General features: G+C 63.6%; 56 protein-coding genes and 1 tRNA gene (2 of these 57 cut by a window edge). 36 read left to right on the top strand and 21 right to left on the bottom strand.

Features of this window, described 5'->3' with window-relative positions:
- From LMTR21_RS40970 to LMTR21_RS23275, 5 genes are all read left to right on the top strand, one after another.
- A protein-coding gene (locus tag LMTR21_RS40970; protein WP_065755537.1) for an NADase-type glycan-binding domain-containing protein crosses the window boundary here: on the top strand, nucleotides 1-1,015 show its 3' portion. 392 nt of this gene lie to the left of the window's left edge; only the last 1,015 of its 1,407 coding nucleotides appear in the window; its start codon lies off the left edge, out of view; the stop codon is at nucleotides 1,013-1,015.
- Nucleotides 1,015-1,773: a M15 family metallopeptidase gene (locus LMTR21_RS23290; protein ID WP_430642592.1), complete on the top strand. Its 759-nt coding sequence runs from the start codon at nucleotides 1,015-1,017 to the stop codon at nucleotides 1,771-1,773. Before LMTR21_RS40970 ends, LMTR21_RS23290 begins: the two co-directional genes overlap by 1 nt.
- A gap of 134 nt (nucleotides 1,774-1,907) precedes the next feature.
- Nucleotides 1,908-2,321 carry a hypothetical protein gene (locus LMTR21_RS23285; RefSeq protein ID WP_065755538.1) on the top strand — a complete coding sequence of 138 codons (414 nt, stop codon included), beginning with the start codon at nucleotides 1,908-1,910 and terminating at the stop codon, nucleotides 2,319-2,321.
- A 131-nt stretch (nucleotides 2,322-2,452) separates the two neighbouring features.
- Nucleotides 2,453-4,096, top strand: coding sequence for an acyl-CoA dehydrogenase family protein (locus LMTR21_RS23280; protein WP_065755539.1), 1,644 nt, complete (start codon nucleotides 2,453-2,455; stop codon nucleotides 4,094-4,096).
- Between the two features lie 162 nt (nucleotides 4,097-4,258).
- Entirely contained in the window at nucleotides 4,259-5,038 is a 780-nt protein-coding gene (locus LMTR21_RS23275) for a CPBP family intramembrane glutamic endopeptidase (RefSeq protein ID WP_065755540.1), read from the top strand.
- Nucleotides 5,039-5,046: 8 nt separating this feature from the next.
- On the opposite strand, the gene LMTR21_RS23270 is transcribed toward LMTR21_RS23275, so the two are convergent.
- From LMTR21_RS23270 to LMTR21_RS23255, 4 genes are all read right to left on the bottom strand, one after another.
- Nucleotides 5,047-5,970 carry an AEC family transporter gene (locus LMTR21_RS23270; protein ID WP_065755541.1) on the bottom strand — a complete coding sequence of 308 codons (924 nt, stop codon included), beginning with the start codon at nucleotides 5,968-5,970 and terminating at the stop codon, nucleotides 5,047-5,049.
- The gene (ruvX, locus tag LMTR21_RS23265) at nucleotides 5,970-6,452 is read right to left on the bottom strand and encodes a Holliday junction resolvase RuvX (protein WP_065755542.1); all 483 of its coding nucleotides are present in this window, start codon (nucleotides 6,450-6,452) and stop codon (nucleotides 5,970-5,972) included. The genes LMTR21_RS23270 and ruvX overlap by 1 nt, the downstream gene beginning before the upstream one ends.
- Nucleotides 6,453-6,524: 72 nt before the next feature.
- On the bottom strand, nucleotides 6,525-6,752 hold the full coding sequence (locus LMTR21_RS23260) for a hypothetical protein (protein ID WP_141688553.1): 228 nt from the start codon (nucleotides 6,750-6,752) through the stop codon (nucleotides 6,525-6,527).
- Nucleotides 6,753-6,798: 46 nt separating this feature from the next.
- Complete coding sequence (locus tag LMTR21_RS23255) at nucleotides 6,799-7,734, bottom strand: cyclase family protein (RefSeq protein WP_065755543.1); 936 nt, start codon at nucleotides 7,732-7,734, stop codon at nucleotides 6,799-6,801.
- Nucleotides 7,735-7,946: 212 nt separating this feature from the next.
- On the opposite strand from LMTR21_RS23255, the gene LMTR21_RS23250 reads away from it, so the two are divergent.
- Entirely contained in the window at nucleotides 7,947-8,171 is a 225-nt protein-coding gene (locus LMTR21_RS23250; RefSeq protein ID WP_065755559.1) for a hypothetical protein, read from the top strand.
- Nucleotides 8,172-8,243: 72 nt separating this feature from the next.
- Here the strand turns inward: LMTR21_RS23250 and LMTR21_RS23245 are convergent, their stop codons facing one another.
- Nucleotides 8,244-9,125 (bottom strand): LysR family transcriptional regulator, encoded by an 882-nt coding sequence (locus LMTR21_RS23245; RefSeq protein ID WP_065755544.1) that lies wholly within the window; start codon nucleotides 9,123-9,125, stop codon nucleotides 8,244-8,246.
- A gap of 103 nt (nucleotides 9,126-9,228) precedes the next feature.
- On the opposite strand from LMTR21_RS23245, the gene LMTR21_RS23240 reads away from it, so the two are divergent.
- Both LMTR21_RS23240 and LMTR21_RS23235 read left to right on the top strand, forming a co-directional pair.
- Nucleotides 9,229-10,203: an NAD(P)H-dependent flavin oxidoreductase gene (locus tag LMTR21_RS23240; protein WP_065755545.1), complete on the top strand. Its 975-nt coding sequence runs from the start codon at nucleotides 9,229-9,231 to the stop codon at nucleotides 10,201-10,203.
- 38 nt (nucleotides 10,204-10,241) lie between these two features.
- Complete coding sequence (locus tag LMTR21_RS23235) at nucleotides 10,242-11,318, top strand: NAD(P)H-dependent flavin oxidoreductase (RefSeq protein ID WP_065755546.1); 1,077 nt, start codon at nucleotides 10,242-10,244, stop codon at nucleotides 11,316-11,318.
- 21 nt (nucleotides 11,319-11,339) lie between these two features.
- On the opposite strand, the gene LMTR21_RS23230 is transcribed toward LMTR21_RS23235, so the two are convergent.
- The 3 genes from LMTR21_RS23230 to LMTR21_RS40190 all read right to left on the bottom strand — a co-directional run bounded on the left by LMTR21_RS23230 (nucleotide 11,340) and on the right by LMTR21_RS40190 (nucleotide 13,434).
- The gene (locus tag LMTR21_RS23230; protein ID WP_065755547.1) at nucleotides 11,340-12,218 is read right to left on the bottom strand and encodes an MBL fold metallo-hydrolase; all 879 of its coding nucleotides are present in this window, start codon (nucleotides 12,216-12,218) and stop codon (nucleotides 11,340-11,342) included.
- 30 nt (nucleotides 12,219-12,248) lie between these two features.
- Complete coding sequence (locus LMTR21_RS23225) at nucleotides 12,249-13,040, bottom strand: alpha/beta fold hydrolase (protein WP_065755548.1); 792 nt, start codon at nucleotides 13,038-13,040, stop codon at nucleotides 12,249-12,251.
- Between the two features lie 226 nt (nucleotides 13,041-13,266).
- The gene (locus LMTR21_RS40190; RefSeq protein WP_187399164.1) at nucleotides 13,267-13,434 is read right to left on the bottom strand and encodes a hypothetical protein; all 168 of its coding nucleotides are present in this window, start codon (nucleotides 13,432-13,434) and stop codon (nucleotides 13,267-13,269) included.
- A 400-nt stretch (nucleotides 13,435-13,834) separates the two neighbouring features.
- On the opposite strand from LMTR21_RS40190, the gene gatC reads away from it, so the two are divergent.
- From gatC to LMTR21_RS23195, 6 genes are all read left to right on the top strand, one after another.
- Nucleotides 13,835-14,122: an Asp-tRNA(Asn)/Glu-tRNA(Gln) amidotransferase subunit GatC gene (gene gatC / locus LMTR21_RS23220; protein ID WP_065755560.1), complete on the top strand. Its 288-nt coding sequence runs from the start codon at nucleotides 13,835-13,837 to the stop codon at nucleotides 14,120-14,122.
- 29 nt (nucleotides 14,123-14,151) lie between these two features.
- Nucleotides 14,152-14,364, top strand: a complete 213-nt coding sequence (locus LMTR21_RS23215; RefSeq protein WP_057836657.1) for a hypothetical protein — start codon at nucleotides 14,152-14,154, stop codon at nucleotides 14,362-14,364.
- Entirely contained in the window at nucleotides 14,361-15,836 is a 1,476-nt protein-coding gene (gatA, locus tag LMTR21_RS23210) for an Asp-tRNA(Asn)/Glu-tRNA(Gln) amidotransferase subunit GatA (RefSeq protein WP_065755549.1), read from the top strand. The genes LMTR21_RS23215 and gatA overlap by 4 nt, the downstream gene beginning before the upstream one ends.
- A 2-nt stretch (nucleotides 15,837-15,838) precedes the next feature.
- Nucleotides 15,839-16,132, top strand: a complete 294-nt coding sequence (locus LMTR21_RS23205) for a hypothetical protein (RefSeq protein WP_065755550.1) — start codon at nucleotides 15,839-15,841, stop codon at nucleotides 16,130-16,132.
- Nucleotides 16,129-17,613, top strand: coding sequence for an Asp-tRNA(Asn)/Glu-tRNA(Gln) amidotransferase subunit GatB (gatB, locus tag LMTR21_RS23200; protein WP_065755551.1), 1,485 nt, complete (start codon nucleotides 16,129-16,131; stop codon nucleotides 17,611-17,613). Before LMTR21_RS23205 ends, gatB begins: the two co-directional genes overlap by 4 nt.
- A 1,498-nt stretch (nucleotides 17,614-19,111) precedes the next feature.
- On the top strand, nucleotides 19,112-19,378 hold the full coding sequence (locus tag LMTR21_RS23195) for a hypothetical protein (RefSeq protein ID WP_065755552.1): 267 nt from the start codon (nucleotides 19,112-19,114) through the stop codon (nucleotides 19,376-19,378).
- 18 nt (nucleotides 19,379-19,396) lie between these two features.
- Here the strand turns inward: LMTR21_RS23195 and LMTR21_RS40585 are convergent, their stop codons facing one another.
- The 3 genes from LMTR21_RS40585 to LMTR21_RS23180 all read right to left on the bottom strand — a co-directional run bounded on the left by LMTR21_RS40585 (nucleotide 19,397) and on the right by LMTR21_RS23180 (nucleotide 20,862).
- A complete protein-coding gene (locus LMTR21_RS40585) occupies nucleotides 19,397-20,353 on the bottom strand; it encodes a DUF1186 domain-containing protein (RefSeq protein WP_210250595.1) in 957 nt (318 codons plus the stop codon).
- A gap of 107 nt (nucleotides 20,354-20,460) precedes the next feature.
- The gene (locus LMTR21_RS41595) at nucleotides 20,461-20,616 is read right to left on the bottom strand and encodes a GIY-YIG nuclease family protein (protein ID WP_347339119.1); all 156 of its coding nucleotides are present in this window, start codon (nucleotides 20,614-20,616) and stop codon (nucleotides 20,461-20,463) included.
- Between the two features lie 152 nt (nucleotides 20,617-20,768).
- A tRNA-Ser gene (locus LMTR21_RS23180) sits at nucleotides 20,769-20,862 on the bottom strand.
- Nucleotides 20,863-21,730: 868 nt separating this feature from the next.
- On the opposite strand from LMTR21_RS23180, the gene LMTR21_RS23175 reads away from it, so the two are divergent.
- A complete protein-coding gene (locus LMTR21_RS23175) occupies nucleotides 21,731-23,305 on the top strand; it encodes a porin (protein WP_065755553.1) in 1,575 nt (524 codons plus the stop codon).
- Between the two features lie 208 nt (nucleotides 23,306-23,513).
- Here LMTR21_RS23175 and LMTR21_RS23170 read toward each other — a convergent pair whose 3' ends face one another.
- Nucleotides 23,514-25,748, bottom strand: a complete 2,235-nt coding sequence (locus LMTR21_RS23170) for a lytic transglycosylase domain-containing protein (RefSeq protein ID WP_065755562.1) — start codon at nucleotides 25,746-25,748, stop codon at nucleotides 23,514-23,516.
- Between the two features lie 293 nt (nucleotides 25,749-26,041).
- Here LMTR21_RS23170 and dapA point away from each other — a divergent pair, with 293 nt between their 5' ends.
- The 5 genes from dapA to LMTR21_RS23145 all read left to right on the top strand — a co-directional run bounded on the left by dapA (nucleotide 26,042) and on the right by LMTR21_RS23145 (nucleotide 29,786).
- Nucleotides 26,042-26,932 carry a 4-hydroxy-tetrahydrodipicolinate synthase gene (gene dapA / locus LMTR21_RS23165; RefSeq protein WP_065755554.1) on the top strand — a complete coding sequence of 297 codons (891 nt, stop codon included), beginning with the start codon at nucleotides 26,042-26,044 and terminating at the stop codon, nucleotides 26,930-26,932.
- Nucleotides 26,933-26,976: 44 nt separating this feature from the next.
- On the top strand, nucleotides 26,977-27,390 hold the full coding sequence (mscL, locus tag LMTR21_RS23160) for a large conductance mechanosensitive channel protein MscL (RefSeq protein ID WP_065755555.1): 414 nt from the start codon (nucleotides 26,977-26,979) through the stop codon (nucleotides 27,388-27,390).
- A 1-nt stretch (nucleotide 27,391) separates the two neighbouring features.
- Complete coding sequence (gene smpB / locus LMTR21_RS23155) at nucleotides 27,392-27,865, top strand: SsrA-binding protein SmpB (protein ID WP_065755556.1); 474 nt, start codon at nucleotides 27,392-27,394, stop codon at nucleotides 27,863-27,865.
- 101 nt (nucleotides 27,866-27,966) lie between these two features.
- Entirely contained in the window at nucleotides 27,967-28,542 is a 576-nt protein-coding gene (locus LMTR21_RS23150; RefSeq protein ID WP_065755557.1) for a peroxiredoxin, read from the top strand.
- Between the two features lie 83 nt (nucleotides 28,543-28,625).
- On the top strand, nucleotides 28,626-29,786 hold the full coding sequence (locus LMTR21_RS23145; protein ID WP_148635926.1) for an IS110 family RNA-guided transposase: 1,161 nt from the start codon (nucleotides 28,626-28,628) through the stop codon (nucleotides 29,784-29,786).
- A 366-nt stretch (nucleotides 29,787-30,152) separates the two neighbouring features.
- On the opposite strand, the gene LMTR21_RS23140 is transcribed toward LMTR21_RS23145, so the two are convergent.
- Together LMTR21_RS23140 and LMTR21_RS23135 are read right to left on the bottom strand one after the other, a co-directional pair.
- Nucleotides 30,153-30,806 carry a uracil-DNA glycosylase gene (locus LMTR21_RS23140; protein WP_065754761.1) on the bottom strand — a complete coding sequence of 218 codons (654 nt, stop codon included), beginning with the start codon at nucleotides 30,804-30,806 and terminating at the stop codon, nucleotides 30,153-30,155.
- Between the two features lie 159 nt (nucleotides 30,807-30,965).
- A complete protein-coding gene (locus LMTR21_RS23135) occupies nucleotides 30,966-31,595 on the bottom strand; it encodes a LabA-like NYN domain-containing protein (protein WP_057839027.1) in 630 nt (209 codons plus the stop codon).
- A 375-nt stretch (nucleotides 31,596-31,970) separates the two neighbouring features.
- Here LMTR21_RS23135 and rpoZ point away from each other — a divergent pair, with 375 nt between their 5' ends.
- The 11 genes from rpoZ (at nucleotide 31,971) to LMTR21_RS23080 (ending at nucleotide 43,886) form a co-directional block, all read left to right on the top strand.
- Nucleotides 31,971-32,363, top strand: coding sequence for a DNA-directed RNA polymerase subunit omega (rpoZ, locus tag LMTR21_RS23130; RefSeq protein ID WP_024512695.1), 393 nt, complete (start codon nucleotides 31,971-31,973; stop codon nucleotides 32,361-32,363).
- Between the two features lie 283 nt (nucleotides 32,364-32,646).
- Nucleotides 32,647-34,938: a RelA/SpoT family protein gene (locus tag LMTR21_RS23125; protein WP_065754762.1), complete on the top strand. Its 2,292-nt coding sequence runs from the start codon at nucleotides 32,647-32,649 to the stop codon at nucleotides 34,936-34,938.
- Nucleotides 34,939-35,062: 124 nt separating this feature from the next.
- Complete coding sequence (locus LMTR21_RS23120) at nucleotides 35,063-35,827, top strand: pyridoxine 5'-phosphate synthase (RefSeq protein ID WP_065754763.1); 765 nt, start codon at nucleotides 35,063-35,065, stop codon at nucleotides 35,825-35,827.
- Nucleotides 35,824-36,243 (top strand): holo-ACP synthase, encoded by a 420-nt coding sequence (gene acpS, locus LMTR21_RS23115; RefSeq protein WP_065754764.1) that lies wholly within the window; start codon nucleotides 35,824-35,826, stop codon nucleotides 36,241-36,243. Before LMTR21_RS23120 ends, acpS begins: the two co-directional genes overlap by 4 nt.
- 276 nt (nucleotides 36,244-36,519) lie before the next feature.
- Nucleotides 36,520-37,278, top strand: a complete 759-nt coding sequence (gene lepB, locus LMTR21_RS23110; RefSeq protein WP_065754765.1) for a signal peptidase I — start codon at nucleotides 36,520-36,522, stop codon at nucleotides 37,276-37,278.
- Complete coding sequence (rnc, locus tag LMTR21_RS23105; protein ID WP_065754766.1) at nucleotides 37,275-38,093, top strand: ribonuclease III; 819 nt, start codon at nucleotides 37,275-37,277, stop codon at nucleotides 38,091-38,093. Before lepB ends, rnc begins: the two co-directional genes overlap by 4 nt.
- Nucleotides 38,083-39,009 carry a GTPase Era gene (gene era, locus LMTR21_RS23100; protein WP_065754767.1) on the top strand — a complete coding sequence of 309 codons (927 nt, stop codon included), beginning with the start codon at nucleotides 38,083-38,085 and terminating at the stop codon, nucleotides 39,007-39,009. Before rnc ends, era begins: the two co-directional genes overlap by 11 nt.
- Nucleotides 39,010-39,046: 37 nt before the next feature.
- Complete coding sequence (locus LMTR21_RS23095) at nucleotides 39,047-39,427, top strand: hypothetical protein (RefSeq protein ID WP_065754768.1); 381 nt, start codon at nucleotides 39,047-39,049, stop codon at nucleotides 39,425-39,427.
- Nucleotides 39,428-39,548: 121 nt separating this feature from the next.
- On the top strand, nucleotides 39,549-40,301 hold the full coding sequence (gene recO / locus LMTR21_RS23090; protein ID WP_065754769.1) for a DNA repair protein RecO: 753 nt from the start codon (nucleotides 39,549-39,551) through the stop codon (nucleotides 40,299-40,301).
- A gap of 183 nt (nucleotides 40,302-40,484) precedes the next feature.
- On the top strand, nucleotides 40,485-42,740 hold the full coding sequence (gene parC / locus LMTR21_RS23085; protein WP_065754770.1) for a DNA topoisomerase IV subunit A: 2,256 nt from the start codon (nucleotides 40,485-40,487) through the stop codon (nucleotides 42,738-42,740).
- Between the two features lie 198 nt (nucleotides 42,741-42,938).
- Nucleotides 42,939-43,886: a cation diffusion facilitator family transporter gene (locus LMTR21_RS23080; protein ID WP_141688456.1), complete on the top strand. Its 948-nt coding sequence runs from the start codon at nucleotides 42,939-42,941 to the stop codon at nucleotides 43,884-43,886.
- Nucleotides 43,887-43,996: 110 nt separating this feature from the next.
- On the opposite strand, the gene chrA is transcribed toward LMTR21_RS23080, so the two are convergent.
- Nucleotides 43,997-45,385, bottom strand: a complete 1,389-nt coding sequence (gene chrA / locus LMTR21_RS23075; RefSeq protein WP_141688461.1) for a chromate efflux transporter — start codon at nucleotides 45,383-45,385, stop codon at nucleotides 43,997-43,999.
- 11 nt (nucleotides 45,386-45,396) lie between these two features.
- Nucleotides 45,397-46,215: a chromate resistance protein ChrB domain-containing protein gene (locus LMTR21_RS23070; protein ID WP_065754772.1), complete on the bottom strand. Its 819-nt coding sequence runs from the start codon at nucleotides 46,213-46,215 to the stop codon at nucleotides 45,397-45,399.
- A 477-nt stretch (nucleotides 46,216-46,692) separates the two neighbouring features.
- Here LMTR21_RS23070 and LMTR21_RS23065 point away from each other — a divergent pair, with 477 nt between their 5' ends.
- Complete coding sequence (locus LMTR21_RS23065) at nucleotides 46,693-47,265, top strand: hypothetical protein (RefSeq protein WP_141688457.1); 573 nt, start codon at nucleotides 46,693-46,695, stop codon at nucleotides 47,263-47,265.
- A gap of 10 nt (nucleotides 47,266-47,275) precedes the next feature.
- A complete protein-coding gene (locus LMTR21_RS23060; RefSeq protein WP_065754773.1) occupies nucleotides 47,276-48,505 on the top strand; it encodes an MFS transporter in 1,230 nt (409 codons plus the stop codon).
- Nucleotides 48,506-48,594: 89 nt separating this feature from the next.
- Here the strand turns inward: LMTR21_RS23060 and LMTR21_RS23055 are convergent, their stop codons facing one another.
- Nucleotides 48,595-48,843, bottom strand: a complete 249-nt coding sequence (locus LMTR21_RS23055) for a hypothetical protein (protein ID WP_065754774.1) — start codon at nucleotides 48,841-48,843, stop codon at nucleotides 48,595-48,597.
- A gap of 287 nt (nucleotides 48,844-49,130) precedes the next feature.
- Here LMTR21_RS23055 and LMTR21_RS23050 point away from each other — a divergent pair, with 287 nt between their 5' ends.
- Complete coding sequence (locus tag LMTR21_RS23050) at nucleotides 49,131-50,003, top strand: DMT family transporter (protein ID WP_065754775.1); 873 nt, start codon at nucleotides 49,131-49,133, stop codon at nucleotides 50,001-50,003.
- 29 nt (nucleotides 50,004-50,032) lie between these two features.
- Here LMTR21_RS23050 and LMTR21_RS23045 read toward each other — a convergent pair whose 3' ends face one another.
- The 4 genes from LMTR21_RS23045 to LMTR21_RS23030 are packed head-to-tail and all read right to left on the bottom strand — an operon-like array spanning nucleotide 50,033 to nucleotide 54,142.
- Complete coding sequence (locus LMTR21_RS23045) at nucleotides 50,033-51,187, bottom strand: MFS transporter (protein ID WP_246174032.1); 1,155 nt, start codon at nucleotides 51,185-51,187, stop codon at nucleotides 50,033-50,035.
- Nucleotides 51,184-52,353: an MFS transporter gene (locus tag LMTR21_RS23040; protein ID WP_187399407.1), complete on the bottom strand. Its 1,170-nt coding sequence runs from the start codon at nucleotides 52,351-52,353 to the stop codon at nucleotides 51,184-51,186. The genes LMTR21_RS23045 and LMTR21_RS23040 overlap by 4 nt, the downstream gene beginning before the upstream one ends.
- Nucleotides 52,354-52,403: 50 nt before the next feature.
- Nucleotides 52,404-53,768 carry an NAD(P)-binding domain-containing protein gene (locus LMTR21_RS23035; protein ID WP_065754776.1) on the bottom strand — a complete coding sequence of 455 codons (1,365 nt, stop codon included), beginning with the start codon at nucleotides 53,766-53,768 and terminating at the stop codon, nucleotides 52,404-52,406.
- Between the two features lie 56 nt (nucleotides 53,769-53,824).
- A complete protein-coding gene (locus LMTR21_RS23030; protein ID WP_065754777.1) occupies nucleotides 53,825-54,142 on the bottom strand; it encodes an ArsR/SmtB family transcription factor in 318 nt (105 codons plus the stop codon).
- A gap of 111 nt (nucleotides 54,143-54,253) precedes the next feature.
- On the opposite strand from LMTR21_RS23030, the gene LMTR21_RS23025 reads away from it, so the two are divergent.
- Both LMTR21_RS23025 and LMTR21_RS23020 read left to right on the top strand, forming a co-directional pair.
- A complete protein-coding gene (locus LMTR21_RS23025; protein ID WP_065754778.1) occupies nucleotides 54,254-54,616 on the top strand; it encodes an ArsR/SmtB family transcription factor in 363 nt (120 codons plus the stop codon).
- Nucleotides 54,609-54,858, top strand: partial view of an arsenate reductase ArsC gene (locus LMTR21_RS23020; RefSeq protein WP_065754779.1) — the start only. 278 nt of this gene lie beyond the right edge of the window; the window shows 250 of its 528 coding nt (coding positions 1-250); it begins with the start codon at nucleotides 54,609-54,611; its stop codon lies beyond the right edge, outside the window. The genes LMTR21_RS23025 and LMTR21_RS23020 overlap by 8 nt, the downstream gene beginning before the upstream one ends.

The following is a 54,858-nucleotide window of genomic DNA, read 5'->3' as shown; positions in this document are numbered from 1 at the left end:
CGAAGGCGCGGAGGCGCGCGTGCGCGGCGCCTCGCTCGCCGAGCCGGATCTGATCGCCGAATTGCAGGCGCGATCGGTCCGCGTGGCGCTGCTGGTGATCGATGCCTGCCGCGACAACCCGTTCCCGCGTAACGCCGGCCGCTCGATCGGCAACACGCGGGGGCTGGCCGATGCCAAGCCTGCGCGCGGCATCTTCACGCTGTATTCCGCCGGCATCGGCCAGACCGCGCTGGATCGCCTGGGCGTCAACGACTCCGCGCACAATTCGGTGTTTACGCGGATCTTCGACGAGCAGCTCAAGCGCCCGGACCTGCACCTCGGCGATCTCGCCGTCGAAGTGCGCGAACGCGTCGCCGAACTGGCGCTGAAGGCAATCGATGAGCGCGGCCAGCCCGCACCGCATGAGCAAACGCCAGCCTACTACGATCAGACCCTCGGCGGCCGCATCTATTTGGCGGGGCAGTTGAGCGGCGGCCGCGTCGAGCAACTTGCCACCAAGCTTGCGAATGTCGCGCCTGAAACCGAGCGCGTGGTGCGGCCGTCACGGCCGGGCGCGCCGGGCGAAAGCTGCGCGCGCAACGGCAACGAGACCTATTGCGTCAGTTCGGTGCGCAAGTCGCAGTTCGGCAATTCCTATGGCGTGCAGAATCTTTTCGCCGGTTCCACCGGCGACGCATGGGTGGAGGGCAGGGACGGCAATGGCGTCGGCGAGTGGATCACGATCGAGTTCGACGCCATGCGTCTGATGAAGTCCATCACCGTCCGGAACGGCTATCAGAAGAGCAGCGATATCTTCCAGAAGAACAACCGCGTGCGCCAGTTGCGCGCCGTGTTCTCGCAAGGGGAGACGCAGACCTACACGCTGCGCGACAACCTCGGCTCGGAGGTGCTCACCCTGTCCAAACCGATCAGGGCCTACTGGGTGAAATTCATCATCGACGATGTCTGGGCCGGCAACAGATACACGGATACCGCGCTCACGAAACTGGTGGTCAGCTCGGAGCGGGCGCCGTGATCCGCGCAGCGAGAGGATTCGCTGCCATTCTTGCAGCGTGCTGTCTGGCCAGCGTCGCCGCAGAGGCGCAGAAGCTGCCGGCCGGTTTCGTCTATCTGCGCGATGTCGATCCGACCATCCTCCAGGATATCCGCTACGCCGGCTCGAACAATTTTGTCGGCCGTCCGCTCAGGGGATATGAGGCCGCCGAATGCGTGGTGAAGCGCGAGGTCGGCACGCTCCTGAAAAGCGTTCAGGAAGAACTCGCGCTGCAGAACCTGTCGCTGAAAATGTTCGACTGCTACCGGCCGACGCGCGCGGTCGCCGACATGGTGGCCTGGTCGCGCGACGGCCGCGAAACGCCGGCGCAGAAGCGCTACAATCCCGCGTTCAGCAAGGCCGACCTGTTTCGCCTGGGCTATATCGCCGAGCGCTCCGGCCATTCCACCGGCGCTGCGCTCGATCTGACTTTGGTCGATCTGAAAGCCGACAATTCGGCCACCTTCGATTCCACCAGAGACTATGCCGACTGCACCGCCAATGTGAACCTGCGCGCGCCTGACGGCAGCGTCGACATGGGCACCGGCTATGATTGCTCCGACACCAAGTCGCACACGGCGGCGAAATCCATCACGGCAGCCCAGCGCCGCTGGCGGGAGAAGCTGGTTCACGTGATGGCGCGGCGAGGATTTGTAAACTATTCCAAGGAGTGGTGGCACTTCTCGCTGCCGGGGGCGGGCAGGCAGGCCTATGATTTCCCGATCACGCGGGCGCGATAAGGTGCGAAGAGATTTCTTCAAATACTAAGCATTTTCGCAAGACAACGGTTGCCGTCGCATAAGTAGCTGAGAGCGTGTTCAACACTCCTTAATTGCCGACATCTGATGTACAGGCAACACGGGAGCACAAAAGCATGCGTCTAGCAGCCTTTGCCATTGTTGCGGTCGGCGCTGCCGGACTGGCCGCCTACGACGGGTATGACAAGCGGGTGAACTATCGGCGCGTCGATGCGCGCATCAGCAGCATCAATGACCAATGCTACATGGAAAAGGTCACGCGCGAGGGCATCACGAAGACGACGTCGACCTCCGACATGCTCCGTTGCGAACTTGCTGAAGCGCTGACGCGCGAGCATCCGAAATGGCAGGGTTATACCGTCAAGCACAAGATTGAGGTTCGCTTTGCCTTCGTCTCTCCGGTGGATGGAGCAACGCGTACATCAAAGCTGGAGATGTCCGCCTTCCCCAACGGGCGGCCGCTGCGTGCGGGGGAGATCCTTCCGATCCTGGCTTCCAAGACCAAGGCGGACAAGACGCGTGCGATCTGACCTCGGCTGCGGCCCGGCGGGATCGGAGTTTCAAACATAGCCAGAATCGCTTTTTTCGCTGCCCCACGCCGGCGGTCAGGCCTATGATTTCCCGATCGCACCGCGGATGATTCACGGTTCCAGGACCAGCCATGAGCCAGGCAGCATTTTCGACCCACGAGGTCTTCAACCAGTCGCCGCCGTTTTGGGATGTCGATCTGTATATGGCCGACCGGCCGCTGGTGGCGGCGGTCGCCGCCAATGGGGGCGCTTCGGCCGAGGGAGAGTTGTCGGAATTTGGCAAGCATTGGGGCTCGGCGGCGATGGCCGAACGCGGCCGCATCGCCAACGAGAACACGCCGAAACTGCGCACCTATGATGCCAAAGGCAACCGCCGCGACGAGGTCGAGTTTCATCCGGCCTATCACGAATTGATGGCGCACAGCGCGCACGCCGGCGTGCACAACTCGACCTGGACCGCCGATGGCAAGCCGGCCGGCGGGGCGTCGGAGGTGATACGCGCCGCCAAATTCTACATGGCAGCCCAGGTCGAGACCGGGCATCTCTGCCCGATCACCATGACGCGGGCCTCCGTCGCCGCGCTGGCGGAGCAGCCGGAACTGCTGGCCAAGGTGATGCCGGTGCTCGGCACGCGATCCTACGATCCGGCTTTTGAGCCATGGTGGAACAAGCGTGGCATGACGCTCGGCATGGGCATGACCGAGAAGCAGGGTGGCACCGACGTCCGCTCCAACATGACGCGGGCGGAGCGCGATGGGGACGCCTATAGTATCACCGGGCACAAATGGTTCATGTCGGCGCCGATGTGCGATGCCTTCCTCGTTCTGGCGCAGGCCGAGGAAGGACTGAGCTGCTTCCTGATGCCGCGCTTTGCGCCGGACGGGTCGATCAACGCGATCCGTTTCCAGCGGCTGAAGGACAAGCTCGGCAACCGCTCGAATGCCTCCTCCGAGGTCGAGTTTCATGGCGCCTATGCCGAGCGCGTCGGTGCGGAAGGCAAGGGCATCCGCACCATCATCCAGATGGTGCAGTTGACGCGGCAGGATTGCGCGATTGCTTCCGCCGGCCTGATGCGGTCGGGCCTCGCACATGCGCTGCATCACGCGCGGCATCGCAGCGTGTTCCAGAAACATCTGGCCGACCAGCCGCTGATGCAGGCGGTGCTGTCGGACATGGCGCTGCATGTCGAGGCTACGATCGCACTGGTGATGCGGCTGTGCCGGTCGTTCGACCGCGCGCCCGTTGATGCCAAGGAGGCGGCCTATATGCGGCTGCTGACGCCGGCGATCAAATACTGGGTCTGCAAGAGCGCGCCCGGCTTTCTCTATGAGGCGATGGAATGCCTCGGCGGCAATGGTTACGTGGAGGAGGGCATTCTGGCGCGGCATTACCGGGAGTCGCCGGTCAATGCGATCTGGGAAGGCTCCGGCAATGTGATGTGCCTCGACGTGCTGCGCGCGCTGTCGCGCGAGCCGGAGGTGGCCTCCACGATCATGCATGAACTAACCGGCGAGACGCTGGGATTGCCGGGCGCGGGCGAGGTGATCGCCTTCATCGGCAAGGCGTTCCGGCGGCCGGACAGCGAGCGCGTGGCGCGGCTGGCGGTCGAAAGGCTGGCGCTGCTGGCGGCTGCTGCTGCGCTGAATGCCGTGTCGCCGCCGCACGCGGTATTGTTCGCCGCCACGCGCCTTGCCGGGAATCATGCCGGCATGTACGGCGCGGTCGATCTGGCTACTAAGGATGTAAGCGGCCTCCTGGAGCGCACGTTGCCGTGAATATGTTCCCTCCGTCATGGCCGGGCAAAAGCGCGAAGCGCGTCTTCGCGCCGATGACCCGGCCATCCACGTCTTACGTCTCAACGAGGAATCAAGACGTGGATGCCCAGACAAGCCCGGGCATGACGAACCGATAGAGTTTTCGCCAACCGAAAGTCAGTAATGGACTCCCTTACTCCTACAAGCACCGTCGCAGCCCCGCCTGATATCCCCGATCAGCCACCCCGCATCTGGAAGTTCTGGGGTACTACGCTGTGGGGCTTGTTTATCTTCGCCGGGATGTTTCTCGGCCAGCTCACAGTCATCATCTACTTCGTGCTGCGGCAGGGCGGATCGTTCGACATCGCCGAGGCGATCCGTGTCGTCGGCAGCGGCCTGACCATCTCGCTCTCGGTCATCCTCGGATTGCCCGCGGTGCTGCTGGCGACGTGGATCGCGATCCGCCCGACGCGGATATCCTTTACCGACTATCTGGCGCTGCGCTGGACCTCATGGCGCAATTTCTTCACCGGCCTCGCCGCGCTGGTCATTCTCGTCGGCGGCTGGGACCTGCTGTCGCGCGCGCTCGGGCGCGAGGTGACGTCGGGCTTCATGGGCGAGGTGCTGAAATCCGCGCAGGCCGATGGGGCGCTGTGGCTTCTGGTGATTGCGTTCACCGTCGCGGCGCCGATGTGGGAAGAGATTTTCGCGCGCGGGTTTCTCTATCGCGGCTGGTCGGAATCGCGCCTTGGCGTCGCTGGCGCGATCTTCCTGTCGTCGCTGGCCTGGACCGCGCTGCACCTGCAATACGATTGGTTCTTCTTCGGCGAGGTGTTCACCATCGGTGTGCTGCTCGGCTATCTCCGCTACCGCACCGGCTCGACCTGGCTGACGATCGTCCTGCACGGCATCAACAATCTGGCGGCGACGATCCAGACCTTCTGGCTGGCGGGGCAGGGGTAGGTGACGGTCTAGCTGACCAGCGCGATCACGATCGGCATCGTCACCGCCGCCAGAATGGTTTGCAGCGTGATGATCTGCGCCAATAGCGGCGCGTCGCCGCCCATCTGCCGCGCCAGCACATAGGCGGAGGACGAGGTGGGCACGGCCGAGCAGACAGCCACGATCACCAGGCTCGAGCCCGATATGCCGAACCACAGCGCCAGCGCGACGCCAAGAACCGGCATCAGAATCAGCTTGAGGAACACCGCTATCGAAGCGGCCAGGCTCGGGCGGAACATGCCTGCCAGCTGCAGGCCGGCGCCGGTGACGAGCAGGCCGATGCCGAGGGAGGAGCGGCCGAGCGCCTCGGCAACGTCGTGCCAGACTTGCGGCAGCGGCAGATGCGTGACATTCACGGCAAGCCCGATCGCACAGGCCCAGATCAGAGGATTCGTCAGCACCGTCATCACGATCGCGCGGAGCGACTGCTTTTCCGGCGTAGCGTAGTGCGCGAGCACGGAGACGCTGAACACATTGACAAGCGGGATGATCGCGACCATGGCGACGGAGGCCAGCGCCAGCCCGGTGTGGCCAAAGAGATTGCTGGAGACGGCGAGTGCGACATAAGTTTGCCAGCGCGTTGCGCCCTGGAAGATCGAGGTGAACGCCGGGCCATCGATGTTCCAGCGGGAGAAAAGGGGCCGCAGCGCCAGGCACAGGAGCGACATCGCCAGCGCCGAGAGCATCAGCGCGCCGCCGACGCCGGCCACCGGCACGGTGGACAGATCGGCCTTCACCAGCGTCTGGATCAGGAGCGTCGGAAACAGCACGTAATAGGTCAGCCGCTCCAGCCCGTGCCATTGCGTGTCCAGCCGCATCAGGCTGCGCCTGAGGATGAAGCCGAGCACGATCAGCAGAAACACCGGCAGCAGCGCCGAGATCACCGCCGCCATCAGTGATCCCCGCGGAGGGTCTTCAGCCGGTCCAGCGCACCCTGCAGGATGAAAATCGCGGCGTGCTCGTCGATCACCTCGGCGCGGCGGGCGCGGGAAACGTCCATGCCGATCAGTTCGCGCTCGACGGCCGCCGTCGAGAGCCGCTCGTCCCACAGCGCGATGGCAAGGCCGGTGAGATTGGAAAAATTGCGGGCAAAGGCGCGGGTCGATTGCGCGCGCGGGCCCTCGCTGCCGTCCATGTTGATGGGCAGGCCGAGCACGAAGCCGACGGCGTTGCGCTCGCCCGATATCGCCAGTAGCCGTGCCGCGTCGGCCTTGAAGGCCTTGCGCTGGATGGTCTCGACGCCGGTCGCGAGCCGTCGGTCGGGATCTGATACGGCGACGCCGATGGTCTTGGTGCCGAGATCGAGGCCGATCAGGGCGCCGCGCTCCGGCCAGTGCGCGACGGCGTCAATCAGGGGGAGGATAGGGGCGGGCATGCCCCCGCATAACACCGGCGGGGCATGCGCGCAAAGCCGATCACGGCGTGGCGTCCATGCGAGAACGCCACACTACGCATCGCGGCGTTTCTTTTCGGCTTTCCTCTTGGCCTTCATAACGTCAGCCTGAGCCCGGTAGGCCCGCGCCATATTCTGGAAATTTTGGGCGATCTCGACGTCTGAAGCGGACCGCGACATGCGTTCAGCCTTGTCGGCTTGCTTTCGAAAGAACTTCGTTTCCTTCACCATCGCTTTGCCCGGCGATCGAGGGGCCTGGTGGACCCGCGGCAGGGCGGCCACGGTGCGGCAACTCAGAAAGTGCCGCACCGTTCCCTTGCAATGGTCCTTACCGGATCGCGACCGGGTTGATCATGCTCTGCACGCCGCCCTTGAAGCGCGGCTGGCCGAGCACGAACAGGAACTCATAGGCCTTGTCCTTGGCGAGATCCGCCGTATTCAGCACTTCCATGATGTAGGTGCCGTTCATCGCCAGCAGGATCTGGTGCACCTCGAACACGTTCTTGCTCTCGAACGGAATCACCTCGACGGCCCAGGTGTCCGCGCCGACGGCGACGACGCCCTTGCCCGTCAGGTATTTCGCGCCTTCAACACCGAGGCCAGGTTCGCCTGAGTTGAAGCGCTTGTCATCCTTGCCAATCAGGCTGGCCCAGCCGGTGTGGAAGAGCACGACGTCGCCCTGGCGGATTTCGATGCCCTGCTTCTTGGCAGCTTCCTCGATTTCCTTGACGTTGAAGGCGGTGCCTTCCTTGACCACGTCGGTGTTGTAATGGGCGGCCATGTCGAGCAGCACGCCACGTGTGACCATCGGCGGCAGTTTGTCGATGCCAAGCTTCTTCAGGCCCGTTGGATCGGCGAAATCGAGCAGTTTGTTGCCGTTGTAGTAGACGTGCTCGACGCCGACATGGCCGAGGCCATCAAGCTGGCTGCCGACGCCAACCCATCCCTCGATGATGTCGTCATTATAGGTCGTCTTGCTCGGCCCGAGGCCTGGAATGCCAGCCTGGCCGGGCTGCACCACGGTGATCTTGAAGCCGCGCGGCGGGTAGGCGGGCATCTTGTTGTCCAGGGGGAAACCGAGCGCGTAGGTCTTGCCCGTCTTCACAAGTTGTGCGGCTTTGACCACGAGCTCGGGTTTCATGTAGTTGGCGGCGCCGATCTCGTCGTCCGGGCCCCATTTCGATTTCGTCCAGTCTTGAGCGCTTGCCGTTCCGACCGCACCCAACAGGGCAACAGAACAGCACAATACGTACGCAACGCGCATCGTAGTCCCTCCCAGATTGACGTTATGGTTTTTGGTAGTTAGCGCTTCATACTAACGTAGTAGCCGGCGGCGGCCAGAAGTTTTTGTAGGCAACGCGTGTGTTGCGATTGAACGTCGCAACGCGGAAGGTACGCTGCGCAAATTGCTTTGTTGCAAAAAATATGGCGTGGGCGTTTCGCGTGGCGAAATGAATGCGGGATGCAAAGATGACGATGGATGCGCTCAGCCTGTTCGGCCTGTTCGCGGTGACCGCGATGCTGGTGGCCTATGCGCTGGAAGATCGCAGCCACTGGTTCATCCTCGCCTTCGCCGCCGCATGCGCGCTCGGCTCGGCCTACGGATTTCTGCAGGGTGCCTGGCCGTTCGGGCTAGTCGAGGCGATCTGGGCCGTTGTTGCGCTGCGGCGCTGGAGTGTCAGGGCGCAGTTGACGACATAGGCCGTACCATCAGTAGCACTGCATGATCACACGTGCCTTTTCAAAGCGCCGTCGCGTTGCGGCGCTGGGATGTCAGGCGGCGATCACCTCGCCATGGCGGCCCAGGCAGGACGCAAAGCCCTGCAGGGCGCTGTACTGATGGGCCGCACGGCGGGTGATGAAGAGCGTCTCGACGCGTGCCTGCGCCGGGGTCAGCGTGTGAACGTTGACGGTGTCGTTCCGGCCGACCACGGCGCGCGGCAGCAGCGTCACGCCCATGTCGGCGGCGACGCAGCCGATCATGCCGTCGAGCGTGCCGAGTTCGAACCGCGCGGAGGACGGCCAGCCGAATTCCGAAAATACCTGTTCGAGCCGCTGGCGGTAGGTGCAGCCGGTTCGAAACACCAGAGCGGTTGGACCCGAGCCAGGCGTGCCCGCGCGCAAGGCGGCGAGGTTCTTCCAGCGCCGCGCGGTGACCAGCACCAGTTCTTCGCGGAAGGCCACCGTCGAATCGAGTTCGGCGTGCTCGATGGGGCCGGCGACGAATGCGCCGTCGAACGTGCCGTTGAGCACGCCGGCCACGAGTTCGGCCGTTGTCGATGTGCGCAGGCTCAGCTGCACCGCGGGAAAGCGGCGATGGAATTCGGCGAGCAACAAGGGCAGGCGGACGGCGGCCGTCGTTTCCATCGAACCGATCGAGAGCGGTCCCTTCGGCTCGCCGTCGTCGCGCGCGGCGAGCAGTGCCTCGCGCGACAGCGCCGCCATCCGCTCGGCATAGGGGAGCAGACGGCGGCCGGCGCCGGTCAGCGTCATGCCGCGGCTGTGCCGCTCGAACAGCGCGGTGCCGATCTCGGCTTCCAGTGCCTTCACCCGTTGGGTTACATTGGACTGCACGGTGTTGAGTTCGTCGGCGGCGCGGGTGATGCCGCCGAGCCGCGCGACGGTTGAAAAGGTCAGGAGGTCGCTCAATTCCATGGCGAAGCCCGTTTCATTTTAGAGATGATAGCATTCTCTAGTATTCATTTTTATAGAATGGTACTTCGCCTTAATATCCCTGTCCAGATTAGAGGGAGGGGACATGCCGATATCGACACCGCTGACCGTCCGTCTGGGCATCCAGCATCCGATCCTGTCGGCACCGATGGACGTCATTGCGGGGGCGCGCCTGACGTCGGCGGTGAGCGCCGCCGGCGGCTTCGGTATTCTCGGCGGCGGCTATGGCGACAGAGCGTGGCTCGAGCAGGAGACGGCCATGCTTGCCGATGTCTCCGATCCCTTCGGCATCGGCTTTATCACCTGGAGCCTTGCGAAGCAGCCGGAGCTATTGGACATCGCACTCCGCGCCCGCCCGCGCGCGATCATGCTTTCGTTCGGCGATCCAAAGCCCTTTGCATCGCGTATCAAGTCGTCGGGCATGCTCCTGATCTGCCAGGTGCAGGACGAAGCGATGGCGCGGCAAGCGCTCGACGCCGGCGCCGACATCCTGATCGCACAGGGCACGGAAGCCGGAGGCCACGGCGCCTCGCGCACCACAATCGATATCGTGCCGGCGATCGTCGATCTCGCGGCCGGACGTGTGCCGGTCGCTGCCGCCGGCGGCATCGGCGACGGCCGCGGGCTGGCGGCGATGATGATGCTCGGCGCCTCCGGCGTGCTGCTCGGCACGCGCTTCTACGCGAGCGTGGAATGTGATGGGCCGGAAGAGGCCAAGCAACGCATTTGCGCGGCATCGAACGGCAACAGCGTCCGCGGCATTATCTTCGATCTGTCGCGCAACAATGTCTGGCCGGCGCCGTTTACCGGCCGCTGCCTGATCAACGATCATGCGCGGCGCTGGATGGGACGCGAGGTCGAACTGATGCAGAACATCAAGGCGGTCGCGGCCGAATACGCGGCGGCAAGAGCCGCGGGCAATTTCGACATCGCCGCCGTCATAGCAGGTGAGGCGGTTGGCTTGATTCATGATATCCCGCCGGCGGCCGAGATCGTTGACAGGATCGTCAGCGAGGCCGAGCAGATACTCAGCGGTCGCCGCAACTCCGTTGCGGCCTGACCGGCGCCTATCTTCAATTCATGCAAGCGAGAAAAACCATGTGGCCAGACCGACGGATCATCGACCTCTTCAAGACCGAATTTCCGATCGTGCAGGCGCCGATGGCCGGCATCATGGACGCCGAACTCGTGATCGCGGCGGCGCAGGGCGGAGCGCTGGGGTCGCTGCCGTGCGCGATGATCACGGCCGAGAAGGCGCGCGAGCAGGTCAACATCATCCGCCAGCGCGTTTCCGCGCCGGTCAACATGAACTTCTTTTGCCACACGCCGGTCGATGCTGACCCCGCGCGTGAAGCCGGATGGAAGGTCAGGCTGGGCGCCTATTACAAGGAATTGGGCATCGATCCTGCCGCGCCCATCAGCGCCGCCAACCGCGCGCCGTTCGATGAGGCCATGTGCGCCGTCGTCGAAGAGTTGAAGCCGGAAGTGGTCAGCTTCCATTTCGGCCTGCCGGCTGCCGCGCTGGTCAAGCGGGTCAAGGCGACGGGGGCACTCGTGATGTCCTCGGCGACCATCGTGAAGGAGGCGATCTGGCTGGAGGAGAACGGCGCCGACGTCATCATCGCGCAAGGCGCGGAGGCCGGCGGCCATCGCGGCATGTTCCTGACCGACAATATCGCCCAGCAACCCGGCACCTTTGCGCTGGTGCCGCAGGTGGTCGATGCGGTGAAGGTGCCGGTCATCGCGGCCGGCGGCATCGCCGACGGACGCGGCATTGCTGCGGCGTTCGCGCTTGGCGCGTCCGGCGTGCAGATCGGCAGCGCCTATCTGCGCTGTCCGGAATCCAAGGTGAGTGCGGCGGCTCGCACCGCGCTGGAGCAGGCGAGCGACGACGCCACCGTCATCACCAATGTCATGACCGGACGCCCCGCGCGCGGCGTAGCCAACCGCGTGATGCGCGAGGTCGGCCCGATTTCGCCTGACGCCCCCGCATTCCCGCATGCCGCCACCGCGCTCGGCCCGCTGAAGGCGGCCGCCGAAAAGCTCGGCAAGGTCGATTTCACCAACCTCTGGGCCGGACAGGCGGTGCGGATGGGCCGCGAGATGCCCGCGGCGGAATTGACGCGTTCGCTCGCCGGCGGCGCGCTGGCTCGGCTCGGTGCGCTCGGCGGATAGCGCAGTGCTGGCTTCAGGCCATCAAAGCGCGTGGACCCACGCCTCGGGGTAAAGCGCATAGGCGTCGCCGCGTCGCGCCAGCCGTGCGAATGCCGGGAAATGCAGATGCATCCCGGCGATCAGGACGCCATCGGCAGAGACGCGGTCGAACATCCGTTTTCGCGAGGCGGCCGCCGCGGCAAGATCGGTGTCGAACCCCATGCCGGCCTCGGGAAAGGCGGTTTGCACTTCCGGCACGTGCACGGTGTCGCCCCAGATCATCAACTGATCCTCGCCTGAAGCGACCAGATAGGCGGTGTGACCCGGGGTATGCCCGTGGCTCGGGATCGCGGTCACGCCTGGAAACACCTCGCCATCCCTGAATAGCCGCGTCCTGCTCTTGTAGGGTGCGACCTGCTCGCGGCCGGCCTGAAAGAAGAGTTTGGCCGATCGCTCATCGGCCTTTGCCATTGCACCGTCGTCGAACCAGTGCGCCAGCTCGTTCTCGTGCATGACGAGTTCGGCGTTCGGAAACAGGAGTTGCCCGTTCGACATGTCGGTCAGGCCGGCCGAATGATCCGGATGCATGTGGGTCAGCAAGACCGTGTCAACCGATTTCGGGTCGGTGCCGTCAGCGGCGAGGCTGCGCTGAACGAAGCCGGCCGTGGGCTGCAGGTAATTGCCCGACCCGGTGTCGATGATTGCGGTGCGCCCCTTGGAGCGGATCAGGAAGGTATTGACGCTGGTCCGCCGTGCCGGGCGGAAAGCATCGGTCAGGATCTGACGCGCCTTTTCGAGGTCGACGTTGCGCATCACGTCAAGGGTGCCGTCGAGATAGCCGTCGCTGACCGCGGTGACGATGATATCGCCGATCTTGCGATGATAGATGCCGGGAATCTGCTGGGCCGGTTGCGCATTCATGTGGGAAGACCTTGGGGCTTGAGAGGACGGTCAGGCGCCGACCGATTTCAGGAATTCATCGATGCAATCAGCGAGCAGATCCGGCGTTTGCACCGCCATGTAGTGGCCGGTGCGGATCTCGGCGTAGCGGGCGCCGGGAATGGCTTTGGCCACGTTTTGCGCCAGCGCCGGCGGACGGACGCGATCCAGACTGCCGCCGATCACTAGCACCGGGCATTTCAGCCGGGCGAGTTCGTCCTGCATTTCGGCTGCCGCCAGCATTCGCCAGATCGTCGCATAGCTCGATGGGTCGTTGCCGAGCCATCGGGTCCGGAAGCGCTCGAAGCGGGCGATGTCGCCGCGCAGCTCCGGGGCATAGCCGTTCAACATCGACTCCTCGACCGCGACCGCCATGCCTGCGGCCTCGATCTTCGCAAGGCGCTCGAGCGCCGGTGCTCGGCGTTCCGCTGCGATGCCGGTGGCGGGGCTGCCGACCGCAACGGCACTGGTGCGCTCCGGATAGCGGGCCGCAAAATGCAGGGCGATCGCACCGCCGACGGCGATGCCGGCCAGCGCGACCTTGCCGGTGATCCCGAATTGGTCGAGCAAGGCTGCGATGTCGCCGGCCATCGTATCGAGGGTGAGCTCGCCGCGCACTTTCTGCGACAATCCGGCGCCGCGGGTGTCATAACGCAGGACGCGACGCGATGTGGCAAATCTTGGCGCGACGTCGTCCCAGCTTTCGAGCGAGCCGCCCATCTCGTGGATCAGCACCAGCGTGCGGTCGCCGCTGCCGCTCAGCTCGCAACGCTGCGCGACGCCATTGGCTTCGATGAAATCCATGCTGCGCCCCCGGTGTTCTTGTTCTTCTTGTTGGCCATCCGGCGAGCGACCGGCCGGTCCGAGTTGTTATCGGAAGTCCACGATACCGGAGACCATATGAATCTCAATCGTGAATGGAGCAGGGCGCGATGTTGGCGCGTGTGGGCAGGGTTGGGCATCACCAACTGATGCGCCGCTTCACGCTTTGGCCGAGGCGGCGGCTTCGCGCCGCCGAATGCCTTCCCGACTAGTGCGCCGGTTCGTCGCGCCTGACGTCCAGATGCTCGGCAGCCAGCGATCGGTAATGGGCGGCCATCTCCCTGTAGTGCTGCTTCGAGATTGGATCGGTCGCACTTTCCGCGCGACGTTCGAACATTTCCGCCTTTTCCTGCAGTATCTTGGCCTGTTGGGACATGGCTATCCCTCCCGTCGGTCAGGTTAAGCAGGCGAGGTAGACGATCGCGGCGCCGAGCACGGTCCCGATGGACCAGAGGGCAGGATCCCAGCTTTCCGACCCGGCGCTGTCATTTTCGCTGGTCGACATGACACGGCCTCCCGATGTTATGGCCGTGACTACATTCCCCGACTGTTTCAGGATGACTACGTAGGGACGTAAAATGGTTTCGTCAGGGCGCTTTTGCGCAGGAAAGGGCGCTTGGCGCTCAAAATCTTGTGCGTCGGGGCGGGGCGATTTTCGATCCAAAAAGGGGTGGTATTCGGCACCCGAAGGCCCCGGCCGCCTGTTCCCGCGGTTGCGGCGCAAAAGCGGCCTCTGCTATACGGCGGATGCCAATTCCCCGTTTGAGGCCTATATTATGTCTGTTGATGCCGCCACCGTTCGCCGCATCGCGCACCTGGCGCGAATTGCGGTCACCGAGGCCGAGGTTCCCCATCTGCAGGGCGAGTTGAACGCCATGCTGGCTTTCGTGGAGCAGCTTTCGGAAGTGAACGTCGACGGCGTCGAACCGATGACCTCGGTAACACCGATGGAAATGAAGAAGCGGCCCGACGCGGTCAATGACGGCGAAATTCCCGATGATATCGTGAGGAATGCGCCGGAAACGCAGAACCATTTCTTCCTGGTGCCGAAGGTCATTGAGTAACTTTACTCTGTCTTGAGATCGGAAGTCCGATGTGTCTGCTCTGCGACGATGAAAAGGCCTATCAGGCCTACATGAACTATCTCGACGCGATGGAGCGGCAGGGCAAGGCCGCCGATCCCGACAAGGCGATGGACGCTGTCCTCGATCAGCTCGAGGCCAATGAAAGGACCCGGCCCAAGTCCAACGATCCCGCCAACGACAAGACGCTTTCTCCGTTCTTCTGCAGCCCGATCAATAAATGACTGACCTGACATCCCTGACGATCGCCGAGGCCCGAGAGGGCCTCGCGAGCAAGTCTTTCACATCGCTTGAACTGACGGACGCGCATCTCGCCGCCGTCGAAGCGGCGCGTTCGCTCAATGCCTTCGTGCTGGAAACGCCGGAGAAGGCCCGCGACATGGCACGCGCGGTCGATGCCAAGATTGCCAAGGGCGAGGGCGGGCCGCTGGCCGGCATTCCGCTCGGCATCAAGGACCTGTTCGCGACCAAGGACGTGCGCACCACCGCGTGCTCAAAAATCCTCGGCAATTTCGTGCCGCCTTACGAATCGACGGTGACCTCGCAGCTCTGGCGCGACGGCGCGGTCATGCTCGGCAAGCTCAACAACGACGAATTCGCGATGGGCTCGTCGAACGAGACCTCGTGCTTCGGCCCCGTGGTCAATCCGTGGCGGCGCGAGGGTTCCAACACCGCGCTGGTGCCGGGCGGCTCGTCCGGCGGATCGGCCTCCGCCGTGGCGGCGCTGCTCTGCATGGGCGCGACCGCGACCGACACCGGCGGTTCGATCCGCCAACCCGCCGCCTTGACCGCTACCGTCGGCGTCAAGCCAACTTACGGCCGCTGCTCGCGCTGGGGCATCGTGGCATTCGCGTCTTCGCTCGACCAGGCGGGGCCGATTGCCCGCACCACGCGCGACGCCGCGATCCTGATGCGCTCGATGGCCGGCCACGACCCGAAGGACACGACCTCGGTCGACATCGGCGTGCCCGATTATGAAGCCGCGATCGGCAAGTCCGTGAAGGGCATGAAGATCGGCATTCCCAGGGAATACCGTCTCGACGGCATGCCGGCGGAAATCGAAAAGCTCTGGACCGAAGGTGCGGCCTGGCTGAAGGCGGCCGGCGCCGAGCTGGTCGAGATATCGCTGCCGCACACCAAATACGCGCTGCCGGCCTATTACATCGTGGCGCCGGCGGAAGCCTCGTCCAACCTCGCGCGCTACGACGGCGTGCGGTACGGGCTGCGCGTGCCGGGCCGCAGCATTGGCGAGCTGTACGAAGGCACCCGCGCCGAAGGTTTTGGCGACGAAGTGCGTCGCCGCGTCATGATCGGCACCTATGTGCTCTCAGCCGGCTATTACGATGCCTATTATCTGCGCGCGCAAAAAGTCCGCACGCTGATCAAGAAGGACTTTGAGGACTGCTTCGCCAAGGGCATCAACGCGATCCTGACGCCGGCGACGCCGTCGGCCGCCTTCGGTGTCGGCGAAAAGGCCGGCGCCGATCCGGTCGAGATGTATCTCAACGACATCTTCACCGTCACCGTGAACATGGCGGGGCTGCCGGGCATCGCCGTGCCCGCCGGCAAGGACGCGCAAGGCCTGCCGCTTGGCCTGCAACTGATCGGCCGTCCGTTCGACGAGGAGACGCTGTTTTCGCTCGGCGAAGTGTTGGAGCAGGCGGCCGGCCGCTTCACGCCGCAGAGGTGGTGGTAGGTATGGCCGATTTCCGCGCCAGCCTCTCGGACGCGGCGCCGGCATCGACGCTGTCACCGCCGCTGGCCGCATTGTGGTGGGCGGCGAAAGGAAATTGGGACGCGGCACACAAGATCGTCCAGGACGAGAGCGACGCCAACTCCGCCTGGGTGCACGCCTATCTGCACCGCGTCGAAGGCGATCTCGGCAATGCCGGCTACTGGTATCGCCAGGCCGGCCAGCCGGTGGCAAAGGATTCTCTGGAAGCCGAATGGGAGCGGATCGTGACCGCGCTGCTCGGGAGTGGAAAAGCATGAACGTGTCAGTGAAGCCGGGAAAACTGATCAAGGGCCAGACCGGCGACTGGGAAGTCGTGATCGGGATGGAGGTGCACGCCCAGGTCACCTCGAAATCAAAACTGTTCTCCGGTGCCTCGACCGAGTTCGGCGGCGAGCCGAACAGCCATGTGTCGCTGGTTGATGCCGCGATGCCCGGCATGCTGCCCGTGATCAATGAAGAGTGCGTCCGCCAGGCCGTGCGCACCGGTCTTGGCCTCAACGCCAAGATCAACCTGCGCTCGGTGTTTGACCGCAAGAACTATTTCTATCCGGACTCGCCGCAGGGCTACCAAATCAGCCAGTACAAGTCGCCTGTGGTCGGCGAGGGCGAGGTCACGGTCGAACTCGGTGGCGGCAAGACCGCCACCATCGGCATCGAGCGGCTGCACCTGGAGCAGGACGCCGGCAAATTGCTGCACGACCAGTCGCCGTCGATGTCGTTTGTCGACCTCAACCGCTGCGGCGTCGCGCTGATGGAAATCGTCTCGAAACCGGACATTCGCGATGCCGAACAGGCCAAGGCCTATGTGACCAAACTGCGTTCGATCCTGCGCTATCTCGGCACCTGCGACGGCGACATGGAGAAGGGCAGCTTGCGCGCCGATGTGAACGTTTCCGTGCGTAAACCGGGCGGTCCGCTCGGCACCCGCTGCGAAATCAAGAACATGAACTCGATCAACTTCATCGGCCAGGCGATCGAATACGAGGCGCGGCGCCAGATCGAGATCATCGAGGATGGCGGTGTCATCGACCAGGAGACGCGGCTGTTCGACCCCAACAAGGGCGAGACGCGCTCGATGCGTTCCAAGGAAGAGGCGCACGACTATCGTTATTTTCCGGATCCCGACCTGCTGCCGCTCGAGTTCAGCCAAGCTTATGTCGATGAGCTCAAGGCGAAGCTGCCGGAATTGCCGGACCAGAAGAAGGCGCGCTTCATCGAGAGCCTTGGCCTGTCGGCCTACGATGCCGGCGTGCTGGTAGCCGAGCGCGAGAGCGCGGTGTTCTATGAGACCGTGCTGGCAGGCCTTGCCGACAAGGCGCGCGACGGCAAGCTCGCCGCCAACTGGGTAATCAACGAGCTGTTCGGCCGCCTCAACAAGGAAGGCCATGACATCGCGGACTCGCCGTTGTCGGCGGCGCAGTTGGCTGCGATCGTCGACCTGATCGGCGAGGGCACGATCTCCGGCAAGATCGCAAAAGACCTGTTCGAGATCGTCTGGGCCGAAGGCGGCGACCCGCGCGAACTGGTGGAAAGCCGCGGCATGAAGCAGGTGACCGATCTCGGCGCGATCGAGAAGGTCGTCGACGACATCATCGCGGCCAATCCGGACAAGGTCGCGCAGGCGAAAGCCAAGCCGCAGCTTGCCGGCTGGTTCGTCGGCCAGGTGATGAAGCAATCGGGCGGCAAGGCCAATCCGCAAGCCGTCAACGATCTCTTGAAAGCAAAGCTCGGCATCTGAAAGCGTCCCGTAACGGGACGACTCTGGCGTTGATGACATCGCGATCGATGCGCGAGCACGTGCATCGATCGTCCATCGCGATCTGAAATTCATCATCGCGACCGACAGCGCAGTTGCGAATCGGTGTTCGCGATTCGCAAAAAAGTTCGGTTTTGGCGAGCGGCGATGAGACGCCAACGCTGTGACCATGAAAATTTTTTTATTGCCAAAGCTTGCGACTCAGAGTCCGTGCACACGGCTTTTGGGCGGCATCAGTGAGTCGCGGTGAACGCGCGCATGCGTTGATCGTCACTTCAGTGAATCAAAGAAAGCACTGCGGCACAGGCGCTTCCTGCAATATTTGCAAACATCGATGTCGATCGTTGCGACACTTTTCGCGTCGAGCCGCGCACCTATCATGGTGTTGTCGAACGAAGTGCTTCGCGCGCTCTCTCGTCGCCGTGTCAACACTTCCTTAAGCGGGACGCTGTTTTTTTGAGTGCGTTGGTGTATTCGGGATGTAGTGCATCTCGATTCCCGAGTGCACGCAGCGACTAAGCCATCTCACTTACATTAGGAGGGCAACATGGCCAAGAAAGCTAAGAAGGCAAAGAAAGCGAAGAGCGCAGTGAAGAAGACTGCGAAGAAGACCCGCAAGGTCGCCAAGAAGAAGAAGTAAATTCGCTTCTTTGAAAATTGCCGGCGGCTTGATGCCGGCACGTCACTTGAGCCCCAGGACTAAACGCTGAAGGCTCCGGTCGACGAAAGAGGGTGTCGGCGAGACATCAGGTCAACGGCTGGATCGTATTTCGGAAAGAGCGTTCTTCTCACGAGGCCCGCTCTTTCAAAACCGGTCCGGCAGAAGAAACAGGCTTTCTTCGTTCGGTGCGGGTATCCTTAACTACCCGCAGTTTCACCGGGGCCAAAGCCCGGTATGAAATCTGGTCCTGACGTGTTCGCCGACGCCCTCGTTCCCTCGGGGAGCACTCGTCCCCTAAGGGGCGTACTCGGCCCCCGGAACGCCCACTTTAGCTGGAGCGCTCCGACAGCTGCCGCACTAGGCGCGCGGCGCCAAACAGTTTCCCCCCGCTCATTGTCGATCATCCGCAGGCGTCGATCGTCTCGGTTCCGCCGTCGCTCCGGGGCGCGTCACCCTCTGCCATTTGGTAGCCGCCGCGACACGAACGCCCGTCGCACGAGACGGCACCGGCTCGCCTGACGAATGATGACGCCGACCTTGCCGCAATGGTTATCGTTCTGCGAAACCGCAGGGTAAACCGAACTTCACGATTGGCCACTTCTCCCTGTGCCGCAGGCACTTCTGCGATTTCGCGTTTGGCGGCGCGCTGCGCGCGTTTACATCCCGTTCATCGCGAACCTTAAACTGCCCTTCAAATTTGATCGGCCATGATCATCCCAACAACAGACCGGAAAACGGCGTTGGGAATAACAGGCAGACTAACAGTGGACAGGGGCCGCGCTCGGGGGAGGGCGGCAACGATAAAAAGGGGAGCTGAGGATGTTTCAGGGGAACATTGATCTCGATACTGCAATTCCGGTGGAAGCCACCGCGATCCCGGACGTGCTGTTCGAGCGTGGTCTTTACTGGGCGAGCGGCCGTTCCGGCGTGGTCAATCTCGTCGCGGCCCACAAATGGTTCAATCTCGCCGCGCTGAAGGGGCGTGCGGATGCCATCTCGATGCGCCGCGAGGTCGCCGCGATGATGTCGGATGCCGAAATCGCCACCGCACAGCGCGAAGCCCGCGCCTGGATGACCGCGCACTGAGGTTCGGAGCGACCGGCGTCAGGCCGGCGGTTCTCCGTTGGCAAGACAGCATTTCTTGGCCTTCTTGCCGCTCCCACAAGGGCATGGATCGTTGCGTCCGACGTGGCGCCAAGGGTTTCTGACAGGCTCATTCGGATACGCGAGATCGGCCCAGGTCTCATCGCCTTCCTCGAACACGTCGTCCTCGGAGCCGCGCGTCCAGGCCAGCGCATCGAGCACGTCCTCGATGTACCCGAGGTTGACCTGCGTGAACCGGTCGATGTCATCGGGCGCCCGTTCGGCGCCCGCAAGATCCTCATCGAACTGAGCGCGATCGATCCACTCCTCCGGAATGCGGTCTTCGCGGAAAGCCGTGTCGACCAGCGGCACCAGATCGCGCAGGCCGAGCAGGGCGATCGCTTGGAGCCAGCCTGCCCAGGCTTGGTCGCCATCTTCTGCCGGCCGCGTTTCATAGAACCTGACGAGAAATTCCTGCAGCCGATCGCGATCGATGCGGCGCTCCCACGCCAGAAACGTCGCTGCGCCGAACAGTGCTTGCCGGACAAACTCGTCGATCGAGCTGTCGACCATCAATGCGAACAGCGCGTCGGTATCGCCGTCGAACACACCGGCCACGATCTTCGCCATGCCTTCGGTCACGGCAGCGCCGAGCAGATCGTCCAGGTCGGGGGTGGGAAGGCGCAGCAAACGCAGCAGCGGCTGGCAAGCCTTGCTGTCGCGCGCACCGCCCAGGATATGGATCCCGCGAAACAGCAGCAGGCTCTCGTCATCGGACAAGATCGCGCCGTCCGCCGCCCGCTCCAGCAGGGTGCGCAATATCGGCGCGGATTCTTCAATTCGCAGCACGCAAATTCCGATGGCGAAATCCGGCAGCTTGCGTTGCGTCGCGACCGCGTGGAGATAATCTTCGATCGGACCAAGGTCAGGCTGGCTCTTGCCGTCGCCGAGGATCGCTTCGAGTTCCTCCTTCTTCATGCTGGCCTCCACTTGTCACCGTGGCGATAGTGAATCTGCGCGATCAGAACCGCTAGTGGGAAGTCGACCAGATCCCGACTTGAAATACCGTTCGAGACTGCGAGCCGTCACCTCGTCGCGACATATGAACGAAGAATCAAGGGCAAATACTTGCTTGTCGAGATGACGTGTCCTTGCTGATGGGACGCCACTCTACGTCGGAGATCGTCCGTTGATCCGATATAGATGTCACCATTCTCACCTCGAGGAAGTAGACGTACCACATGTGGCTACAGTCTCCCTGCATTCCTGCGGAGCTTCGGGAGACACCCTACGCCCTGACGGCCTTCGGGTGGTGGGGGAGTGATCGGGACAAGCCCGCCGTCGCTTCCGCTTCATCGCCGGCATGCCGCGCCGAAGCGCAAGCTAAGGCGGGTGGCGGAGCCGGAGGGATTCGAACCCTCGATAGGGCTTTACAACCCTATAACGGTTTAGCAAACCGCCGCCTTCAGCCACTCGGCCACAGCTCCATGTGCGCGGATATGCCTGACGCGAGGGCCAGCCGCAAGCGGCAGATTCAAATTACGCCGAGGCCATTTGGAGGCGCGGGCGCTACGCGCTTCCGCAATGCCCGCTTTCGAGGTGTTGTACTGCAGGAACACAGACGCCGCGACCTCGGGACACGCGCCTTGCGTGCTCATCGCGGCGGCGGCCTCCGTCGGACATCCTGGCGTGCCAGCTCCGAATGCCTCGAAATGAAACATTCGTCGCGCGAACGTGATTCGACGCCGCTTGCCGGCGATTCGGTTCCCGCCCAGCACGTCGCTGACAGCGAGGTGCGGCAGCCTGAGCCTTAATAGTTGGCGCAAGCCAGGCGCTGCTTTCGGTTGCCGGCCCGACGAAGGAAGCTCCGCAGATGACTCTATTATGTGTGTGATGTCGGGGGATGGAATCGGCGGAATCGCCGGTTCGATTCGATGCCTGCAACAGCGCTTCGGTGGGGTGGAGGGCGGTTGCTGCGGTGCCCACGACAGTTTTCGGACGTCAAATGGAACTATTCAAAATATATAGCAAAACCAATCGGTTGTAAGAAAAGCGCGATCACAAACACGTGTTATTTGTGCAACACCCTTCGGAAAAGGGGACGAGCCGTGGTGTCCGAAGCGGTTCCTTTGTTGCTTGTGCAGAAGTCCTCGGTAATTGTGATCGTGCGACGGAGGGGGGCATCCCGAGGTCGCCCCGTTTTAGATGGTTCGCTTAAGTCCCTCGCGTTCATGCGGGTGTGTCCGAAGGCGCGAAGCGACTAAGCGGGTTTTACGGGGACAAGGGAACCAGCCTTACGGGTGTTTCACCCAGCGGATCCGGAACCTTCCCTACAGAGCAACTTGGAGGTTTAGCATGAAGATGGTTAAGAGCCTTATTCTCGGCTCAGCGGCGGCACTCGTCGCTATGGGCGGAGCACAGGCGGCCGATCTTCCCGTCAAGGCCAAAGCGGTCGAGTACGTGAGGATCTGCTCCCTATACGGCGCGGGGTTCTTCTATATCCCGGGCACTGATACCTGCATCAAGCTGGGTGGTTATCTACGCGTCGACACCACGTTCAACGGCGGCATCTACGGTGCTCCGTTCTGGAACGGCGATAACGGTCAGGGCAACCGCTACCGCGATTTCTTCAACTCCCGTTCGCGTATGGCGCTGACGGTTGATACCCGTACCGCCACTGAATATGGCGTTGTCCGCACCTTCGGTCAGGCCGACTTCCAGTTCAACAATTTCGGAAGCTCCAACCCGGGTCTTGCGGTTGGATCGCAGCTGGGTGGCTTGAACAGCTCGTTGCTGAACACCGCTGGCGGTGGTTACGTCGCGGTTGAAATGGTGTTCATCCAGTTCGCTGGTTTCACCTTCGGTAAGTCGGCTTCGGCCTACGCGACCCCCTGGAACGGCTATCCGGGCAACAACAACTCGTTCTTGATGGGCGGTCCGGACTACGTGACCGGCGTCAACAACATCCAGTACACCGCGCAGTTCGGCAACGGCGTGTCGGCCACCATCGGTCTCGATGATCCGACCGTGTTCAGCCGCACCTCTGTCGGCAACCTTTCGCTTGGCCTCCCGGCTGCCGGCACCAACGTTCCCTCCAATGCCTACGGCGGCATCCAAGCTCCTGATATCGTCGGCAACATCCGCGTCGATCAGGCTTGGGGTCTGTTCCAGATTGCAGGCGCGTTGCATAACGTGAATGCTTCCTACAACGTGCTGGGAGCTAATGCTGTTCCGACCACCCTTTCGGAAATCAACGGTCACCCTGACAGCAAGTGGGGTGGAGCGGTGACGGCTGCCTTGCAGATCAAGAACCTCCCGACCGGTGCGGGCGACGACATCAAGATGGACGCCACCTTCGCCAAGGGTATGACGAAGGCCGTGGTCTCGACCTCTGGCGGTTCGCCGAACTTCCTGATGTTCGGCAGCACGGGCATTCCGGGCGCTTACCAGAGCGTCGGCTTCGGTGCCACAACTGACGCCATCTACTCGGGTGGTATCGGTGGCGGTGCGACCCAGGGTCTCAAGCTGACGAACGCTTGGGGTGTCCGTGGTGCGTTCAACCACAACTGGGATCCCTTCTGGTCGACCAGCCTTTGGGGAAGCTACGGTCAAGTTCGGTACGATGGCAGCGTGGGTGATCTGGCCTCCGCCAAGGGTGCTATGTGCGCCGCTTTCGGGGTTGCAGTCGCGGGGCAGGGGGTGACCTACACCTGTAATCCAGACTTCAACTTTGCCCAGGTTGGTGTCGTCACGCGCTGGACCCCCGTCAGGAACCTGACGTTCTCGGCTGAAGTCGGTGCGTTCTTCCTCGACCAGAAGTTCGACGGTTTCGCAGCTCTCCCTGGCGTGGCTCCCAAGCCGGCCGCGATCTACGAGTTCCGGGACCAGAGCACTGTGTTCCTGAACGTGCGCGCTCAGCGTAACTTCTGATCCTGAACGACTTGAACCACTAGGATAACCCCCGGTAGGCAACTGCCGGGGGTTTTTCATTGTGGGTGCGGTTCAGCATCGGCACGAAAGGGCGCCTCCGTCTTTTGAGCCTCGAAGAACTTTGTTGTGAAAGGTGGCCGTCGTCCGCTCGGTCTTGCCGGACAGTGGCTGGATTGCCGTTCAGGGGGCGGGTGTAGCCTGAAAACCGCTATTGGACGCTGGCGCCCCGATGCAGGTCAGCTTCGATCTGGAGCTTGGTCCCGCCGCCGAACCGCGTGCGATAGACCTGCAGATTCTCCATGATCCGCTGCACGTAGTTGCGCGTCTCGGAGAACGGGATCAGTTCGACCCAATCGACGGCATCGACCTTGGGATCGCGCGGGTCACCGTAGCGCTCGATCCACTTCTTCACGCTGCCGCGGCCGGCATTGTAGCCCGCGAAAGTCAGGATGTACGAGCCGCGGTAGTCCTCGAGCAGTCCGCCGAGTTCGGCCGCGCCAAGCATCGCGTTGTAGACGGAATCGGTTTTCATCCGCTGAAGGTCGAAACTGACGCCGGCGCGCTTGCAGACATAGCGCCCCGCATCTGGCGTCACCTGCATCAGCCCATAGGCCTGGGCTGGCGAGACCACGGCCGGATTGAACGCGCTTTCCTGCCGCGCGATCGAGTAGATCACGCTCCGCTCGACCTCAGGGCCGAGCTGCTTGAACGATGGAATGCCGGTGACGGGATAGGCGTAGTGGTCGAATGGCAGGCCGCGGTTGAGCGCGGCCTTGCCGAGCAGCAGCATGCCGCGGGCGTCATGGTAGCGCGCGGTGAGTTCGCCGAGGCCCGCCACCGCATCGGGATCGCCGTTCTCGCCCATGTCGCCGAAAATCGGGATCGCAAGCTCGCGCTCGTCGAGCTCATAGAGCAGTTGCACGGCGCGAACGATCTCGAGCCGTTCGGCGCCGCGGCCGCGTGGGACGCTGTTCAAATCGAGCTGCGGCAGGCCGAGCTTGGCGCGCGCCAGTTGGCCGTAATAGCTGGTCGATTGTTCGGCAGCACGGCCGTAAGCCGCGCGGGCTTCCTGCGCGCGGCCTGCGGCTTCCGCCGCGCGGCCCTGCCAATAGCCGGCGCGCGCGAGCGCGGTTGGATTCGCGCTGCCGACGCCAATGCGCGCGAAGTGCTGGGCGGCGACCGCCGGATCTTTCAGGAATCGCAGCGCAATCCAGCCGGCGGTGAATTCCTGCTCGGTCTTGTAGATGTCGCGCGTCGGCAGCGCCGCATCCCGTGCGATGAGATACGCGCTGCGGTACTCGCCGGCATCGATCATCTTGCGCGCCAGCAGGCGCCGCTCGATCCACCATTCGTTGAGATTGTGCAGGCGATTCGGATCTTTCGGCGCGCCCAGCATGAGCTGCGCAGCCTCGGTGAACTTCTCCTCGCGGCGAAGCAGCTGGATTCTTGCGAAGAGATAGCCGGTCTCGCCGTGCAATTCGCGCGGCACCGCCTCGAGAAGGGCCCTGAGGTTGGAAGCCTTCTTGTTGGCGCCGATCCGTGCTTTCGCCAGCGCCACATGGCCCGAGCCGAGCCGTTTCGCGGCGCGCATGCCGCCGGCCTCCTGCTCGGTGCTGTAGAGCAGCGACTCCATCCGCGTCTTGTGGTCGCCCGCCGTCAGCAACGCGCCGAACATGTCGAGCGCCGCGCTCTCGGTGTCTTCCGACATGCCGTCGTGACGCCAGGCCTCGCGGACAAGCCGCTCGGCGTTGGCGCGATCGCCGCGCGCGATCATCGCCTTGGCCAGCGCGAACTTGCCCTTGGCCGAGATCGGCGATTGGTTTTCGAACCACGACCACACCGTGGCGTCGTCGCGCCGGTCGTCCCACAGCGCGGCCTCGATGCGCCGACGCATGAAAATCTGCGACGGCCAGCTCGGATTGGCCGAAACAAACGCGCGGTAGCGCTCGACCGAGGCATTGTTGTTATCGCTGCGCAGGATCAGCCATTCCGCGAGCTTGCGCGCGACCGGATCCGAGATCGTCGCTTGCGCCTGCGTGGCATCGCCAGGCTTCTGCTTGCGCACGAGCTCAATGACGTTTTCCAGCGCGTCCTTGTCGGCCTGCGATGTCGAGGTCGTCGCGGCTACCGCTGCCGGGGCCACCTGCTTGCGCGGAGGCGGCACCGCGGCATGCTGGCGCGTTGCAGGCGCCAGCACAGGCGGCGGCGGGGCCGGCGCGGCGGCGGTCGCCGCAGAAGTGTGAGCGGCGGAGGTGTGCGCAGCGGGCGCGCTAGCGGTCCCAGTCGGCTTGGGAACGACGTTGCGGGCGACCGGCCGCGGCTTCGGCAGGGGAACTTTTGGCTTGGCCCAGGCATCCAGGGGAAATGCAGCCAGCCCGATTGCCAGCGCCAGGCTCGTGGCCAGCGCGGTCGATCGCAATGCGGCGGCGCGGATGGAAGGGATCACGGCTTTCCTCTGCGGCGGCGAATCATTCAGTCGCTCGAGCCTTAGATCTATTTGATTGAATATGTGGACAAAATGCTAATACGTCGCGGCTGGTGCTGTTTGCGCCATCACCGCGGCAAAATCGCGGCTATGGCCATTTTTGCGAGGGGCAGGCTGGGCCGTGGCAAGAAAGCGCGTTGAAACAAAGCGCTAGCGCTATACGGCACAGCCCTTTCGCCTGATCGCCAGACCCGATATGAATTGAAATCCAGTTTCGGTAGAGCCGTTTCTTAAGCGTTTGGAGGAAGTCCATGGCAGCCAAGACAAAGTTCCGGGGGTCGTTCACCGCCTTGGTCACGCCATTCAAAAACGGCTCGGTCGACGAGGCCGCCTTGCGTGGTCTCATAAGCTGGCAGATCGAGCAGGGGTCCCACGGCCTCGTTCCCGTGGGTACCACCGGCGAAAGCCCGACGCTGAGCCATGCCGAGCATCATCGGGTAGTTGAGATGTGCATCGATGAGGCGAAAGGACGCGTGCCTGTCATCGCTGGCGCGGGGTCGAACTCAACGCGCGAAGCCGTCGACCTTGCTGTTCACGCAGAGAAGGCTGGTGCCGATGCCGTTCTGGTGGTGACGCCCTATTACAACAAGCCGACCCAGGAGGGGATATATCAGCACTTCAAGGCGGTGAATGACGCGATCGGGATCCCGATCATCATTTACAACATCCCGCCGCGCTCCGTCGTCGATATGTCGGTCGAGACCATGACCCGGCTGTTCGAGTTGAAGAACATCGCCGGCGTCAAGGACGCCACCGCCAATCTTGCCCGGGTGTCGCAGCAGCGCCATGCGATGGGGCCGGATTTCATCCAGCTGTCCGGCGAGGACATGACCGCACTGGCCTATATGGCGGCGGGAGGACATGGTTGCATTTCGGTGGTCGCCAACGTGGCGCCGAAGCTGTGTGCCGACCTGATGTCAGCCGTCATGCAGGGTGATTACGCTACCGGACTGAAGATTCAGGACCGCCTGACGCCGCTGCATGATGCCATTTTCAAGGAGCCCGGCCTCGCGGGAGCCAAGCATGGCCTCAAACTGCTGGGGCGGCTCGAAGAAGAGGTGCGTCTGCCGTTGATGAGCGTGACGCCGCCAACCGGCAAGGTGATCCGCGACGCCATGGTGCATGCCGGCCTGATCAACTAGGCCAGCGGCTGACTTCGCGCGACAACCGAAGAGAGGCCTCCAACATGCTGAAGGAATTCCGCGAATTCGCGATGAAGGGAAACGTCGTCGACCTCGCCGTCGGCGTCATCATCGGTGCGGCCTTCGGCGCCATCGTGACCTCGCTGGTCGGCGACGTGATCATGCCGATCATCGGCGCGATCACCGGTGGTCTCGATTTCTCGAACTATTTCACCCCGCTGGCGAAGTCGGTGACTGCCAACAATTTGGCGGACGCCAAAAAGCAAGGTGCGGTGTTGGCTTGGGGCAACTTTCTCACGCTGACGCTGAATTTCCTCATCGTCGCCTTTGTGTTGTTTATCGTGATCAGGCTCATGAACCAGTTGAAGCGCAAGGAAGAGGCGGCGCCGGCGGCACCGAAGCTGACCAAGCAGGAAGAACTGCTGACCGAGATTCGCGATCTCCTCAAGAAGAGCTAACGTGGCGGACAAGAACGAGCGCCCGATCAAGGTCGTCGCCGAAAACCGCAAGGCCCGGTTCAATTACGCGATCGACGACACCATCGAGGCCGGCATAGCGTTGACCGGCACAGAGGTGAAATCGATCCGCAACGGCAAGACCACCATCGCGGAATCCTATGCGGATTCCAAGAACGGCGAGATCTGGCTGATCAACGCCAATATTCCGGAATATCTGCAGGCCAATCGCTTCAACCATGAGCCGAAGCGGCCACGCAAGCTGCTGCTGCACCGGAAGCAGATCAACAAGTTGATGGGTGCGGTCGATCGCGAAGGCATGACGCTGATCCCGCTAAAGCTCTATTTCAACGAACGCGGCCGCGCCAAGCTGCTGCTCGCGATCGCCAAGGGCAAGAAGCTGCACGACAAGCGCGAGACCGCAAAGAAACGCGACTGGGGCCGGGAAAAAGGCCGCCTGATGCGGGCGAGGGGATAGAGAGCGAATAGGGAATAGCGAGTAGCGAATAGGAAAGGCTCTGCGGAGCCCGGCTTCCATTCGCTACTCGCCATTCGCTATTCGCCCCGGAGGAAGACAGCATGGCTCAACCCAACCTGCTTGAAGTCGACTGGAGCAAGATTCCGGCGCCGGAGAATGACGGCGCGGCGGCGCATCTCGTCGGCATGACGATCCCTGAGGTCTCGCTGCTCGCCACCGACGATAGTTCGGTGACGCTGTCGGCGCTTACCGGCCGCACGGTGGTGTTCGCCTATCCCCGCACCGGCGAGCCCGGCAAGATCAGTCTGGTCGACGATTGGGACATGATCCCCGGCGCACGTGGCTGCACGCCGCAGACCTGCTCGTTCCGCGATCTGTTCGGCGAGCTGAAAGCCGGCGGCGCCAGACATGTGTTCGGCCTGTCGACGCAGGACAACGTCTACCAGACCGAGATGGCGTCACGGCTGCATCTGCCGTTCCCGGTGCTGTCCGACGAGAAGCTGAAGCTGACCCGTGCGCTGAACTTGCCGACCATGGAGGTGGCGGGGCTGACGCTGATCAAGCGGCTGGCGCTGATCGTGGATGACGGTCGCATCACCCACGTCTTCTATCCGGTGTTCCCGCCGGACCGGAATGCCGCCGACGTGCTGGCATGGCTGAAGGAAAATCCGCGGTAGGTATTTGTAGATTCCATGAGGCGGTGAGCGTGGCCTTTCCGATAAGGTTTGGGTTTCCACACTCGAACCCCTCGGAGAGTCAGATGCAAGCATCCACCGTAGCCACGCCCACCGCCGGCCATATTGGCACAATTTTCGTTGCAATCGAACTGAGCCAGCGGAGCTGGCGGGTCGCGCTGCACAGCCCGGACAAGGACAAGATATCGCACCACAAGCTGGAGGGTGGCGATCATGCCGAGCTGTTGGCGTTGGTGGGTCGGGTTCGGGAGCGGGCGGCTCGAGCGTTGGGAGGCGTTCCGGCGGTGGCGAGCTGCTACGAGGCGGGCTACGATGGGTTCTGGCTGCACCGGCTGCTGCTGGCGGCCGGCATCACGAACTACGTGTTTGATCCCGCCAGCATTGCGGTGGACCAGCGGGCGCGGCGGGTGAAGACCGACCGGATCGATGGCGAGCGGATGCTGCGCACGCTGATGGCGTATCTGCGCGGCGAGCCGCGGGTGGTGCGGATCGTCCGGGTGCCTGCAGCCGAACAGGAGGACGCCCGCCGCGGCAGCCGCGAACGCGACCGGCTGATCAAGGAGCAAACCGCTCACACCAACCGGATCAAGGCACTGCTGCGGCTGCGGGGCATGGCGGTCGGGAACCCGCGGCGGCGCGACTGGCTGAGCTGGCTGGCAACGCAGCGGGATTGGCAAGGCCAGGCGGTCCCGCCGCGGATGCTGAGCGAGATCCGACACGAGCACGCGCGGCTGATGCTGGTGCGCGATCGGCTCGATGCGCTCGCGCAGGAGGCGGCCGCAGCGGAGCCAATGCCTGCGGAAGCCGAGATGACCCGGCGCAGCGAACTGCTGCGCCGGCTCAAATGTCTCGGCCCGGCGTTCGCGACGACGCTGACCAGCGAGGTGTTCTACAAGGACTTCCGCAATCGCCGCGAGGTCGGGAGTTATTTCGGGCTGACGCCCAGTCCGTGGCGGAGCGGCGGCATCGACCGCGACCAGGGCATCAGCAAGGCGGGCAACCCGCGCGCCCGCTGTGCCGCGATCGAACTGGCCTGGCTGTGGCTGCGGCATCAGCCGGACAGCAAGCTGACCTTGGAGTACCGCAAACGCACGCTCGATGCCGGCAAGCGCATCAAGCGCGTCGCCATCGTCGCCCTGGCGCGCAAGCTGATGGTGGCGCTCTGGCGCTACCTCACGACCGGTCTCGTGCCGGAAGGCGCGGTGCTCAAGGCCGTAAAGATCTAAACACTTTCAACGAACGCGTCAGCGTCGCGGCATCTGCCGCGGTCAGCGCGGGATGGATGGTGACCGTGCCACCCTTGGGCCAGCAAACAGGCTGTTTCGTAGATGGGTCTCATCCTCGTGGCTTCCTCGCCGCATGCATGCGGAATGTGGGTACGGACAACGGTCCGACCGGATATGAGGTGATGCAGTGAGCAACTGCATAAATCGCCGGAAGCCAGTCCCTGAGCGCACCGACCGCGGCGGCACGCTGCGCTACGCATGGCTCCGCGCGCCGCCGCTCCACCGAACGTAAAAATCACATCCAAGCCCCGGTCCGGACGCTTGACTCAAAAGGCCTCATATGAGGGTGGGCACGCTGCGGCCACCCTACGAATCCAGATCCTTCCGCACTTTCGCAAACACGTTACGAAACATCTCCGGCGTCAGCACCCTCGTATTCGTGTTGTAGCGCGAGCAGTGGTAGCTGTCGTAGAGCTTGATCTTGCCGGCCTTGTGCACGGCGCCGTGCGAAAACGGTGCGGCTGCACTGCGAAGGGTGAGCGCCTTGAGCGTAGAGTCATGCGCAATCCTGCCAAGCAGGACGACTGCGCGCAGCTTGGGCATGGTCGCGATTGTCGTCGCGAGAAATTGCCGGCAGGTGTTGATCTCGGCCGGCAGCGGCTTGTTCTGCGGTGGCACGCAGCGCACCGCGTTGCTGATCCGGCAGTCGACCAGCTTGAGGCCGTCGTCCGGCCGCGCCTGATAGACGCCCTTGGCAAAGCCGTATTCGAGCAAGGTGGCATATAGGAGATCGCCGGCGTAGTCGCCGGTGAACGGACGCCCGGTCCGGTTGGCGCCCTGTAGGCCCGGCGCCAGCCCGACAATCAACAGTTGCGCATTTGCTTCGCCGAAAGAAGCGACCGGCGAGTTGTGCCAATCGGGCTCGCGGGCGCGCGCCTGGCTGCGAAATTCGGCGAGCCTCGGACAGAGCGGGCAGTTGCGATCGGGTTCGGCGGCAGCAGGGGCAGGGAGGCTAGCCATGTGTCCAAAGCGTTTTCTGTCCAAAGCGTCTTCGAGCGAAAGCCAGCCACGGATCTGTCCGGGATGGAAACCGGTTCGCGTCAGATGCGCGCGGCAAACAAAAAGCCCCGGTTCTGTTTTCAATCAGAACCGAGGCTCTAGCAGCGTATTGGCCTGTTCTCAATCGTCGAAATCGTCATCCCCGGCCCGTGTCGCAACCGTGGTCGCGCGCTGCAGGAATTGCGGGGAGTGGTGGCGCGGCTCGCGCGGGGCAGGACGCTCGGAGGGATCGCGGCCGAGCTTTGATTGCAACTCGACGAGGTCGGTGAAAACGTCGGCTTGGCGGCGCAGTTCGTCGGCGATCATCGGCGGCTGGCTCGAAATGGTCGACACTACCGTGACGCGAACGCCCCGACGTTGCACCGCTTCCACCAGCGAGCGGAAATCGCCATCGCCCGAAAACAGAACGATCTGGTCGACATGCTCGGCGAGTTCCATGGCATCGACGGCGAGTTCGATATCCATGTTGCCCTTCACCTTGCGCCGGCCGGATGCGTCGATGAATTCCTTCGTTGCCTTGGTGACGACGGTGTAGCCGTTGTAGTCGAGCCAGTCGATCAGCGGACGGATCGAGGAGTATTCCTGATCTTCGATGATCGCCGTGTAGTAGAACGCACGCAACAGCGTCCCTCGGCTCTGAAATTCCTTGAGAAGGCGCTTGTAGTCGATGTCGAAGCCGAGCGTCTTGGCGGTTGCATAGAGGTTTGCGCCATCGATGAAGAGCGCAATCTTGTTGGAGGTCGGTGACATCAAATGGTTCTCACGTTGTTGTTAGCTCTTCTAGCGCAGCGGCCGTCGAGCGCGCGCACTTTCTAGTTCTGTTGCCTAAAGTTCGGTGAATCGTGCCCCACGACAGTCACCACTGCAATTATGGTGAGGCGAGGGCGAAAAACCTATACTTTTGACAGTGCAATGAAGAGATTTACTTGTCCCGTGCGGCAACCTTGCCGCGTCTACGGCAACCTCGCCGCGTCCTGGACGCTCCGGCCATTCTGGCCCCGAAGCTGGGGTATCAGAGCCCATTAGGAAGGCAAATCACAAATTTAGTCTTGCGAAACGGCCCTTGGCCCTATAACTAGCCCCCAATACCGACATATTTGGCCCCAGATAACGGAGCGACAGTCTATGGCGCGCGTCACCGTGGAAGATTGCATTGATAAGGTCGACAACCGGTTCGACCTGGTGTTGCTGGCGGCACATCGCGCCCGTATGATCTCATCCGGATCGCAACTAACGGTTGATCGGGACAACGACAAGAACCCGGTCGTTTCGTTGCGGGAAATTGCCGATTCCACGATCTCTCCGGAAGACCTGCGCGAGGAACTGGTTCATTCCCTGCAGAAATTCGTGGAGGTCGACGAGCCAGAGCCCGATACCGTGCCTTTGATCGGCTCGGCCGGCGCCAGCGTCGATGCCGACGACACCGAGGTTGCGGTTGAGCGCATGACCGAGGAAGAGCTCCTCAAGGGCCTGGAAGGCCTGGCGCCGCCGGAAGAGCAGCCCGAAGAGGACGAGTAATCCGGAACATTTCGGCCGTCCCGAACTCCCCGATCTGCCAAAGGCCCGGACATCTGTCCGGGCCTTTGCTTTTGTTGACATTTTTGCGGTTACAATGCGTCCTTGGCGGGCGCGGCTGACGTAGGCCAGCCGGCTGGTCACCGGGGTGGGCGTTGGATGGGCCGCTGGCCCCAAGCGAAATTGAACCGTTTCGCGGTCCCGGCGGCGTGCATCGTCGTCCAAAAACGCATTAGATACGTAAGGCGGGACCCGTCCGGGTCTGGTGGAAGAAGGCAGTGATGTAATGGCGTATTGGCGCCGCAGTTCAAGGCAGATGCAGGCCGCAACCGGCGGGGTCGCGGTCGCCCCGACATCGCCGGTGGCGGAGAAGCCGAAATCGCCGCGCTCGCGGATGATGCGCCAATACGACCTGGTCGAGCGCGTCCGCTCGTACAACCCTGATACCAACGAAGACCTGCTCAACCGCGCCTATGTCTACGCCATGAAGGCGCACGGCACGCAGACGCGCGCCTCCGGCGATCCCTATTTCTCGCATCCGCTCGAGGTCGCGGCGATCCTGACCAACCTCAAGCTCGACGATGCCACCATCGTTGCGGCGCTGCTGCACGACACCATCGAGGATACCGAGGCGACGCGGGCCGAGATCGACAACATCTTCGGCCATGAGATCGGCGCGCTGGTCGAAGGGCTCACCAAGCTGAAACGGTTGGAGCTGGTCTCGCGCGAAGCCAAGCAGGCCGAGAACCTGCGCAAGCTGTTGTTGGCGATCGCCGACGACGTCCGCGTGCTCCTGATCAAGCTTGCAGACCGCCTGCACAACATGCGCACGCTGGAATTCGTGCCGCACGCCTCGCGCCGCCGCATCGCCGAGGAGACACTCGACATCTATGCGCCGCTCGCCGGCCGCATGGGTATGCATGAGATGCGCGAGGAGCTGGAAGATCTGTCCTTCCACGTGCTCGATCCCGAAGCCTATGCGGTGGTGAAGCAGCGGCTCGACGCGCTGGCCGACCGCAACCGCAATCTGATCGGCGAGATCGAAAGTCAGCTTTCCAAGAACCTGCAGAAGAACGGGATCATCGCGCGCGTCTATGGCCGCCGCAAGCAACCGTTCTCGATCTGGACCAAGATGGAGCGCAAGTCGGTCGGCTTCGAGCAATTGTCCGATATCTACGGCTTCCGCATCATCCTGAGCGAAGTCGAAGACTGCTACGCCGCGCTCGGCGTGGTGCACACCACCTGGCCGGTGGTGCCGGGCCGCTTCAAGGACTACATCTCGACGCCGAAGCAGAACGACTACCGCTCGCTCCACACCACGGTGATCGGTCCCGGCAACCAGCGCGTCGAACTGCAGATCCGCACCGAGGAGATGAACCAGATCGCGGAATTCGGCATCGCCGCGCATGCCTTCTACAAAGAGGGCGCAGGCTCGCCGACCGAGCGGCTCAAGCACGAATCCAACGCCTTTGCCTGGCTCCGTCACACCGTCGGCATCCTCTCCGAAAGCGCCAATCCGGAAGAGTTTCTGGAGCACACCAAGCTGGAGCTGTTCCACGACCAGGTGTTCTGCTTCACCCCGAAGGGCAAGCTGATCGCGCTGCCGCGGCAGGCCAACGTGATCGACTTCGCCTATGCCGTGCATACTGACGTCGGCAACTCGGCGGTCGGCTGCAAGATCAACGGCAAGTTCGCGCCGCTGTCGTCGGAACTGCAGAACGGCGACGAGGTCGAGGTTTTGACCTCGAAAGCGCAGTCGGCGCCGCCGTCGGCCTGGGAATCGCTTGCGATCACCGGCAAGGCGCGCGCGGCGATTCGGCGCGCGACCCGCACTGCGGTGCGCGACCAATATGCCGGCCTCGGCCGCCGCATCGTCGATCGCCTGTTCGCCCGCGCCAAGATTGAATATGCCGACGACAAGCTGACGGGCGCATTGCCGCGGCTGGCCCGCACCTCGATCGAGGACGTGATGGCCTCCGTCGGGCGCGGCGAGCTGAAGGCTTCCGACGTCGCCCGCGCCATGTATCCGGACTACAAGGAAGAACGGCTGGTAAAGTACGGGGCCAAGAAGAGCCTCGCCGTCAAATTGAAGCTGAAGTCGGAGTCGCACCCGGCGCGCTCTACCTCCGTGATCCCGGTGCGTGGCATCAATTCGGACCTGCCGGTGAAGTTCGCGCCGAACGGCGGCGCCGTGCCCGGCGACCGCATCGTCGGCATCGTCACGCCGGGCGAGGGGATAACGATCTATCCGATCCAGTCGCCGGCCCTGAAGGATTTCGAGGAAGAGCCGGAGCGCTGGCTCGACGTGCGCTGGGATATCGACGAGACCATGCCGCAGCGTTTTCCGGCGCGGATACTCGTGCACAACGTCAACGAGCCTGGCAGCCTCGCCCAGGTCGCCACCGTGATCGCCGAGCATGACGGCAATATCGACAATATCAGCATGTCGCGCCGCTCGCCCGATTTCACCGAGCTGACCATCGATCTTGAGGTCTATGACCTCAAGCATCTCAGTGCAATTATCGCACAATTGCGCGCCAAGGCCGTCGTCGCCAAGGTTGAGCGGGTCAACGGGTAGGCTGTATCGTCATTGCCGGGCTTGACCCGGCAATCCATCCTTCTCAATTAGATGGATGCGCGGGGCACGCCCGCGCATGACACGTGCTATCCTTTCTGCCTGCAAGTCAGTCTGTGAGACCGTTATGCCCGTTCCTCCGCTCCGCCTCGGCGTCAATGTCGACCACGTCGCAACCCTTCGCAACGCGCGGGGCGGCGAGCGGCCGGATCCGGTGCGGGCGGCACTCGCCGCGATCGAGGCCGGCGCCGACGGCATCACCGCGCATCTGCGCGAGGACCGCCGGCATATCCGCGACAGCGACATGGCGCGCCTGAAGGCCCAGATATCGAAGCCGCTGAATTTCGAGATGGCGGCGACCGAGGACATGCTGCGGATTTCGCTGGCCACCAAGCCGCACGCGGTGTGCCTGGTGCCGGAGCGTCGCGAAGAATTGACCACCGAGGGCGGGCTCGACGTGGTCGGCCAGCACAATGCGCTGGCGCCGTTTATCGCCCGGCTGAATGACGCCGGCATAAGGGTGTCGCTGTTCATCGCCGCCGACCCGCGGCAGATCGAGATGGCCGCAAAACTGCGCGCGCCGGTCATCGAGATCCATACCGGCGGCTGGTGCGACGCCGTGGTCGACGGCCATTCTGCCAAGGCCGAGGCGGAATGGCAGCGAATCGTCCAGGGAGCTGCTTTGGGCCGCGCCGCAGGGCTGGAGGTTCATGCCGGCCACGGGCTCGACTACCAGACCGCCGAGACGATTGCCGCGCTGCCCGAGATCGCCGAACTCAACATCGGCTATTTCATGATGGGGGAGGCGCTGTTCGTCGGCCTTGGCGAGACCGTGCGGCAGATGCGCGCGGCGATGGACCGCGGCCGCCAGAAGATTACGGGCCGGCCATGATCATCGGCATCGGTTCCGACCTGGTCGACATCACCCGGGTTGCCAAGGTGATCGAGCGTCACGGCGACCGCTTCCTCGACCGCATCTTCACCGACGCCGAGCGCGCCAAAGCGGCGCGCCGGGCCAACAACGAAAAGATGGTGGTCGCGACCTACGCCAAGCGATTCGCGGCCAAGGAGGCCTGCTCCAAGGCACTCGGCACCGGAATCCGCCGCGGCGTCTGGTGGCGGGACATGGGGGTGGTGAACCTGCCCGGGGGCCGCCCGACCATGAAACTCACCGGCGGCGCGCTGGCCCGGCTGGAAGCGCTGACGCCGGAGGGGTTCGAGGCGCGGATCGATCTGTCGATCACCGATGACTGGCCGCTGGCGCAGGCCTTCGTCATAATTTCGGCGGTCACGCCCGCCAAATCATGAGCCGCGCAGGCGTTTGCGCCGGGGAAGCGGAGCAAAACTAAAAATCATTGTTTTTCAATGGATTATGAAGTTTTGAGGCGGCACTTGATTGCGCCCCCACGAACAACCGTCTAAAACGCGCAGCAACTAGTTCGAGCCAGGGCCGATTCAGGTTAGCGCCGGAATTGGCCCTCAACATCAGTATTGAGACCATTTTCCTGACGCGAACCAGGCGATTCGCGTGCGGAAAACGTTCTGCCACCGTGCGGGCCAACGCTCGCGGGAATTGGGAAAGCGATGAGCGTGACCTCCAGCACAAAATCTGAAAGCGGCTTGGGCGAAACCATCCGCGTCGTCATCCATGCTCTCCTGATCGCGCTGGTGATCCGCACCTTCCTGTTCCAGCCGTTCAACATCCCTTCGGGATCGATGAAGGCGACGCTGCTGGTCGGCGATTACCTGTTCGTCTCGAAATATTCCTACGGCTACAGCCACTACTCCATTCCATTGTCGCCGCCTCTGTTCTCGGGGCGTATTTTCGGCTCCGAGCCGAACCGGGGCGACATCGTGGTGTTCCGCCTGCCGAAGGACGATTCCACCGACTACATCAAGCGGGTGATCGGCCTGCCGGGTGACCGTATCCAGATGCGGGAAGGCCTGCTTTACATCAACGACAAGCCGGTTAAGCGCGAGCGGCTTTCCGATTTCATCGGGGAGGACCCCTGCGGCTCCGACGCCACCGCGCGCGTCAAGCGCTGGAGGGAAACGCTGCCGAACGGCGTCAGCTATGAATCGCTCGACTGCGTCGACAACGGTTTCTACGACAATACCAGCGTCTACACCGTGCCCCCCGGCCACTTCTTCATGATGGGCGACAACCGTGACAACTCGACCGACAGCCGCGTGCTGTCCGCCGTCGGCTATGTGCCGTTCGAGAACATCGTCGGCCGGGCGCAGATGATCTTCTTCTCCATTGCCGAGGGCGAACATGCCTGGATGTTCTGGCGCTGGCCGACCGCCGTGCGCTGGAATCGCCTATTCACAATCGTGCGATGAACGACGACACCGCGACCATTCCCGACGCACCGGCCTCAGGCGAGGCGAGTCAGCCGGCGGATGCGCCGAGCGCCGCTGCGCCGAAGAAGAAGCGCGGCAAGGCCGGGGCCAAGGCTGCGGCCACTGCAATCGAGGGCCGCATCGGCTACAAGTTCTCGGATCCGGCGCTGCTGACGACGGCTTTCACGCACGTCTCCGCGCTGAAGCCCGCGACCCGCCATCGTGCTGACAGCTATCAGCGGCTGGAATTCCTCGGCGATCACGTGCTCGGGCTGATCATCTCCGACATGCTGTATCGCGCCTATCCGCGGGCCGACGAGGGCGAATTGTCGAAACGCCTCGCCGATCTCGTGCGCAAGGAAAGCTGCGCCGACGTTGCCAAGTCGCTCGGGCTGCTCGACGACATCAAGCTCGGTGCGGTAGGCGCTGGCGCAGGCGCGCGCCTGCGCAAATCCGTGCTCGGCGACATCTGCGAGGCGGTGATCGGGGCGATCTATCTCGACGGCGGCTATGCGGCGGCGTCGCAATTCGTCGAGCGCAATTGGCTGGAACGGATGCGCAAGCCGCGCCGGCCGCTGCGCGATCCCAAGACCGTGCTGCAGGAATGGGCCCAGAGCAAGGGTTTGCCGACGCCGGTCTACCGCGAGATCGAGCGCACCGGGCCGCATCACGACCCGCAATTCCGCGTCGCCGTCGATCTGCCGGGCCTGGCGCCGGCCGAAGGCGTCGGCGGCTCCAAGCGCGCGGCCGAGAAGGTCGCGGCCTCCGTGATGATCGAGCGCGAAGGCGTGGGCGGCGGCAGCAATGACAGTTGAACCCGCACCCGGCGCGCCCGGCGAGACCCGCTGCGGCTTCGTCGCGCTGATCGGCGCCCCCAATGTCGGCAAGTCGACGCTTGTCAACGCGCTGGTCGGCTCCAAGGTCACGATCGTCTCGCGCAAAGTGCAGACCACGCGCGCGCTGATCCGCGGCATTGTGATCGAGGACAATGCGCAGATCATTCTGGTCGATACGCCCGGCATCTTCTCGCCGAAGCGCAGGCTCGACCGCGCCATGGTCTCCACCGCGTGGAGCGGGGCGCATGACGCCGATCTCGTCTGCGTGCTGCTCGACGCCAAGGCCGGATTGGACGAGGAGGCCGACGCGATCCTGAACAAGCTGGTGACGGTTGCGCACCCGAAAATCCTGGTCCTGAACAAGATCGACCTGATCCCGCGCGAGAAGCTTTTGGCGTTGGCGCAGGCCGCCAACGAGCGCATGAAGTTCGAACACACGTTCATGATCTCGGCGCTGTCGGGCGACGGCGTCGACGACCTGCGCAAGACGCTGGCGAATGGCGTGCCGGCGGGACCGTTTCACTATCCCGAGGACCAGATGTCGGATGCGCCGCTGCGGCATCTGGCAGCCGAAATCACCCGGGAAAAGATCTATCGCCAGCTCCATCAGGAGCTGCCGTATCAATCGACTGTTGAGACCGACACCTGGACCGAGCGCAAGGACAAGTCGGTTCGCATCGAGCAGACGATTTTTGTCGAGCGCGAGAGCCAGCGCAAGATCGTGCTCGGCAAGGGCGGCGCCACCATCAAGTCGATCGGAGCGGATTCGCGCAAGGAGATCGCGGAGATTCTGGGCGTGCCCGTGCATTTGTTCCTGTTCGTCAAGGTGCGTGAAAACTGGGGCGACGACCCTGATCGCTACCGGGAAATGGGACTGGAATTCCCCAAGGAATGAGTAGTCAGCGCTCAGGCAATAACGAAGAACCAGCCCGATGAACGTACCTCGCAACGTCGTTTGGTTTGAAGTCCTGCTGTATCTATCGCTGACGCTGGATGCCATCTCGGTCGCGTTCCAGGACCGCACGCCGACGGCGAAGATGACGGAGCAGATGATCAACACCGGAACGCTGATGGCGGCCGGCCTGATCCTGCTGCTGGTCTATTTCGTCCGGCTCGCCGCCGAGCACCGCAAGAACTGGCCGCGCTGGGTGCTGACGGCGGCGCTGGTGCTGTCGGTGATCTCGCTGGTGCAGATCATCGGCGAGAAGGGTATTCAGTTCGACAGCGGCATCGAGGTGATCTCCTGCGCGCTGACCGCGATGGGGTTGTATTTTTCCTTCACCGGCGACGCGGTGGGCTGGTTCAACGCGTGACGTCTACGCCATCATTCCGGGGCGCGAAGCGAACCCGGAATCTCGAGATTCCGGGTTCGATGCTGCGCATCGCCCCGGAATGACGGCAGCGCATAACTACGAAATCCTGTAAACTCTGCTCATGGAATGGACCGACGAAGGCATCGTGCTGGGCGTGCGGCGGCATGGCGAATCCTCCGCCATCGTCGAGCTGTTGACGCGCGAGCACGGCCGCCACCTCGGCCTGGTGCGTGGCGGCGCCGGATCGCGGATGCGGCCGTTGCTGCAGCCTGGCAACAGTGTCACCGCGGTGTGGCGGGCGCGGCTCGACGAGCACCTCGGCACCTACGCCATCGAAGGCACGCGGCTGCGCGCGGCAACGCTGCTCGCATCCTCGCATGCGGTCTACGGTGTCACCCATCTCGCGTCGCTGGCGCGGCTGTTGCCGGAGCGGGACCCGCATGAGGACATCTACGAGATGCTCGACCGCACGCTGGACGATTTTGACGATGCCGGCGGCGCGGCGGCGCACCTGATCCGGTTCGAGCTCGCGATGCTGGCCGAACTCGGCTTCGGCCTCGACCTGGAAAACTGCGCGGCCACCGGCGAGACGACGGACCTGATCTACGTCTCGCCGAAGTCCGGCTGCGCGGTCTCGCGCACAGCTGGCGAGCCCTATCGCGATCGGCTATTGCGGCTGCCGAACTTCCTGCGCGAAGGCGAGGGCGGCCCCAATAGCTGGTCGGACCAGGACCTGCAGGACGGGTTCCGGCTGACCGGACTGTTCCTGCTCCGCCACGTGCTGGAGCCGCGCGGGCAGGGCCATTCCGACGCCAGGGCTGGATTTATCAACGCGGTCACGCGGCAGCTGGCGCGAATCAGTTCCTCGGCCTGACCGGCCCCTAGCCGGTCGTCCCTGCGAACGCAGGGACCCATACGCCGCGGCGGTCGTTTGGCGCTGCGGTGCCAGCCTTTTTCGCCGCAAACACCTGTGGTTATGGGCCCCTGCGTTCACAGGGGCGACGGCTGCCCCGATTCACTTCTTGCTCGATTCAGCCGAAAAGTTTAACGCCTCCCCATGGGAAAACGACAGCTGCCGCCGGAAGAACCGGCCGAAATCCACGAGGTGATGCTGCGCGATGCGCTGGAAGAGCGCTATCTCGCCTATGCGCTCTCGACCATCATGCACCGCGCCCTGCCGGACGCCCGCGACGGGTTGAAGCCGGTGCACCGGCGCATCCTCTACGGCATGCGCCTGCTGCGGCTTGACCCCGGTACGGCGTTCAAGAAGTCGGCGAAAATCGTCGGCGACGTGATGGGCTCGTTCCATCCGCATGGCGACCAGGCGATCTACGACGCCATGGTACGTCTCGCGCAGGATTTCTCCTCGCGCTACCCGCTGGTCGACGGCCAGGGCAACTTTGGCAATATCGACGGCGATAACCCGGCCGCCTACCGCTACACCGAAGCGCGCATGACCGAGGTTGCGCGGCTCCTGCTGGAGGGCATCGACGAGGACGGCGTCGAGTTCCGCCCGAATTACGACGGGCAGAGCAAGGAACCGGTGGTCTTGCCCGGCGGCTTCCCGAACCTGCTCGCCAACGGCGCACAGGGCATCGCGGTCGGCATGGCCACCTCGATCCCGCCGCACAATGCCGCCGAACTCTGCGACGCCGCGCTGCATCTGATCGACAAGCCCGACGCCAAGTCGAAGTCACTGTTGAAGTGGGTCAAGGGCCCGGACTTCCCGACCGGCGGCATCATCGTCGATTCCAAGGAGGCCATCACCGAGGCCTATACCACCGGACGCGGCTCGTTCCGCACCCGCGCCAAATGGACCCAGGAAGAGGGCGCCCGCGGCACCTGGGTCGTGGTCATTACTGAAATTCCATGGCTGGTGCAGAAGTCGCGGCTGGTCGAGAAGATCGCCGAACTGCTCAACGAGAAGAAGCTGCCGCTGGTCGGCGACGTCCGTGACGAATCCGCCGAGGACGTTCGTCTGATCATCGAGCCGAAATCCCGCGCGGTCGATCCGGCGCTGATGATGGAATCGCTGTTCCGGCTCACCGAGCTCGAGAGCAAGATTTCGCTGAACCTCAACGTGCTGATCAAGGGCAAGATCCCCAAGGTGGTGGGGCTTGCCGAGTGCTTGCGCGAATGGCTCGACCATCTGCGCGACGTGCTGGTGCGCCGCTCCAACTACCGCAAGACCCAGATCGAGAACCGACTGGAAATTCTTGGCGGTTACCTGATCGCGTACTTGAACATCGACAAGGTGATCAAGATCATCCGCACCGAGGATGAGCCGAAGCCGGCGCTGATCAAGGCGTTCAAGCTCACCGAAGTCCAAGCCGATGCCATCCTCAACATGCGCCTGCGCTCCTTGCGCAAGCTCGAGGAATTCGAGATCCGCACCGAGGACAAGAACCTTCGCAACGAATTGAAGGGCATCAAGTCGCTGCTCGGCTCGGAAGCCGAGCAATGGTCCAAGGTCGGTGAGCAGGTCCGGAAAGTACGCGACATCTTCGGGCCGAAGACGCCGCTCGGCAAGCGCCGCACGCAATTCGCCGACGCGCCCGAGCATGACCTCGCCGCGATCGAGGAAGCTTTTGTCGAGCGCGAGCCGTGCACGGTGGTGATCTCCGAGAAGGGCTGGGTTCGGACGCTGAAGGGCCATGTCGAGGATATCTCGGGCCTTGCCTTCAAGACCGACGACAAGCTCGACCACGCCTTCTTCGCCGAGACCACCTCAAAGTTGCTGCTGTTCGCCACCAACGGCAAGTTCTACTCGCTCGACGTCGCAAAACTGCCGGGCGGCCGCGGCCATGGCGAGCCGATCCGCATGTTCATCGACCTGGAGCAGGACGCGGCGATCGTGTCGCTGTTCGTCAACAAGGGCGAGCGCAAGTTCCTGATCGCGAGCAGCGAAGGTCAGGGCTTTGTGGTCAAGGAAGAGGACTGCGTCAGCAATACCCGCAAGGGCAAGCAGGTGCTCAACGTCACCATGCCGAACGAGGCCTGCGCGATCGCGACCGTGCAAGGCGACACGGTTGCGGCGATCGGCACCAACCACAAGATGGTGCTGTTCCCGCTTGATCAGGTGCCGGAGATGGCGCGCGGCCGCGGCGTGCGGCTGCAGAAATACTCCAGCGCGAAACTCTCCGACGTCGCCGTGTTCGAATTCAAGGCTGGCTTGACCTGGAAAGATTCCGCCGGCCGTGAGCAGAGCATGAGCGCCAAGGAATTGTCCGACTGGCGCGGCACCCGCGCCGACGCCGGCCGTCTCGCCCACGGCCTACCGAAGTCGAACAAGTTCCTGCGCGGCGTGGAGTAGGACGTAGGTGGGCAAAGGCGCGCCAGCGCCGTGCCCACCATCTATGGGCATCCGCGTCGAGAATGGTGGGCACGCTTCCGCCTTCGCTCGTTGAGCTACGGCGGACATGTCGCTTTGCCCACCCTACGAGTTCGGCGCTGTAATAGTATTCGAAATTCCGCGCGCTATATAAGTCGCCGTCGAACCAGCCGAGGCGAAATGGCGCACGATCACGCTCATCACGATCATTCCCACGCCCATGATCATTCCCATGGTCACGCCGGCCATAGCCATGCGCCGGACAATTTCGGTGCGGCCTTCGCCATCGGCGCCACGCTCAACACCGCTTTCGTCATCGCCGAACTGATCTTCGGCTATGCTGCGAACTCGCTGGCGCTGATTTCCGACGCCGTTCACAACCTCTCCGACGTGATTGCGCTCCTGCTGGCGTGGGGCGCGGCGTGGCTTTCGCAGAGGAAGCCGACGCAGCGGCACACGTACGGCTATCGCCGCGCCTCGATCCTGGCGGCGCTGTTCAATGCCGGGCTATTGCTGGTCGCGGTCGGCGGCATCGTCGTCGAGGCGGTCAATCGGTTCTATAGCCCGGCGCCGGTCGCGGGGATGACCGTCATCCTGGTCGCAGCGCTCGGCGTCGTCATCAACGGTTTTACGGCGCTGCTGTTCATGCGCGGCCGTCATGGCGATCTCAACATTCGCGGCGCCTATCTCCACATGGTCGGGGACGCGGGCGTTTCGCTCGGCGTGGTGGTTGCCGCCGGCATCATCATGCTGACGGGATGGTTGTGGCTCGATCCCGCGATCAGCCTCGTCATTGCGGCCGTGGTGTTCTGGAGCGGCTGGGGGCTGGCGCGCGACAGCGTCAATCTTGCGCTGGACGGCGTGCCGCGCGGTATCGAACTTGTCGAGGTGCGGGACTATCTCGCCGGGCTCGAAGGCGTCTCCGAGGTGCATGACCTGCATATCTGGGCGATGAGCACCAACGAGACCGCGCTGACCGCGCATCTGGTGCGGCCGGGTGGCACCGATGATGCGTTCCTGCACCGCGTGTGCGAAGAGCTTTCGCACCGGTTCAACATTCATCATCCCACGCTGCAGATCGAGACCGCCGCCGAGGCCTGCCGGCTGGCACCGGCGGAGAGGGTGTAATGCCGTAGGGTGGGCAAAGCGCAGCGTGCCCACCATTCGCGATGAACACGCCGATAGATGGTGGGCACGTCGCTACGCGCCTTTGCCCACCCTACGAATCTTCGCTTTACTCACGCCATCCCCGCAAACCTGAGCGCCACACCAACCGCGCACGATCCCGCCAGCACCCAGAGCATCCCGATATTGAGCCGGAAGATCGCGGTCGCCGCGGCTGCCGCCAGCACGAAGGCCGCGATATCGAGGCTTCCCCACACCGGCATGTCGAACGATAGCCCGAACGAGCGAATCGGCGTGGTCTGCCGGAACAGCGTGTGCAACCCGAACCAGATCGAGAGGTTGAGGATCACGCCGACGACCGCGGCGGTGATCGCGGAGAGTGCGCCCGCCAGTCCCCTGTTGCCGCGCAAGGTCTCGATGTAGGGCGCGCCGAGGAATATCCAGAGGAAGCAGGGGACGAAGGTGACCCAGGTCGCCAGCAGTCCGCCGAGTGTCGCCGCGACCATTGGCGACAAAGTGCCGGGATCGCGATAGGCGGCCATGAAGCCCACGAACTGCAGCACCATGATCAGCGGCCCCGGTGTGGTTTCGGCCATGCCGAGGCCGTCGAGCATCTCGCTCGGCTGCAGCCAGTGATAATGCTCGACCGCCTGCTGGGCGACATAGGCCAGCACGGCATAGGCGCCGCCGAACGTCACCATCGCCATCTTGGAAAAGAACAGCGCGATCTGGCTGAACACGTTGGCCTGGCCGAGCCCGATCAGCAGCGCTGCGACGGGAATGACCCATAGCAACAGCCATACCGAACTCACCTTCAGCGCCCGCGCCACGCTCGGGCGGACATGCTCCGGCAGCTCTTCGCCGAGCAGGCTGTCAACCGCCGCAGTCTTCTTGCCGCCGCCATGTTCGATGGCGGCAAATTCCGGCCGTCCGCTGCGCGCGCCGAAATAGCCGATCACGCCGGCCGCGATGATGATGATCGGGAAGGGGACGTTGAAAAAGAAGATCGCCACAAAAGCGATCGCCGCGAGCGCGATCATCACCCGATTGCGCAACGCGCGCTTGCCGACGCGGACGACCGCCTGCACCACGATCGCAAGCACGGCGGCTTTCAGCCCGAAGAACACCGCCTCGACGAAGCCGACATTGCCATAGGCCGCGTACACGTAGCTCAGCCCCATGATGGCGATGATGCCGGGCAGGATGAACAGCCCGCCGGCCATGATGCCACCGGCCGTCCGATGCAGCAGCCAGCCGATATAGGTCGCGAGCTGCTGCGCCTCCGGACCCGGCAGCAGCATGCAGTAGTTCAGTGCATGCAGAAACCGGCTCTCGGAGATCCAGTTCTTCTCTTCCACCAGGATGCGGTGCATCACCGCGATCTGCCCGGCCGGGCCGCCGAAGCTAAGTACGGCGACCCGCAGCCAGACCCGAAAGGCTTCACTGATGCTGATGCCGTGATCGAGATGCCGGCTTGCGCCGGCGTCGATCGTCTTTTCCATCGTGGCATCCATCATGGCTTCGCCTTGTTGGTCGGCCAGTTGTGGGTCTCGCCGGTCGCATCGCGGCACCATCGGTAGAAGGCGTCGTACAGCGTCATGCCGGCCTCGAGCTGTTCGAGGTCGTCGTCGAACATCCGCGACAGGCCGAGGGAGGCTGCGAGCAGTCCGGGCGCTTCCAGCGACAGATCGAGCCGTCCGGTGTCGGCGCCGCGTACCATCGTCGCCAACCGCAGCAGGGGCGGCGTCGCCAGACCAAACTCTTCGATCATGACATCGAAGGTGCAGAGCTCGCCGCGGTGGCTCCAGAACACATTTTCCACGTCGAACGGCGCCGCTTTGAAGCGCTCGCCGACCGCGAGCACTTCCGCCGGCGTGACGAACAGGAATACCGCGTTCGGATCGACGAAGCGGCGGATCAGCCACGGGCAAGCGATGCGATCGATCTTCGGCCGGGCGCGGGTGACCCAGACGGTGCGGCCTTTCGCGTCGGGCGCGGGAAGCCTAGCGGCCGGCACCAGCGGCAGTTTTGCCGCCTTCCAGCCTTCAAAACCGCCATCGAGTGCCTCGGCCGCGACGTCGAGATGCCGCAGCCAGGCAGCGGTGCCTTGCGCCAGTTTCTGGCCGCGCAGGCAGACGACGATCGCCGGGCGGCCGGAAAACGCTTCGCCCCAATCAGCGGCTTCCTCGTGATTGCGCCTGACCGCGCCCGGAATGAGCCGTGGGTCGGCGGCGAAATCCTCGTCGGTGCGAACGTCGATCAAGGCCGGCATGTTTGCCGTGCCGATCAGTTTGGAAAGTTTGTCTGGAGATATCGTGGTGTAGGATGACATGGCTGCGCCCTCGTCAAATAAAACGGGACGCGATACTTGGGCATGTCGCCTCGTGGGGAGATCGCAACATCCCCATGCGCCGAATTAAGCGCGCGCTGGTTCGGCTGTCAATCTGTAGGGTGGGTAGAGCGCAGCGAACCCCATCGATTTGGCCCCAATGCACGAAAGGATGGGTATCGCGGAGTTTATCATCGGGCCGGCCGAAGGCCGGAGCCGTTGGCTCCACCATCCTGCGCGATCACACCTTGCGTCACACCGGTTTCGGTCGTAGCTTTGCCCCACCGGGGACAAAGCAGGCTCCCCGTCAGACGGCCCATCGTCCAAGCTCTGCGCACACCCGACGTGTCGGGAGAAGCGCACATGGATGGTTCAGGGCCGATATTTTTTTGTCCCATCAGGTCAATACTGCGCGCAGCGCTCGCGGCTGCCGCCCTGGCATGCGCTGGCCTCTCGGCGTCCACGGCAGGAGAAGCCGTCATGATTGCCATCGACCGCATGAGTATAGGTTCCCCGCCGGCCGGCTTCTCGTTTGCGCGGACCGGCGGCGGCGCGGAAGGCGAATGGAGCGTCGTCGCCGATCCGACGGCCAAGACAGGCCGCGCCATCGAGCAGCAGAGCGCGGACCGCACAGATTACCGCTTTCCGCTCGCCATCCACGAAAACTTTTCGGCGAAGGATCTCATCATGCAGGTCCGCTTCAAGCCCGTCGCAGGCAGGGTCGACCAGGCCGGCGGCATTGTCGTGCGGTTTGCGGATCCCGACAATTACTACGTCGCCCGCGCCAACGCGCTCGAGCACAATGTCCGCTTCTATCGTATCGTCGCCGGCCGGCGGCAGCAGCTCGGCACGTCAAACATTCGCGTCACTTCCAATGAATGGCACATCCTTGCCCTGCGGGCCGAAGGCGACCGGTTCACGGTTAGTTATGACGGAGTGGTGCTGTTCGAGGTCAAGGACGATACGTTCGGGGACGCTGGCGGCGTCGCGCTATGGACCAAGGCCGACAGCGTGACGCGGTTCGACCAGATAACGATCACCACCTTGCCATAAGGACGTCGGGATGACTGATATCGCGATTGAACCGAAGGCCTCGACCGGCTCCGCGCTGATCCGGCTGCTCTACATCGCGCGCGGCCTGCGCGGCTTCGGCGATGGTTTTGCCATCATCATTCTGCCGGCCTACATGACCGCGCTCGGCTATGACGCCGTGGCCGTCGGCATCGTCGCGACCGCGTCGCTGCTCGGCACCGCGCTGCTGACGCTGATCACGGGCTGGATCGCGCCGCGTCACGATCTGCGGCCGCTATTGATCGCGGGCGCCAGCCTGATGGCGGCGACCGGCATCGGCTTTCCGGCTGTCGAGCATTTTGTGCTGATCGCGCTGGTCGCGTTCATCGGCACCATCAATGCTTCTGGCGGTGATCTCGGCGTGTTGGTGCCGCTGGAGCATGCGGTGCTGGCGCACGGCGCCAGCGACGAGCGCCGCACGCAGGTGTTCGCGCGTTATAGCCTGATCGGCGCGCTCTGCACCGCGGCGGGCTCGCTTGCGGCTTCGCTGCCCGATTTCCTCGTCGCCGGCGGCGGCACGCAACTCGCCGCATTCCGCCTGATGTTCTATGCCTATGCCGCGCTCGGCATCGCCTGCGCGGCGCTCTATCGCTATGTGCCGCACCAGCGCGGCGAGGAGAAGGCGCCGCCGACGCCGCTCGGGCCGTCGCGCGGCACGGTCTACAAGCTCGCGGCGCTGTTCAGCATCGATGCCTTCGCCGGCGGCTTCGTCGCGCAATCCCTGCTGGTGCTCTGGCTGTTCGAGCGTTTCGACCTGTCACTGTCGGCGGCTGGATTGTTTTTCTTCTGGTCGGGCACGCTGAGCGCGTTCTCCTATCCGGTCGCGGCCTGGATCGCGAAACGCATCGGCCTCGTCAACACCATGGTGTTTACGCATATCCCCTCCAGCGTCTTCCTGATCCTGGCGGCGTTTGCGCCGAACCTCTACGTGGCGCTCGGCCTATTGCTGCTGCGCTCGGCGCTGTCGCAGATGGACGTGCCGACCCGCACCTCCTACGTCATGGCTGTGGTGACGCCGGCCGAGCGGCCCGCGGCCGCCAGCGTCACCGCCGTGCCGCGCAGCCTTGCATCGGCGATCAGCCCGGCAATCGCGGGCGCGCTGCTGATGACGTCGTTTACGGGTTTGCCTTTGGTGGTCTGCGGCACGCTCAAGATCGCTTACGATCTGGCGCTCCTGTTCTCGTTCCGACACATCAAGCCGCCGGAAGAGCAGGGGCGTTAGAAGCATTTTCAAGCGAAGCATGCCCTCGGACTTGATCCGGGGGGTGAACACCGGTTCGCGTCAGGAAAACGCGTCAAACAAGAGCCGCGCTATCGTTCGCCCTTCACGGCGTAGGGACCCGCCAGCCGTCGCTCGTCACGGCCATGCGACCATTGCGCCAGCTTCACTTCCGGTGAGTCGGTAGTGTTGGCCTCCTCGGCGTGGAAGGCGATTTTCTGGCTGGCCTGCACCTGGTACTTGGCGGCCTGCGCGAGCCAGTACCATTTCTTGTCCGGTTCGCTCAGCGCGCGCTGCCGGCACTCGGCTTCCAATTCACGTAGGCGGGTCGCTTCTTGCATTGTCGATTCCACAGCGCCTGGGAGCTTCATCCGAAACCACCGGTAACGAGTTCCGGCTATTGTCCTCATGACAAAAACTTCTTGACAGCGTGCTATGCCGGTTCGGTGCAATTGATTGAAATTTTGGAATGGATTGAGGCGTAATTTGCAGGTGTGGAGGTAGAGCCAGACGATACACGCGGAAGGTGTAGTTGGCCGATCGTTCTGCTGACACTTGCCGCCATTTGCTCTGGCGTCGTGCAAGGCGCATCTTGTCCACGCGGCCGAGCGCGAAGACGGGGGCAACATTGAGCGAATGGGTCGGCGTTGCCATCGCACTGGTCTCGAGTTGCCTCGGTGGCAGCGCGGCCGCGATCACGCGTTATCTCGCCGGCAATGCCGATCCGATCACGCTCTCCATCCTGCGCTGGGGTATCGGCTTTCTCTGCGTGCTGCCGGCGGCATTGCTGCTCAGGGCGAGATGGCCGCAGCGGGAAGACTGGCCCGCGGTCGCCGCGCTCGGCTTTGCGTTCTTCGGCGTGTTTTTCGTTTTCTATAACATCGCGATGACGTTCACGACCGCGGCGCGCGCCTCGCTCGCGCTGGCGACGTTGCCGCTGCAGACCATGGTGGTGGGGGCGCTGCTCGGCATTGAGCCGCTGACGAAGCGGAAAACGATCGGCGTGTGCGTCGCCGTGCTCGGTGTCGTCGCAGCACTCGCCTCCGGGCTTGCGGCGGCGCCGGCGGGGGCGTGGCGAGGCGAACTGATCATGACGGGCGCGGTGCTGTGCATGGCGTTCTACAATGTGTGGTCCCGCCCGTTCATCCGCCGCTCCAGCGCGCTCGGCTTTCTCACCGTGGGGATGGGCACCGGCGCTGCGGCGCTGATCCTGGTCGGCTTGTTCACCGGCAGCATCGCGGCCTTGAATGGATTCGGCACGCCTCAATGGATCGCGGGCATCTATCTCGGCGTCGCCGGCGGCGCGCTGGCGTTCATCCTGTGGGTACTGGCGCTGGAGCGGGCCTCGCCGACGCGCGTCGCCAATACCATGACCGTCAACCCGATCGCCGCGGGGCTGCTCGCCACCCAGCTTGTCGGCGAACCGATTACGCCAAATCTCGTCATCGGACTGATCGCGGTGTTTGCGGGGATATGGATCGCGACATCGGAAGCGGCCTGATAGTTTTGTACCGCCAGGATTAGCCTTCCTCAGGTCTCTGTCCGCGGTCCTTTCCGCAGCAGGAACAGCGCCAGCAGCGCTGCGATGCTGAGCGCGGAGGAGACGATCAGCACCCGCGCGCCCATGGCCTCGATCAATAGCCCGAACAGCAGCGGTGCTGCCGCCTGCGCCATCCGCGCCGGCGCCCCGATGATGCCGAGGCGATAGCCGTAATTCTCGGGGCCGAAGATTGCCAGCGGCAGCGTGCCGCGTGCAATCGTCAGGATGCCGTTGCCCGAGCCGTAAAAGACCGCGAACACGCTGGCCGCGCCGCCGCCCGCCAGCCCCAGGATAACAGCGCCGATGGGATTCGTGATGCAGGCGAGCTTGGTCGAGACCAGCGGATGGTAGCGGCTAAGAAAGCCCGCCTCGAAGATCCGTGCGGCCACCTGCGCGGGGCCGATCAACGCGCCGGCAAACACCGCCTGCGCGGTGGTCGCGCCGGCCGCTTCCATGATGCGCGGCAGATGCGCCGCCATCGCGCCGGTGACGGTCCAGGCCGCGGCAAATACGAACGCCAGCACGATCATGGTCCGGTCGATGGGAATATGCGGCTTGACGGCCGCCGCCACCGCGGCTTTCGCGCCCTTCACCGCCGGCAGCATCAGCAAATTGATCGGCAGGCCGATCAGGATATGGGCCGCCGCCCAGGCAAAGCAGGTGTTGCGCCAGCCGATGGTCTCCAGGCCCCACGCCGATAGCGGCCATCCGACCGTCGAGGCAAAGCCGGCCAGCAGCGTGATGCCGGTGATCGCGCGGCGGGCCGAATCGCCATAGATGCGTCCAAGCGCGGCAAAGGCGGCGTCGTACAGGCCTGCGGTCATGCCGATGCCGAGCAGGAGCCAGGCGACGATCATGAGCGGGATCGATGTGCTCATGCCGAGCAGCACGAGACCCGCCGCCAGCATCAGATTCGACATCGACAGCACAGGTCTGCCGCCAACGAGATCAATCTGACGTCCGATCCGTGGGGCGAGCAGGGCGGAGAGCACCAACGATGCCGAGAACGCGCCAAACACCCAGCTTGAGGAAACGCCGAGATCGCGCGCGATGGGATCGGCGAGGATCGCCGGCAGGTAATAGCTCGACGCCCAGGCCAGCGTCTGCGTCGTGCCGAGGGCCAAAATGATGGGAAGCTGGTTCACGATTGTCGCATCTCTTTCCTCGACCACATCAGCGCCAGCGGGCCGAGCAGGATGCCGGCGGCCAGCACCGAGAAGGCGGCCATCCATGCCGACGCGCTCTGCGGACCGCCGGTCGCATCCAGCGCGACACCCAGCGCCCACGCGCCAAGCGCGGACAGGCTGAAGCCGACGGTGGAATGCATCGCCATGGTCGCGCCACGATAGCTCGGGTCCGCCGCCATCGACATGCCCGAGGTCAACGCGCCTGAATCAGCAGGCACCGTGATGGCATAGATGAGGATCAGGGGCAGCAGCATCCACGGCGACTTGTCGGCGAAGAAGCCGATCAGGAGTGCCACGGCGGCGGAGGCGAGCATGACGGCCGTGATGGCGCGGTGACGGCCGAACCGGAGCGCGAATTCGTTACCGAGTATGCTCGCGGGCATGGCAAGAAGCGAGAACACAACGCTGACCACGATCGGTGTCAGGATCGGCGCGTCGGAATTTCTCGCGGCGACAAAGGTCCAGAACGCCACGATCCAGGTCCTGATGCCATACAGCTCGAAACAGTGCGCACCGTAGCCGAGCACAAAGCCCATGGCTTTCCGGTTCTGGAACACCGGACCAAAATCCAGAAGCCGCCCCGACGCCGGTTTTGGCTCGACCGGCCGCAACAGGAAGCAGACCGTGAGCATGATGAGCGGCCCGGTGGCGGTCACAAAGAACGCGCTACGCCAACCCCAGGCTTCGGCCACGAGCTGCGAAACCAGGAATGACATACCGACGCCGAACGAGAAACTCGACGTGTACAGCGTGATCGCGCGGGACGAATCGCCCGGTGCGAGCCGGTCCGTCAGCGCCTTGAGCCCGGGCATGTAGGCGCCGGCAAAGCCGATGCCGGCAATCGCGTTGAAGAGGACGCCCGACCACAGGCCGGTGGCGAAGGCGCCGAACAGCAGCGTGCCGAGCGCGCTGACCGCCGAGCCCGCGATCAGGATCTTGCGCGCATCGATGCGATCGGTGAGCGTCGCCAGCACCGGCACGGTCAGCATGTAGCCGGCAGCGCCCGAGCCCGCCAGCAGGCCGGCTTGCGCGCCGCTCAGATGCCATTCCGGGATCAGGAATGCGGCCAGAATCGAGGGCACGACGACGTGCGGAAGCAGGCTGCCGAGTTGCCCCACGCACATCGCGACAATGACGGATCGACCTTCCAGCGAGATTCCGTTCACTCCCTGTTTCAGGATGCGCAACCGCATCCCGTCTTGCCTTGCTGCTTTGCTTTTTCATCCGCGACGCAACAAGCGTCAACATCCGATAATGCAGGGCCGCCGCAGCAATTGCTGGCATCTGGCGCGAGCGAACGGCTGCAAACTCCGGTCTCGGGCAGCACCAGTTCGACCCGCTCGGCGGCGGCTCGGTCGCCGGCGATGTCGGCGGCAATCGAGCGCACCTGTTCGTAGCCGGTGAGCATCAGGAAGGTCGGCGCGCGGCCGTAAGATTTGATGCCGGCGAAGTAGAAGCCCGGCTCGTCCTGCGCCAGCTCACGGGCGCCGTGCGGGCGTACTGTGCCGCAACTGTGAATATTGGGATCGATCAGCGGCGCCAGCGCCACCGGACATTCGATCGCGGAATCGAGCCGGATGCGAAGCTCGCGGACGAAATCGAGATCCGGCCGGAAACCGGTTGCGACGATCAACTCGTCGACCACGACCTGCCGCGCCGAGCAGGCGGAGATAGCGCCGACGATGAGGCGAGGGCCGTCGGCGATCAGATGCGACACACGAAACTCGCTTTCCACCTTGATCCGGCCTGCGGTCACCAGCGCGGCAAAGGCCGCACCGAGTTCGCCGCGCGCTGTCAGCTTGTCGTTGGCGCCGCCGCCGAACGCCTTGGCGGGATCGCTGCCGCGCAGCAGCCAGATCGGCGCGGTGCCCGGCACCTCCTGTGCAAGTTTCGCCAGATCGGTCAGCGTGCCGATCGCCGAATGCCCCGCGCCCAGCACCGCGACGGTCTTGCCGGCATAGCGCGCGCGTTCCCTGCCCAAAACGTCGGGCATGCCATAAGCGATCCGGTTGGACGTCTCGGGTTCGCCGATGGCGGGGAGGCCATTGGCGCCCGCCGGGTTCGGCACATGCCAGGTGCCGGAGGCGTCGATGACAGCATCGGCCTTGACGACCTTCGGACCCAGACCGTTCTGATAGCGGATTTCGAACGGCGCCTTTTCGCGGCCGTTGGTCTTCATCCTGTCGAAGCCGGTTCGGCTGATGCCGGTGACGCGGCTCGAGGTCTGAATGCGGGATTTCAGCGCGGTATTGCCGGCGAGCGGTTCGAGGTAGTGTTCAACCATCTCCGCGCCAGTCGGATACTGGTCTGGCTCGGGCGAATTCCAGCCCGCCGCCGCGAGCAGGCGCGCCGCTGCCTTGTCGACATTGTATTCCCAGGGCGAGAACAGCTGGACGTGACCCCACTGCCGCATGGCGTGGCCGACACTGTCTCCGGCCTCCAGCACGATCGGCTCCAGCCCGCGCTCCAGCACATGGGCTGCGGCGGCGAGGCCGACCGGCCCGGCTCCGATGATGGCTACCGTCTTGGCTCCGCTCATGCTCTCCTCCCATAAAACTAGAAATATCGAAATAGGGGTCGATAAAAACGCAGCATTCAGGCCGCGGTCTTGGCGTCCTTGGTCTCAGCACTTTCGGTGCAGCATTCGGCAACGAGAAAACCCACCAGCTCCCGCATCACCTCATAGTTGGCGTGGCAGATCAGCGTGGTGGCATCGCGTACCTGGGTGACCAGCCCCACCACCACCAGCGCCTTGATGTGATGGGAGAGGGTGGAGGGCGCGATTTTCAATTTCTCCTGCAGCCGGCCGACGGCAAGCCCGGCGCCGCCGGCGCGGATCAGCGCGCGGTAGATTTTCAGCCGGGTTGGATTACCCAGCGCTTCCAGATGGGCGGCGGCGTCGTCGAGTTTCATGAGGGGATCATGACATGGAGGTTGCGGCTCGTCAACGGTATTTCCAGAATTATCGAAATATGAAGTCTGAATCCGTTGACGATGCGGCCATATATCGATATATCCAGATATATGGAATCCGAGCAAGCCATTCTGGCGCTGGCGGCGCTGGCGCAATCGACCCGGCTCGACGTGTTTCGCCTGCTGGCGAAACACGAGCCGGAGGGGCTGGCCGCCGGCGACATCGCCAAGGCGCTCGCCGTGCCGCAAAACACCATGTCGTCGCATCTGGCGATCCTGTCGCGGGCCGGGCTGGTGACGGCGCGGCGTTTCAGCCGCTCGATTGTTTATCGCGCCGATCTGAAGGCCTTTCAGTCCGTGGTGCTGTTCATGCTCAGGGATTGTTGCCACGGTCGCCCGGAAATCTGCGGCCCGCTGATTGCAGACCTCACGCCGTGTTGTCCCCCGAAGTCGAGGAGGAAAGCGCATGTCTGAGCGCATCTACAACGTTCTTTTCCTGTGCACCGGCAATACAGCCCGCTCCGTCCTGGCGGAATCCATCCTGCGCAAGGACGGTCGCCGCCATTTTCGCGCCTACTCCGCCGGCAGCCAGCCGAAGGGGACGGTCAATCCGTTTGCGATCAAGGTCCTGAATCGTCTCGACTACCCCACGGACGGGTTGCGTTCGAAGAGCTGGGAAGAGTTCGCGCGCAGCGATGCGCCCGTGATGGATTTCG

This window comes from Bradyrhizobium paxllaeri (genome assembly GCF_001693515.2).
In the GTDB taxonomy this organism is placed as follows: Bacteria; Pseudomonadota; Alphaproteobacteria; order Rhizobiales; family Xanthobacteraceae; genus Bradyrhizobium; species Bradyrhizobium paxllaeri.
Note: the sequence above shows the minus strand (reverse complement) of the source record. Positions and strands in the feature narration are given on the sequence as shown.

Excerpts from the sequence above, each read along its gene's own strand:
- gatA (WP_065755549.1), top strand. The coding sequence starts at position 14,361 with ATGACTGACCTGACATCCCTGACGATCGCCGAGGCCCGAGAGGGCCTC.
- LMTR21_RS23145 (WP_148635926.1), top strand. The coding sequence starts at position 28,626 with ATGCAAGCATCCACCGTAGCCACGCCCACCGCCGGCCATATTGGCACA.
- LMTR21_RS23250 (WP_065755559.1), top strand. The coding sequence starts at position 7,947 with ATGGATGCGCTCAGCCTGTTCGGCCTGTTCGCGGTGACCGCGATGCTG.
- era (WP_065754767.1), top strand. The coding sequence starts at position 38,083 with ATGACAGTTGAACCCGCACCCGGCGCGCCCGGCGAGACCCGCTGCGGC.
- LMTR21_RS23080 (WP_141688456.1), top strand. The coding sequence starts at position 42,939 with ATGGCGCACGATCACGCTCATCACGATCATTCCCACGCCCATGATCAT.
- LMTR21_RS23205 (WP_065755550.1), top strand. The coding sequence starts at position 15,839 with ATGGCCGATTTCCGCGCCAGCCTCTCGGACGCGGCGCCGGCATCGACG.
- LMTR21_RS23285 (WP_065755538.1), top strand. The coding sequence starts at position 1,908 with ATGCGTCTAGCAGCCTTTGCCATTGTTGCGGTCGGCGCTGCCGGACTG.
- acpS (WP_065754764.1), top strand. The coding sequence starts at position 35,824 with ATGATCATCGGCATCGGTTCCGACCTGGTCGACATCACCCGGGTTGCC.
- LMTR21_RS23135 (WP_057839027.1), bottom strand. The coding sequence starts at position 31,595 with ATGTCACCGACCTCCAACAAGATTGCGCTCTTCATCGATGGCGCAAAC.
- LMTR21_RS23275 (WP_065755540.1), top strand. The coding sequence starts at position 4,259 with ATGGACTCCCTTACTCCTACAAGCACCGTCGCAGCCCCGCCTGATATC.
- LMTR21_RS23240 (WP_065755545.1), top strand. The coding sequence starts at position 9,229 with ATGCCGATATCGACACCGCTGACCGTCCGTCTGGGCATCCAGCATCCG.
- LMTR21_RS23230 (WP_065755547.1), bottom strand. The coding sequence starts at position 12,218 with ATGAATGCGCAACCGGCCCAGCAGATTCCCGGCATCTATCATCGCAAG.
- LMTR21_RS40585 (WP_210250595.1), bottom strand. The coding sequence starts at position 20,353 with ATGAAGAAGGAGGAACTCGAAGCGATCCTCGGCGACGGCAAGAGCCAG.
- LMTR21_RS23235 (WP_065755546.1), top strand. The coding sequence starts at position 10,242 with ATGTGGCCAGACCGACGGATCATCGACCTCTTCAAGACCGAATTTCCG.
- LMTR21_RS23055 (WP_065754774.1), bottom strand. The coding sequence starts at position 48,843 with ATGCAAGAAGCGACCCGCCTACGTGAATTGGAAGCCGAGTGCCGGCAG.
- LMTR21_RS23095 (WP_065754768.1), top strand. The coding sequence starts at position 39,047 with ATGAACGTACCTCGCAACGTCGTTTGGTTTGAAGTCCTGCTGTATCTA.
- LMTR21_RS23030 (WP_065754777.1), bottom strand. The coding sequence starts at position 54,142 with ATGAAACTCGACGACGCCGCCGCCCATCTGGAAGCGCTGGGTAATCCA.
- LMTR21_RS23125 (WP_065754762.1), top strand. The coding sequence starts at position 32,647 with ATGGCGTATTGGCGCCGCAGTTCAAGGCAGATGCAGGCCGCAACCGGC.
- gatC (WP_065755560.1), top strand. The coding sequence starts at position 13,835 with ATGTCTGTTGATGCCGCCACCGTTCGCCGCATCGCGCACCTGGCGCGA.
- LMTR21_RS23060 (WP_065754773.1), top strand. The coding sequence starts at position 47,276 with ATGACTGATATCGCGATTGAACCGAAGGCCTCGACCGGCTCCGCGCTG.
- LMTR21_RS23070 (WP_065754772.1), bottom strand. The coding sequence starts at position 46,215 with ATGTCATCCTACACCACGATATCTCCAGACAAACTTTCCAAACTGATC.
- LMTR21_RS23245 (WP_065755544.1), bottom strand. The coding sequence starts at position 9,125 with ATGGAATTGAGCGACCTCCTGACCTTTTCAACCGTCGCGCGGCTCGGC.
- chrA (WP_141688461.1), bottom strand. The coding sequence starts at position 45,385 with ATGGAAAAGACGATCGACGCCGGCGCAAGCCGGCATCTCGATCACGGC.
- LMTR21_RS23140 (WP_065754761.1), bottom strand. The coding sequence starts at position 30,806 with ATGGCTAGCCTCCCTGCCCCTGCTGCCGCCGAACCCGATCGCAACTGC.
- LMTR21_RS23195 (WP_065755552.1), top strand. The coding sequence starts at position 19,112 with ATGTTTCAGGGGAACATTGATCTCGATACTGCAATTCCGGTGGAAGCC.
- LMTR21_RS23065 (WP_141688457.1), top strand. The coding sequence starts at position 46,693 with ATGATTGCCATCGACCGCATGAGTATAGGTTCCCCGCCGGCCGGCTTC.
- LMTR21_RS23270 (WP_065755541.1), bottom strand. The coding sequence starts at position 5,970 with ATGGCGGCGGTGATCTCGGCGCTGCTGCCGGTGTTTCTGCTGATCGTG.
- rpoZ (WP_024512695.1), top strand. The coding sequence starts at position 31,971 with ATGGCGCGCGTCACCGTGGAAGATTGCATTGATAAGGTCGACAACCGG.
- LMTR21_RS23025 (WP_065754778.1), top strand. The coding sequence starts at position 54,254 with ATGGAATCCGAGCAAGCCATTCTGGCGCTGGCGGCGCTGGCGCAATCG.
- mscL (WP_065755555.1), top strand. The coding sequence starts at position 26,977 with ATGCTGAAGGAATTCCGCGAATTCGCGATGAAGGGAAACGTCGTCGAC.
- lepB (WP_065754765.1), top strand. The coding sequence starts at position 36,520 with ATGAGCGTGACCTCCAGCACAAAATCTGAAAGCGGCTTGGGCGAAACC.
- LMTR21_RS40190 (WP_187399164.1), bottom strand. The coding sequence starts at position 13,434 with ATGTCCCAACAGGCCAAGATACTGCAGGAAAAGGCGGAAATGTTCGAA.
- dapA (WP_065755554.1), top strand. The coding sequence starts at position 26,042 with ATGGCAGCCAAGACAAAGTTCCGGGGGTCGTTCACCGCCTTGGTCACG.
- ruvX (WP_065755542.1), bottom strand. The coding sequence starts at position 6,452 with ATGCCCGCCCCTATCCTCCCCCTGATTGACGCCGTCGCGCACTGGCCG.
- LMTR21_RS23040 (WP_187399407.1), bottom strand. The coding sequence starts at position 52,353 with ATGTGCGTGGGGCAACTCGGCAGCCTGCTTCCGCACGTCGTCGTGCCC.
- gatB (WP_065755551.1), top strand. The coding sequence starts at position 16,129 with ATGAACGTGTCAGTGAAGCCGGGAAAACTGATCAAGGGCCAGACCGGC.
- LMTR21_RS23280 (WP_065755539.1), top strand. The coding sequence starts at position 2,453 with ATGAGCCAGGCAGCATTTTCGACCCACGAGGTCTTCAACCAGTCGCCG.
- LMTR21_RS23255 (WP_065755543.1), bottom strand. The coding sequence starts at position 7,734 with ATGCGCGTTGCGTACGTATTGTGCTGTTCTGTTGCCCTGTTGGGTGCG.
- LMTR21_RS23175 (WP_065755553.1), top strand. The coding sequence starts at position 21,731 with ATGAAGATGGTTAAGAGCCTTATTCTCGGCTCAGCGGCGGCACTCGTC.
- LMTR21_RS23120 (WP_065754763.1), top strand. The coding sequence starts at position 35,063 with ATGCCCGTTCCTCCGCTCCGCCTCGGCGTCAATGTCGACCACGTCGCA.
- recO (WP_065754769.1), top strand. The coding sequence starts at position 39,549 with ATGGAATGGACCGACGAAGGCATCGTGCTGGGCGTGCGGCGGCATGGC.
- parC (WP_065754770.1), top strand. The coding sequence starts at position 40,485 with ATGGGAAAACGACAGCTGCCGCCGGAAGAACCGGCCGAAATCCACGAG.
- LMTR21_RS23215 (WP_057836657.1), top strand. The coding sequence starts at position 14,152 with ATGTGTCTGCTCTGCGACGATGAAAAGGCCTATCAGGCCTACATGAAC.
- rnc (WP_065754766.1), top strand. The coding sequence starts at position 37,275 with ATGAACGACGACACCGCGACCATTCCCGACGCACCGGCCTCAGGCGAG.
- LMTR21_RS23225 (WP_065755548.1), bottom strand. The coding sequence starts at position 13,040 with ATGGATTTCATCGAAGCCAATGGCGTCGCGCAGCGTTGCGAGCTGAGC.
- LMTR21_RS23150 (WP_065755557.1), top strand. The coding sequence starts at position 27,967 with ATGGCTCAACCCAACCTGCTTGAAGTCGACTGGAGCAAGATTCCGGCG.
- LMTR21_RS23035 (WP_065754776.1), bottom strand. The coding sequence starts at position 53,768 with ATGAGCGGAGCCAAGACGGTAGCCATCATCGGAGCCGGGCCGGTCGGC.